Origin of the sequence: Riemerella anatipestifer ATCC 11845 = DSM 15868 (genome assembly GCF_000252855.1) — a bacterium.
Lineage (GTDB): Bacteria > Bacteroidota > Bacteroidia > Flavobacteriales > Weeksellaceae > Riemerella > Riemerella anatipestifera.
Window position 1 is genome coordinate 1,499,461 of the sequence record NC_017045.1, and the last position, 57,671, is coordinate 1,557,131.

General features: G+C 33.3%; 55 protein-coding genes, 1 tRNA gene and 1 riboswitch (2 of these 57 only partly in view). Of the genes, 33 read left to right on the plus strand and 23 right to left on the minus strand.

Going from position 1 to position 57,671, the window contains the following annotated elements; genetic code table 11:
* Together RA0C_RS07130 and mutS are read left to right on the plus strand one after the other, a co-directional pair.
* Positions 1–185 carry the 3' portion of an exopolysaccharide transport family protein gene (locus RA0C_RS07130; protein WP_013447030.1) on the plus strand. Its footprint begins 2,326 nt before the window's first position, so only the last 185 of its 2,511 coding nucleotides appear in the window; its start codon lies beyond the left edge, outside the window; it ends in the stop codon at positions 183–185.
* Between the two features lie 87 nt (positions 186–272).
* Entirely contained in the window at positions 273–2,864 is a 2,592-nt protein-coding gene (gene mutS / locus RA0C_RS07135) for a DNA mismatch repair protein MutS (protein WP_004916161.1), read from the plus strand.
* Between the two features lie 528 nt (positions 2,865–3,392).
* Here mutS and RA0C_RS07140 read toward each other — a convergent pair.
* Entirely contained in the window at positions 3,393–3,971 is a 579-nt protein-coding gene (locus tag RA0C_RS07140; protein WP_004916162.1) for an acyltransferase family protein, read from the minus strand.
* Between the two features lie 167 nt (positions 3,972–4,138).
* Here RA0C_RS07140 and RA0C_RS07145 point away from each other — a divergent pair, with 167 nt between their 5' ends.
* The 4 genes from RA0C_RS07145 (at position 4,139) to RA0C_RS07160 (ending at position 7,689) form a co-directional block, all read left to right on the plus strand.
* Complete coding sequence (locus RA0C_RS07145; RefSeq protein ID WP_004916164.1) at positions 4,139–4,855, plus strand: polyprenol monophosphomannose synthase; 717 nt, start codon at positions 4,139–4,141, stop codon at positions 4,853–4,855.
* On the plus strand, positions 4,852–5,250 hold the full coding sequence (locus RA0C_RS07150; protein WP_004916165.1) for a DUF4296 domain-containing protein: 399 nt from the start codon (positions 4,852–4,854) through the stop codon (positions 5,248–5,250). The genes RA0C_RS07145 and RA0C_RS07150 overlap by 4 nt, the downstream gene beginning before the upstream one ends.
* 7 nt (positions 5,251–5,257) lie before the next feature.
* Positions 5,258–6,394 carry a tRNA guanosine(34) transglycosylase Tgt gene (gene tgt / locus RA0C_RS07155; protein WP_014411312.1) on the plus strand — a complete coding sequence of 379 codons (1,137 nt, stop codon included), beginning with the start codon at positions 5,258–5,260 and terminating at the stop codon, positions 6,392–6,394.
* A gap of 200 nt (positions 6,395–6,594) precedes the next feature.
* Complete coding sequence (locus RA0C_RS07160) at positions 6,595–7,689, plus strand: LptF/LptG family permease (RefSeq protein ID WP_004916169.1); 1,095 nt, start codon at positions 6,595–6,597, stop codon at positions 7,687–7,689.
* On the opposite strand, the gene RA0C_RS07165 is transcribed toward RA0C_RS07160, so the two are convergent.
* Positions 7,683–8,393 (minus strand): biotin--[acetyl-CoA-carboxylase] ligase, encoded by a 711-nt coding sequence (locus tag RA0C_RS07165; protein WP_013447031.1) that lies wholly within the window; start codon positions 8,391–8,393, stop codon positions 7,683–7,685. The genes RA0C_RS07160 and RA0C_RS07165 overlap by 7 nt on opposite strands.
* A gap of 75 nt (positions 8,394–8,468) precedes the next feature.
* Between RA0C_RS07165 and rsfS the strand changes: the two genes are divergently transcribed.
* Both rsfS and ftsH read left to right on the plus strand, forming a co-directional pair.
* Positions 8,469–8,837, plus strand: a complete 369-nt coding sequence (rsfS, locus tag RA0C_RS07170) for a ribosome silencing factor (protein ID WP_004916172.1) — start codon at positions 8,469–8,471, stop codon at positions 8,835–8,837.
* Between the two features lie 15 nt (positions 8,838–8,852).
* Positions 8,853–10,829 carry an ATP-dependent zinc metalloprotease FtsH gene (ftsH, locus tag RA0C_RS07175; RefSeq protein ID WP_004916174.1) on the plus strand — a complete coding sequence of 659 codons (1,977 nt, stop codon included), beginning with the start codon at positions 8,853–8,855 and terminating at the stop codon, positions 10,827–10,829.
* Positions 10,830–10,896: 67 nt separating this feature from the next.
* Here the strand turns inward: ftsH and RA0C_RS07180 are convergent, their stop codons facing one another.
* The 8 genes from RA0C_RS07180 to RA0C_RS07215 all read right to left on the minus strand — a co-directional run bounded on the left by RA0C_RS07180 (position 10,897) and on the right by RA0C_RS07215 (position 17,349).
* Positions 10,897–12,198 (minus strand): Na+/H+ antiporter NhaC family protein, encoded by a 1,302-nt coding sequence (locus RA0C_RS07180; RefSeq protein WP_004916176.1) that lies wholly within the window; start codon positions 12,196–12,198, stop codon positions 10,897–10,899.
* Between the two features lie 74 nt (positions 12,199–12,272).
* Positions 12,273–12,369, minus strand: a riboswitch (SAM-I-IV-variant riboswitch).
* A gap of 126 nt (positions 12,370–12,495) precedes the next feature.
* On the minus strand, positions 12,496–13,302 hold the full coding sequence (locus RA0C_RS07185) for a hypothetical protein (RefSeq protein ID WP_004916177.1): 807 nt from the start codon (positions 13,300–13,302) through the stop codon (positions 12,496–12,498).
* Between the two features lie 112 nt (positions 13,303–13,414).
* Positions 13,415–13,774, minus strand: a complete 360-nt coding sequence (locus tag RA0C_RS07190; RefSeq protein WP_004916178.1) for an Arm DNA-binding domain-containing protein — start codon at positions 13,772–13,774, stop codon at positions 13,415–13,417.
* Positions 13,775–14,060: 286 nt separating this feature from the next.
* Positions 14,061–14,492 (minus strand): hypothetical protein, encoded by a 432-nt coding sequence (locus RA0C_RS07195; RefSeq protein WP_004916180.1) that lies wholly within the window; start codon positions 14,490–14,492, stop codon positions 14,061–14,063.
* A 69-nt stretch (positions 14,493–14,561) separates the two neighbouring features.
* Positions 14,562–14,843 carry a DUF6804 family protein gene (locus tag RA0C_RS10575; RefSeq protein WP_013447032.1) on the minus strand — a complete coding sequence of 94 codons (282 nt, stop codon included), beginning with the start codon at positions 14,841–14,843 and terminating at the stop codon, positions 14,562–14,564.
* A 17-nt stretch (positions 14,844–14,860) separates the two neighbouring features.
* On the minus strand, positions 14,861–15,250 hold the full coding sequence (locus RA0C_RS07205; protein WP_004916184.1) for a hypothetical protein: 390 nt from the start codon (positions 15,248–15,250) through the stop codon (positions 14,861–14,863).
* 47 nt (positions 15,251–15,297) lie between these two features.
* Positions 15,298–16,194: a hypothetical protein gene (locus RA0C_RS07210; RefSeq protein ID WP_004916185.1), complete on the minus strand. Its 897-nt coding sequence runs from the start codon at positions 16,192–16,194 to the stop codon at positions 15,298–15,300.
* 51 nt (positions 16,195–16,245) lie between these two features.
* Positions 16,246–17,349, minus strand: coding sequence for a hypothetical protein (locus tag RA0C_RS07215; protein WP_004916187.1), 1,104 nt, complete (start codon positions 17,347–17,349; stop codon positions 16,246–16,248).
* An 85-nt stretch (positions 17,350–17,434) separates the two neighbouring features.
* Between RA0C_RS07215 and RA0C_RS07220 the strand changes: the two genes are divergently transcribed.
* Positions 17,435–17,662 carry a helix-turn-helix domain-containing protein gene (locus tag RA0C_RS07220; RefSeq protein WP_004916188.1) on the plus strand — a complete coding sequence of 76 codons (228 nt, stop codon included), beginning with the start codon at positions 17,435–17,437 and terminating at the stop codon, positions 17,660–17,662.
* Between the two features lie 259 nt (positions 17,663–17,921).
* Here RA0C_RS07220 and RA0C_RS07225 read toward each other — a convergent pair whose 3' ends face one another.
* The gene (locus RA0C_RS07225; RefSeq protein ID WP_004916189.1) at positions 17,922–18,308 is read right to left on the minus strand and encodes a hypothetical protein; all 387 of its coding nucleotides are present in this window, start codon (positions 18,306–18,308) and stop codon (positions 17,922–17,924) included.
* A 553-nt stretch (positions 18,309–18,861) separates the two neighbouring features.
* Here RA0C_RS07225 and RA0C_RS07230 point away from each other — a divergent pair.
* Entirely contained in the window at positions 18,862–21,906 is a 3,045-nt protein-coding gene (locus RA0C_RS07230; RefSeq protein ID WP_004916190.1) for an N-6 DNA methylase, read from the plus strand.
* Positions 21,907–21,908: 2 nt separating this feature from the next.
* Complete coding sequence (locus RA0C_RS07235) at positions 21,909–22,550, plus strand: hypothetical protein (protein WP_004916191.1); 642 nt, start codon at positions 21,909–21,911, stop codon at positions 22,548–22,550.
* A 7-nt stretch (positions 22,551–22,557) separates the two neighbouring features.
* Here RA0C_RS07235 and RA0C_RS07240 read toward each other — a convergent pair whose 3' ends face one another.
* From RA0C_RS07240 to RA0C_RS07270, 7 genes are all read right to left on the minus strand, one after another.
* Positions 22,558–23,763 carry a DUF3871 family protein gene (locus tag RA0C_RS07240; protein ID WP_004916192.1) on the minus strand — a complete coding sequence of 402 codons (1,206 nt, stop codon included), beginning with the start codon at positions 23,761–23,763 and terminating at the stop codon, positions 22,558–22,560.
* Complete coding sequence (locus tag RA0C_RS07245) at positions 23,741–24,628, minus strand: AAA family ATPase (RefSeq protein WP_004916193.1); 888 nt, start codon at positions 24,626–24,628, stop codon at positions 23,741–23,743. Before RA0C_RS07245 ends, RA0C_RS07240 begins: the two co-directional genes overlap by 23 nt.
* A 437-nt stretch (positions 24,629–25,065) precedes the next feature.
* Positions 25,066–27,702 (minus strand): DEAD/DEAH box helicase family protein, encoded by a 2,637-nt coding sequence (locus RA0C_RS07250; protein ID WP_004916194.1) that lies wholly within the window; start codon positions 27,700–27,702, stop codon positions 25,066–25,068.
* A 50-nt stretch (positions 27,703–27,752) separates the two neighbouring features.
* A complete protein-coding gene (locus RA0C_RS07255) occupies positions 27,753–28,961 on the minus strand; it encodes a site-specific integrase (RefSeq protein ID WP_004916195.1) in 1,209 nt (402 codons plus the stop codon).
* A gap of 188 nt (positions 28,962–29,149) precedes the next feature.
* Positions 29,150–29,223: transfer RNA gene (locus tag RA0C_RS07260), tRNA-Asn, on the minus strand.
* Between the two features lie 71 nt (positions 29,224–29,294).
* Positions 29,295–30,626, minus strand: a complete 1,332-nt coding sequence (rseP, locus tag RA0C_RS07265) for an RIP metalloprotease RseP (RefSeq protein WP_004916196.1) — start codon at positions 30,624–30,626, stop codon at positions 29,295–29,297.
* Between the two features lie 106 nt (positions 30,627–30,732).
* The gene (locus RA0C_RS07270; protein ID WP_004916198.1) at positions 30,733–31,161 is read right to left on the minus strand and encodes a DUF6646 family protein; all 429 of its coding nucleotides are present in this window, start codon (positions 31,159–31,161) and stop codon (positions 30,733–30,735) included.
* 80 nt (positions 31,162–31,241) lie between these two features.
* Between RA0C_RS07270 and RA0C_RS07275 the strand changes: the two genes are divergently transcribed.
* Entirely contained in the window at positions 31,242–32,003 is a 762-nt protein-coding gene (locus RA0C_RS07275) for an amidohydrolase (protein ID WP_004916199.1), read from the plus strand.
* A 63-nt stretch (positions 32,004–32,066) separates the two neighbouring features.
* Here RA0C_RS07275 and RA0C_RS07280 read toward each other — a convergent pair whose 3' ends face one another.
* Positions 32,067–33,113, minus strand: a complete 1,047-nt coding sequence (locus RA0C_RS07280) for a Cj0069 family protein (RefSeq protein WP_013447034.1) — start codon at positions 33,111–33,113, stop codon at positions 32,067–32,069.
* Between the two features lie 144 nt (positions 33,114–33,257).
* Here RA0C_RS07280 and uvrB point away from each other — a divergent pair, with 144 nt between their 5' ends.
* From uvrB to RA0C_RS07385, 21 genes are all read left to right on the plus strand, one after another.
* Entirely contained in the window at positions 33,258–35,258 is a 2,001-nt protein-coding gene (uvrB, locus tag RA0C_RS07285; protein WP_004916203.1) for an excinuclease ABC subunit UvrB, read from the plus strand.
* 25 nt (positions 35,259–35,283) lie between these two features.
* Positions 35,284–35,808 carry a Crp/Fnr family transcriptional regulator gene (locus RA0C_RS07290; RefSeq protein ID WP_004916204.1) on the plus strand — a complete coding sequence of 175 codons (525 nt, stop codon included), beginning with the start codon at positions 35,284–35,286 and terminating at the stop codon, positions 35,806–35,808.
* A gap of 49 nt (positions 35,809–35,857) precedes the next feature.
* A complete protein-coding gene (locus RA0C_RS07295) occupies positions 35,858–36,409 on the plus strand; it encodes a DinB family protein (protein WP_004916206.1) in 552 nt (183 codons plus the stop codon).
* A 547-nt stretch (positions 36,410–36,956) separates the two neighbouring features.
* Entirely contained in the window at positions 36,957–38,192 is a 1,236-nt protein-coding gene (locus tag RA0C_RS07305) for an OmpP1/FadL family transporter (RefSeq protein ID WP_004916211.1), read from the plus strand.
* Between the two features lie 12 nt (positions 38,193–38,204).
* Positions 38,205–39,665: an SGNH/GDSL hydrolase family protein gene (locus RA0C_RS07310; RefSeq protein WP_013447036.1), complete on the plus strand. Its 1,461-nt coding sequence runs from the start codon at positions 38,205–38,207 to the stop codon at positions 39,663–39,665.
* 89 nt (positions 39,666–39,754) lie between these two features.
* Positions 39,755–40,693 carry a ribose-phosphate pyrophosphokinase gene (locus RA0C_RS07315; protein WP_004916214.1) on the plus strand — a complete coding sequence of 313 codons (939 nt, stop codon included), beginning with the start codon at positions 39,755–39,757 and terminating at the stop codon, positions 40,691–40,693.
* Between the two features lie 56 nt (positions 40,694–40,749).
* On the plus strand, positions 40,750–41,358 hold the full coding sequence (locus tag RA0C_RS07320) for a 50S ribosomal protein L25/general stress protein Ctc (RefSeq protein WP_004916215.1): 609 nt from the start codon (positions 40,750–40,752) through the stop codon (positions 41,356–41,358).
* Positions 41,359–41,438: 80 nt separating this feature from the next.
* On the plus strand, positions 41,439–42,017 hold the full coding sequence (locus RA0C_RS07325) for a SprT-like domain-containing protein (protein ID WP_004916216.1): 579 nt from the start codon (positions 41,439–41,441) through the stop codon (positions 42,015–42,017).
* 13 nt (positions 42,018–42,030) lie between these two features.
* Positions 42,031–43,119 carry a mannose-1-phosphate guanylyltransferase gene (locus RA0C_RS07330; RefSeq protein ID WP_013447038.1) on the plus strand — a complete coding sequence of 363 codons (1,089 nt, stop codon included), beginning with the start codon at positions 42,031–42,033 and terminating at the stop codon, positions 43,117–43,119.
* 43 nt (positions 43,120–43,162) lie between these two features.
* Positions 43,163–44,695 (plus strand): YifB family Mg chelatase-like AAA ATPase, encoded by a 1,533-nt coding sequence (locus tag RA0C_RS07335; RefSeq protein WP_004916218.1) that lies wholly within the window; start codon positions 43,163–43,165, stop codon positions 44,693–44,695.
* A gap of 15 nt (positions 44,696–44,710) precedes the next feature.
* Entirely contained in the window at positions 44,711–45,502 is a 792-nt protein-coding gene (locus RA0C_RS07340; protein WP_004916219.1) for a GLPGLI family protein, read from the plus strand.
* A gap of 217 nt (positions 45,503–45,719) precedes the next feature.
* On the plus strand, positions 45,720–46,310 hold the full coding sequence (locus RA0C_RS07345) for an RNA polymerase sigma factor (RefSeq protein ID WP_004916220.1): 591 nt from the start codon (positions 45,720–45,722) through the stop codon (positions 46,308–46,310).
* A 47-nt stretch (positions 46,311–46,357) separates the two neighbouring features.
* The gene (locus tag RA0C_RS10625; protein ID WP_004916221.1) at positions 46,358–46,492 is read left to right on the plus strand and encodes a hypothetical protein; all 135 of its coding nucleotides are present in this window, start codon (positions 46,358–46,360) and stop codon (positions 46,490–46,492) included.
* A 15-nt stretch (positions 46,493–46,507) separates the two neighbouring features.
* On the plus strand, positions 46,508–47,203 hold the full coding sequence (locus tag RA0C_RS07350) for an HAD family hydrolase (protein WP_004916222.1): 696 nt from the start codon (positions 46,508–46,510) through the stop codon (positions 47,201–47,203).
* Positions 47,204–47,300: 97 nt separating this feature from the next.
* Positions 47,301–48,269 carry a tryptophan--tRNA ligase gene (gene trpS / locus RA0C_RS07355; RefSeq protein ID WP_004916223.1) on the plus strand — a complete coding sequence of 323 codons (969 nt, stop codon included), beginning with the start codon at positions 47,301–47,303 and terminating at the stop codon, positions 48,267–48,269.
* A gap of 57 nt (positions 48,270–48,326) precedes the next feature.
* A complete protein-coding gene (locus tag RA0C_RS07360; protein WP_004916226.1) occupies positions 48,327–49,013 on the plus strand; it encodes a LysE family translocator in 687 nt (228 codons plus the stop codon).
* A 6-nt stretch (positions 49,014–49,019) separates the two neighbouring features.
* Positions 49,020–49,949: a S66 peptidase family protein gene (locus tag RA0C_RS07365; RefSeq protein WP_004916227.1), complete on the plus strand. Its 930-nt coding sequence runs from the start codon at positions 49,020–49,022 to the stop codon at positions 49,947–49,949.
* A gap of 3 nt (positions 49,950–49,952) precedes the next feature.
* Positions 49,953–50,321, plus strand: coding sequence for a YraN family protein (locus tag RA0C_RS07370; protein WP_004916229.1), 369 nt, complete (start codon positions 49,953–49,955; stop codon positions 50,319–50,321).
* Between the two features lie 108 nt (positions 50,322–50,429).
* Positions 50,430–51,089 carry a hypothetical protein gene (locus tag RA0C_RS07375; RefSeq protein ID WP_004916231.1) on the plus strand — a complete coding sequence of 220 codons (660 nt, stop codon included), beginning with the start codon at positions 50,430–50,432 and terminating at the stop codon, positions 51,087–51,089.
* A 57-nt stretch (positions 51,090–51,146) separates the two neighbouring features.
* The gene (locus RA0C_RS07380) at positions 51,147–52,172 is read left to right on the plus strand and encodes a sensor histidine kinase (protein ID WP_004916232.1); all 1,026 of its coding nucleotides are present in this window, start codon (positions 51,147–51,149) and stop codon (positions 52,170–52,172) included.
* Between the two features lie 10 nt (positions 52,173–52,182).
* Entirely contained in the window at positions 52,183–52,929 is a 747-nt protein-coding gene (locus tag RA0C_RS07385) for a LytR/AlgR family response regulator transcription factor (protein WP_004916233.1), read from the plus strand.
* Here RA0C_RS07385 and RA0C_RS07390 read toward each other — a convergent pair.
* The 4 genes from RA0C_RS07390 to RA0C_RS07405 form a co-directional block, all read right to left on the minus strand.
* The gene (locus RA0C_RS07390; protein ID WP_228481897.1) at positions 52,926–53,282 is read right to left on the minus strand and encodes a DUF4870 domain-containing protein; all 357 of its coding nucleotides are present in this window, start codon (positions 53,280–53,282) and stop codon (positions 52,926–52,928) included. The genes RA0C_RS07385 and RA0C_RS07390 overlap by 4 nt on opposite strands.
* A gap of 111 nt (positions 53,283–53,393) precedes the next feature.
* Complete coding sequence (locus tag RA0C_RS07395; RefSeq protein ID WP_004916235.1) at positions 53,394–54,059, minus strand: C40 family peptidase; 666 nt, start codon at positions 54,057–54,059, stop codon at positions 53,394–53,396.
* Positions 54,060–54,287: 228 nt separating this feature from the next.
* Entirely contained in the window at positions 54,288–56,483 is a 2,196-nt protein-coding gene (locus RA0C_RS07400) for a glutamine synthetase III family protein (protein WP_004916237.1), read from the minus strand.
* A gap of 97 nt (positions 56,484–56,580) precedes the next feature.
* A protein-coding gene (locus RA0C_RS07405; protein ID WP_013447039.1) for a DUF3078 domain-containing protein crosses the window boundary here: on the minus strand, positions 56,581–57,671 show its 3' portion. Its footprint extends 19 nt past the window's final position; 1,091 of the gene's 1,110 nt are visible here — the last part of the coding sequence; its start codon lies beyond the right edge, outside the window; it ends in the stop codon at positions 56,581–56,583.

Here is a 57,671-nt window from a genome sequence, read left to right on the forward strand (position 1 = left end):
AGCATCTGGGTCTAGTATATAACGATTATTCTACCAATCAAGGCTACGGTTACGGTTATGGCTACGGTTATGGCTACGGTTATGGCTACGGTTACGGTTATTTTGATGAAGACAAAAATTATCAAGAACCTATACTCGTAAGGTGGAGAAATAAATTAAAATCAATTTTTAATAAGAAAGGTTAATACTAAAAGGGCTACTTCTAATTTTTGGAGTAGCCTTTTTTAACCCATAATGTTTTGTTATTTTTGCTGTTCAAAATTAGGATAAATATGGCAAAAGCAAAGAAAGAAACTCCACTAATGCAACAATACAATAGTATTAAAGCTAAATACTCTGATGCGATATTACTTTTCAGAGTAGGAGATTTCTATGAAACCTTTGGAGCAGATGCCATTAAAACATCTCAAATTTTGGGCATTGTTCTTACTAAAAGAAATAATGGTGGAGATGGTCAGAGTATAGAGCTTGCAGGGTTTCCACATCATTCTTTAGACTCCTATCTTCCAAAGTTGGTAAGGGCAGGTCTTAGAGTAGCGATATGCGACCAATTAGAAGATCCTAAATTAGTAAAAGGTATCGTTAAAAGAGGCGTTACGGAATTGGTAACTCCAGGGGTTACATTTAATGACCAAGTTCTTAATTCTAAGAAAAATAATTTTTTACTTGCTCTTCACAAGGAGAAGGAGAAGTATGGCGTTGCTTTAGTGGATATTTCTACAGGAGAATTTTTGTTAGGAGAGGGCAATTTAGAAAAGTTACTACATATCATCAATACTTTTGAACCTAGCGAAATTATTTACCAGAGAACTCAAGAAATTCCTAGTCAAGTTAAAAATAAAAGCGTTTTTAAGATGGAGGATTGGGCATTTCAGTATCATTTTGCTTACGAAAAGCTCACGCAACATTTCAAAACCAATTCTCTTAAAGGCTTCGGAGTAGAAGACCATAAGCTAGGCATTACGGCTGCTGGAGCTATTTTTGCCTATTTGGTGGAGGATACACATCATAATTTACTCAATCATATTACTCAGATAAAACTTATTCCACAGGAAGATTATTTAATGATGGATCAGTTTACGCTGAGAAATTTGGAAGTGGTATTTCCTGCACATCAAAATGGGAAAAGTCTTTTGGATATTATAGATAAAACAGCCACGCCAATGGGCGGAAGACTTTTGAGAAGAAGATTGATATTGCCACTTAAATCCGTAAATGAAATTAACAGAAGACTCTCTTTAGTTGAATTTTTGAATAACGAGGAGCAACTAAGACTAGATGTTGCAACAAGGCTTAAAGGTATTTCTGACTTAGACCGATTGATGGGTAAACTAGCGGCAGAGAAAATCTCACCTAAAGAATTAGGTTATCTTAGGCAAAGTTTAGTTTATATTTCCGAGATAAAATCATTACTGCATCAATATCCTGATGTTTTGGCGTGGCTTAATCCACTTAATCATTTGGAGGAAGTTATCAATACTTTAGAAAATAATTTAAACGAAGAATTGCCTGTAAACTTAGCCAAAGGCAATGTGATTAAGTCTGGTGTTTCTGACGAGCTAGACCGTTTGAGAGGTTTGCAGAACTCTGGTAAAGAATATCTAGACGAGATGTGCCAAAGGGAAATAGAAAGAACGGGCATTGCTAGTCTGAAAATCAATTTTAATAATGTTTTTGGCTATTATATAGAAGTTAGAAATACACATAAAGATAAAGTTCCTGAAGAATGGATTAGAAAGCAAACGCTAGTTAATGCAGAGAGATACATTACAACAGAGCTGAAGGAATACGAAGACCAAATTTTAGGAGCAGAAGAGCGTATAGCCATTCTAGAGCAAGAGATTTATAGAAAGGTATGCCAAGAGGTACTTGTTTATATAGACCAAATTCAGGAAAACGCACAACTCATCGCACAGCTAGATGTGGCGGTTGGGCTATCAGAGTTGTCTGTGGAAAAAGGCTATACTAAACCAGTGCTTAACGATGGCTTTAGTATAGAACTCAAAGAGGCAAGACACCCTATTATAGAAAATGCTTTGCCGTTAGGCGAAAAATACATTCCTAACGATTTGTTTTTAGACCGAGAGGAGCAACAGATTATTATGGTAACTGGTCCTAATATGGCGGGTAAATCGGCGATATTGAGGCAAACGGCAGTTATTTGTCTTTTGGCTCAAATCGGGAGTTTTGTCCCGGCTAAATATGCTTCTATTGGTATTTTAGATAAGATATTTACGAGAGTTGGGGCAACGGACAATCTCTCTGCGGGAGAATCAACCTTTATGGTGGAAATGAACGAAGCGGCTAATATCCTCAATAATATTTCCGACCGAAGTTTAATTCTTTTAGATGAAATAGGGCGAGGTACTTCCACTTATGATGGCGTTTCTATCGCTTGGGCTATTGCGGAATATTTGCATCAGCACCCAACCAAACCTAAGACTTTATTCGCCACCCACTACCACGAGTTGAATGAAATGACCAATAATTTTGAAAGGATTAAAAACTTCCATATTTCAATTAAAGAACATAAGGGGAACATTATTTTCCTAAGGAAGTTGGTGTCTGGTGGTAGCGAACATAGCTTTGGTATCCACGTGGCAAAATTGGCAGGAATGCCTGCTACGGTAGTTAATAGAGCTAACGAAATCCTAAAAACTTTGGAAAACAACCGCTCACAGAATGATACAAAAGAATCTATTAAAAGGGTAACGGAAGAAAATTTGCAACTCTCGTTCTTCCAATTAGACGACCCCGTTTTAGAAAACATCAGAGAGGAACTTACTAAAATAGACATCAATACACTCACGCCTATAGAAGCTATGATGAAGCTCAATGCCATTAAAAATATGATAGGCAAGTAATTAATATCTTTTGTTGAGTGTTGTAAACACTACTTTTTTTTCAGAATAGGCTTCTCAATCAAAAACCAAGATAGGCTACCCATTACAATGCTTCCTAATAAAACAAAGCTAAATGAGGAGTAGGTTTTAATGGGAATATTGTACTGAATAAATATATTGATGATAAGCATATGGTAAATATATATTCCGTAGGAAATATCTTGCTTTCTTAATATTTTGTCACTAATATCTCTATAACTAAAGGCAAAGGATAGGACAGTTATGTTGAGTAAAAATATAAAGATTAATTTATAAAAAGATTTTAGGTAGTAGTTGTTTAAATTTATGTCTATAATATCCTTTAGTAAGAAATGAGATGAAAGGAAAATGATGATCCATAGAAAGAATTTATTTTGGATAAAATTTTTTATACAGTTCCAATAGTTGTAAAAAAACACACCAAATAAGAAATAAAATAAATATTGGAATAATGAAACAAATCCCAATTTATAGATTAAGTCGGTTTTGTTAAATCCTGATATCCAATGATTAAATGCTATGGAGATAATAAAAACGAAATGAAAATATTATAAATTTGCATTGAGGATATTTCTTAACCAGATAATATAATAAAGGGACAAAGAAATAAAACTGTAGCTCAACACAGATGCTCCATAGACTAGCATTGGGAGAGCCTTCTCCGAAAAATTTAAGAAAATTAGGAGTCCAAAATTGAATAATGGACAATTGTCCTAGTATCCATATCAAAAACATTTCTACATTCTGTAATATTACTTTGTTTTTGTCTGCTATTAGTACTACTATTACAGTTATGAACAGGCAGAACCAAAGAGCAGGATAGATTCTTAAAAGTCTATTCTTGAGATATTTTTTAGGATTATTAGAATTTCGTTCAAAGGACCAATAAATCAAAAAACCACTAACCATAAAAAAGATAGGAACTCCAGGAAACGCCAAAATAATTTCTTTAATTAGATTAAGACTTTTATTTTCAAAATCGTGTTTGTAAAAAACATGTCTAAATACTACCTGAATGGCGGCAAAAAACCTTATAAGATCAAGATTGTTGTGAATAGAGATAATGCTGTTAGTTTCTTTTATAGACATGGATTAGAATCTAAGGTTTTATATTGCAAATATAATGATTTGTGAAATATTGGATTTGTAGATAAGTGGGTGTAAATAATTAAAAAATTCAAAGCCGTTATTTTCCCCACAAACCACTTTTTCCTAATTAAAAAAGGCTTAACTTTGCGGATTATTAGTTTTTTTGAATGAAAAAAATCGTTGTCATTCCTACCTATAACGAAAAAGAAAATATACAGTCCATTATTCAAGCGGTGATGGATTTAGAAGGAGATTTTCATATTTTGGTCGTAGATGATTCCTCTCCTGATGGTACGGCAGATATTGTTCGTTCTATGCAGAATCTTTTTCAGGATAGGCTTCATTTAACCGTAAGAAAAGTAAAAGATGGTTTGGGCAAGGCTTATTTGCATGGCTTTCGTTGGGCAATAGAGCAGGGCTGTGATTTTATTTTTGAGATGGACGCCGATTTTTCTCACAATCCAAAGGATTTACCCAGACTTTATGAGGCGTGTTTAGATGCGGATATGTCGGTAGGTTCTCGTTACTCTCAAGGGGTTAATGTGGTTAATTGGCCTATGGGACGGGTTTTGCTATCTTATTTTGCGTCTAAATATGTAAGGTTTATTTTAGGTTTACCCGTGCACGATACTACGGCAGGGTTTGTCTGTTTCAGAAAAGACACACTTCTAAAAATCGGGTTAGACAAGGTAAAACTAAAAGGTTATGGCTTTCAGGTGGAAATGAAATACAGAGTATTCAAAAAAGGTTTAAAAATAAAAGAAGTTCCTATTATTTTTACCGATAGAACCAAAGGCGAGTCCAAAATGAATGGCGGAATTATTAAAGAAGCAGTAATAGGTGTACTTAATCTAAGATGGAAGGCTTTAATAGGTAGATTATGAGTAGGTTGATTGGGCTTTTTTTTGTGATGATATTCGTGGTAGCTTGTAGACATTCAGTCGAAGCTCCTAAAGATTTATTATCCAAAGAAGAAATGGCGCAGATAGTGGCAGACTTTGCTGTTTATACACAGTCTTCCGATTTTACTAGAAATATGGATATGGAGGAAGTCAGTCGTTTTGTGATGAATAAAAATAAAGCTAAGGGCAAAGCATTTGAAAACAGTTTTAAATACTATTTGAACAAACCGTCTGATATAGATAAAATTTATGATATGGCTCAAGATATATTGCTTAATGATTCAGACTTAGAGGAGTATATTAAGAAGAAAGAAGGAGAGAATAAAAATCAAAATAAAGAAGAAAAAATTAATGCAGGAGATTTACAACAACAATAGCAACGCAATGTCAAAACCATTTTTTAGTATAGAAAAAACTACCAAATCTAAGGCTAGAGCAGGAGTAATTAGTACCGCTCATGGAGAAATCCAAACGCCTATTTTTATGCCTGTGGGTACGGTAGCATCGGTAAAAACACTACATCAAAGAGAAATAAGAGACGATGTTAAGGCACAAATTATTTTAGGTAACACCTATCATCTTTACCTAAGGCCAGGTATGGAAGTGATGGAGAAAGCAGGAGGACTACATCGTTTTATGAACTGGGAGCGTCCTATCCTTACAGATTCTGGAGGTTATCAGGTCTTTTCTCTTTCAAAAAGCAGAAAGATGACGGAGGAAGGGGTTAAGTTTAAATCTCATATTGATGGAAGCTACCACTTCATTTCTCCAGAAAAGTCTATGGAAATACAAAGGCAGATAGGAGCCGATATTTTTATGGCGTTTGATGAGTGTACACCTTACCCTTGTGAGTATAATCAAGCCAAAGCCTCTATGGAACTCACCCACAGGTGGCTTAAGCGTTGTATAGAATGGACAGAAAATAATGCCGAATTGTACGGGCATAAGCAGCGTTTATTTCCGATAGTTCAAGGTTCTACGTACTCTGATTTAAGAAAGATTTCCGCTGAAGTTATTTCAGAGGCAGGGGCTGAAGGTAATGCCATCGGAGGGCTTTCGGTAGGGGAGCCAGAAGAAGAAATGTACCGAATTACCAACGAGGTTACCGATATTCTTCCGAAAGAAAAACCAAGATATTTAATGGGCGTAGGCACACCGTGGAATATTTTGGAAAGCATAGGTTTGGGAGTGGATATGATGGATTGTGTGATGCCAACTAGAAACGCCCGAAACGGAATGTTATTCACTTGGCAAGGCGTTATGAATATGAAAAACCAAAAATGGAAAGAAGATTTTTCTCCGTTAGATGAGATGGGGACGAGCTTTGTGGACAAAGAGTATTCTAAGGCTTATGTAAGGCATCTTTTTGTAGCTAAAGAATATTTAGGTAAGCAGATTGCTTCTATACACAATTTGGCATTCTATTTAGATTTGGTAAAGGTGGCTAGAGAGCATATCTTAGCAGGGGATTTCTACGAGTGGAAGGAGCAGATTGTACCAGTTTTAAAACAAAGGCTTTAGTGAGTTTACAACTTTTAGTAAAGTTAGGGCGTTTCCCTCTCCAGGGCTAAAGTCTAGCGGCTAGGGTCGGGCTATCGCTCATACGCCTTCGGTCATTGCCGCTCCGCTTCGCTCCGCGGCTTCTTCCCTTCAGGGTATCCACTCTATCCCTAACGCGGTAGCTGCCAAAACAAAAAATAGAGAAAAGTAAGAATTAAATTATGAAAATAATAGACGCCTATATCATCAAGAAATTTTTAGGAACATTAGTTTTTATGCTAGTGTTGTTATCTATTATTGTGATAGTGGTGGACATACAGGCGAAAGCTCCCAACATAGAGAAAAGTGGTTACACGGTGGGGGACTTTTTATTACACTTCTATCCGTTTTGGATGATATATCTTATCCTTACCTTTATGTCTATTTTGGTGTTTATTTCCGTCATTTACTTTTCATCTCGTATGGCGGATAATACCGAAATTGTAGCCATTGTAAGTAGCGGAGCTAGTTTTCATAGATTTGCAAGACCATACTTTATGGTAGCAGTTGGGATAGCCTTGTTTATGTTGATGCTTAACCATTTTGCTCTGCCTTGGGCTAATGTTAAAAAGAATGAATTGATGGTCTTTACCGAAAGTCAGGTAAGGCAAGAGGAAAAGAATAGGAGTGTTGCTATCTCGGCTCAGATGTCGCCAACAGAATATGTATTTATAGGCTCTTATCACAGGAAGGAAGCAAGAGGCTCGGATTACCTTTACCAAAAATTTGATAAGAACAACAAACTCATACATCAAATTAGAGGCGATTATGTCTCTTGGGACGAAAAAAAACAAGCCTTTTCCATCACCTCTTTTTATGAAAAAAAGGCAGGTAAAAACGAAACGGAAAAGCTAAGTAATGGTACGCAGACCTATCAGAGTTTTGGTTATCCACCAGAAGAGCTTTTTCCAGACGAGCTTTTAGGTGAGAACAAAACAACACCAGAGCTGGTGAAATTCATCAATAGAGAGAAAATAAAAGGCAACGGTAATATCAATACCTATCTCAACGAGCTTCACGCCCGCACCTCAATGCCGGTTTCTATTATAATTTTAACCATTTTAGGTTTGGCTCTAGCGTCCGAAAAAAAGAGAGGTGGGATAGGCGTCAACCTTGCGGTGGGGATAGCTTTGGCATTTGTGTTTATTTTCTCGTTTGAAGCACTTAAAGTGGTTTCATCTAGTAAAATACTCACACCTTTCGTAGCGATGTGGATGCCTAATTTTGTATTCGCTCCGCTTGCCTTATTGCTGTATTTCAGAAGGGCTCGTCAGTAGAGCATTTGGATTTCCTTATGGTAAAACTTATGCAGTTGCTCGTCTTCTAGTTCTATCCAAAGATATCCTTCGGCATCTGCTTTTCGGATAATGCCATTTTGTCTTACGCCTTTAATGTCAAACACGCAGACCTCGTCTTTTTTGAAAAGAGTATTATTAAGTATTTCTAGAATTTGGGCTTCTGTTTTTGGTTGTGCTATTTCGTTAGCGAAAAATTCAAAGAACTCTTTAGCAAGTAGATGAGGTTCAAAAGAGCGATGAGTTTGCGTATAAATAGACCCCGCTTTCGGGAAACGCTCAAAGTTTTGCTGTAATACATTGATGCCGATGCCAATGACTAAACAGTTATTTTTCTTTTCAAGGAGAATACCTGATACTTTCTTTTGGTTGAGTATAATATCGTTTGGCCACTTGATTTTTAGCTGAATTTGGGTCAAATTGGCAACAAAATCTCTCACAATAATAGCGGTATAATAATTGATGATAGAAACCGCAAACGGAAATCTATCCAGAGAAACAGCTATACTGATGGCAATGTTTTCGTTAGGATTTATTTCCCAAGAATTGCCGTATTGTCCCTTTCCTTGAGTTTGGTTAAGTGTATAGACACCTACTAAATCTTCTTTTTGGAGAATAGAGGGAACAAAGTTGATAATCTCGTCATTGGTAGAATTACATTCGGTAAGATGATGTAAGATTTTCATAATGGGCAAAATTACGGTGTTAAAGTAGATAAAATAAATAAAAAACAATTAAATTTGCAGATAATACATTTTTGAATGAGTAATACAAACGATAAACAAGAGTTGATAGACACTATCATTAGAGCAATACAAGATACTAAGGGAGAAGATATCCAAGTTCTTAATTTAACTAAAATAGAAAATGCCGTAGCAGATTATTTTATTATCTGTAGTGGTAACTCTAATACTCAGGTATCAGCTATTGCAGGGAATATAGAGAAAACAGTGCGTAACGAGCTTAAAGAACGCCCTTGGCATACCGAAGGTGCAGAAAATGCATTGTGGGTACTGGTAGATTATGTATCTGTAGTGGTGCATGTTTTCCAAAAACACATTAGAGAATATTACGAAATAGAGGAGCTTTGGGGAGATGCAGAAGTAACCAAAATAGAAGATTTAAATTAAATTTAAGAAAAAAGTATGGATAAAAATAAAGGGTTTAACTGGTTCTACTTACTTATTTTTGGTGCTTTGGCAGTTTTATTTTTGCCAAAGTTGTTTTCTTCATCTAATACGAAAACCATCAATGAAGATGAGTTTTTTAATATGATGAGAGGAGGCAAAGTAGAGAACCTTGTCTTAATGAGAGACTCTAAAGAAGGCTTAGTTTTTCTAAACAAAACTGCGAAAACAGCCTCAAAAGGTACTTCACAAGCGGATAATCCACTTATGGCACTACAACCGTCGCCAGATTTTAAATTTGCTTTTGGAGATTTACAATATTTTCAGCAGAGATATGATGCTGTAAAGAAGGAAAAACCACAGATAAAAACATCTATGGATTTTGATGACTCTGAATCGCCAATGCAGAGCTTATTATTCCAAGCGTTGTTTTGGATAGGGATTATGTTTTTGTTCTACTTTGTTATCTTTAGAAAGATGGCTGGAGGCAGTGGTGCTGGTGGTCAGATTTTCAACATAGGAAAATCGAGAGCTAAGCTTTTTGATGAAAAAGATAAAGTGCAGGTAACATTTAAAGACGTTGCAGGATTAGAAGGAGCTAAAGAGGAAGTACAAGAAGTAGTGGATTTCCTTAAAAATGCAGAGAAATATACTAAACTGGGCGGAAAGATACCTAAAGGAGTTCTTCTTGTAGGACCTCCAGGAACAGGTAAAACTTTATTGGCTAAAGCAGTTGCTGGTGAAGCTAAAGTACCTTTCTTTTCGTTGTCTGGTTCAGACTTTGTAGAGATGTTTGTGGGAGTTGGGGCTTCTAGAGTGAGAGATTTGTTTGCTCAAGCTAAAGCAAAATCACCAGCCATCATATTTATAGACGAGATAGATGCTATTGGTAGAGCTAGAGGTAGAGGTGCTTTTACGGGAGGAAATGATGAAAGAGAAAATACACTAAACCAACTTTTAACAGAAATGGACGGTTTCGGTACAGATACTAATGTGATAGTAATGGCAGCAACCAACCGTGCGGATATTTTGGATAAAGCCTTGATGCGTGCAGGAAGGTTTGACCGTTCCATTTATGTAGATTTACCTGAATTACACGAGAGAAAACAAATATTTAATGTTCATTTAGCTAAAATAAAACTAGACAATACTGTAGAGGTAGAGTTTTTGGCAAAGCAAACGCCTGGTTTTAGTGGTGCAGATATTGCGAATGTATGTAATGAGGCGGCATTAGTGGCGGCAAGAAAAGGACACGAAGCGGTAGGGAAACAAGATTTCTTAGATGCAGTGGACAGAATTATAGGTGGATTAGAGAAGAAAAATAAAGCAATTAAGCCTTCCGAGAAGAGAAGGGTAGCGTTCCACGAAGCTGGTCATGCGAGTATTAGTTGGTTAGTAGAACACGCAGCACCGTTGCTTAAGGTAACTATTGTTCCTAGAGGGCGTTCTTTAGGTGCAGCTTGGTATCTTCCAGAGGAAAGACAGCTTACTACTACAGAGCAGATGCTAGACGAAATGTGCGCAACTCTAGGTGGTAGAGCAGCGGAGCAAGTAGTATTTGGAACCATCTCTACGGGAGCTTTGTCTGATTTGGAAAGAGTTACGAAACAGGCTCAAGCGATGGTTACCATTTATGGTTTAAATGATAAGGTAGGTAATATTTCTTATTATGATAGTTCAGGACAGCAGGAATATAGCTTTGGGAAACCTTATTCTGAACAGACGGCTAAAATGATAGATGAGGAAATTTCTAAAATCATCGAAGGTCAATACCAAAGAGCTATCAATATTTTAAATGAAAATAGAGATAAACTAGATGCATTGGCGGATAAGCTCCTTGAGAAAGAAGTTATCTTCCGTGAAGATTTAGAAGCGATATTTGGCAAGAGAGCGTGGGATCCAGAACTTACTGAAACTCCAGTTTCCTCTATAGAGGAGGTTAAGAAATATGATGAACCAGTAGTAATTGACAATGATGAAGAAAACAAGGGCTAAATCAATAATAGAAAATTAAATAAAAAAAACAGACCACCATATCAAAAAAGTGGTCTGTTTTTGTTTTTTATATTTGTGCTTTCTTCTCTTCTTTAGAGAAAAAAATCCAAAGGAGTACGCATAAAAGCAATAAAATGGGATAAAAAGTATAGCTTACTAGGTTGAAGTAATCAATACGGTTATTGCTTAGTCCAATGATAATAAGTATCTGAGCTCCATAAGGGAGTAGCCCTTGTATAACACAGGAGAAAATATCTAGTACAGATGCCATAAATCTAGGAGCTATTTTATAGTGTGTACTTATATTTTTAGCAATTTTACCTGATATAATAATAGCGATTGTATTATTGGCAGTTGCAATATCTACAAGACTTACAAGTGTACCTGCACCTAGTAAAGCAGATTTTCTTCCTGAAATAATTTTTTTTATTCTGTTAAGAAGAAATTCCATTCCTCCTGCCTTCTCAACTAAAGCGGCCAAACCACCTGTAAAAAGTGAAAGTATAAAGATTTCTTGCATACTTGTAAAGCCTTCATATACTTTTTTACTGATTTCCAATACTCCAAAATCCAAAATGAAAAACCCTAAAGAACTACTGAATACAATACCCAGTAGAAGCACTAAAAAAACATTGATACCCGCAAGAGAAAGGATAATCACCAATAAATAGGGTAAGGTGAGAAATAATTGGCGAGTATCTACAGATGTTGTGGTATTGAGTTCGGTAGGCGTGGAAATTACGTTTGCTAGTATGACGTATAATACGCAGGTAATAATGGCTGCAGGAATAGCTATTTTAAGATTGGTCCTTAGCTTGTCCTTCATCTCACAATCTAGTGATTGGGTAGCGGCTATAGTGGTGTCCGAAATTACAGAAAGGTTATCACCTAGCATAGCACCTCCTAATAGTGCTGCTCCTAATAGGTTAATATCTATCCCTTTATCGGCAAATCCAACAACCACAGAGCCTAGAGTTACAATAGTTCCTACGGAAGTTCCAGACGATATAGAAATAAAAGCAGCGATAATAAAAATACCCAAAGGAATGTACGAGGAGGAAATTAGACTCACTCCAAAATCCACGATAATGTCTACGCTTCCTATGGACTTAGATACCACCGCAAAAGCTCCAGCAAGGAGATAGATGATACACATATTGAGTATCTTGTGGTCGCCACAACCATTTAGGAAAGTATCTATTTTTTCATTAAAAGACTCTTTAAATAAAATGAAAGCCACTACAATACCTGCCATCACAGCAATGGGAGAAGGCAAAGCGTAAAAATCGTTAAAATAAATACCACTGCCAATAAAGGTAAACACGAATACCAATAGAGGTACAACAGAGATAACAGAGGTTTTTTTCATTTCCAATACAGTTTTTAGTCTGTATCCATCAATGAACCTTATTGTGTTTTTAAGAAAAATAATGTGGAATACTTAAAGACAACATTTTTTCCTTTGTTAAGGCTTATCTTTTTAGCACCTTGCTTGTTGTTGCAGGTTGCTACCTTTCTATTAAGGTTCTTGATAAATACAGTGGTGCAAATATAGAAATTTAATTAAGAGTTGTCTAAATTTTATTCAATAAAGTTTAAACAAATTATCATATATTTTCTCTAATGATTTGATATATAGTGTTAAAATATTGAATTCAACAATTAACTAATTATACTCAATATTCACACGGATATAACTGTTGTTAGAGCAATCGCTTATATTACTTTTGTACATTTCTGAAATGTAATTGTTGGCTTTATAAGTATTATTAGTATTTGTCTGTTTCAACATATACTCTCCCCAAAAGCCTATATAATTATCATCTTCTATTCTAAAACTATTACCACCGTCAATTAGGGCAAAAGCAATTTTAACTGGTTCGCTAAGGTTTTTAAAAGGATTGTATTTTGTTTCGTATTCGTAATTATAATCTCCCTGTAGTGTTGATATTCTACTTATTTCGTTTCCTTTGTATAAAATATGTTCTACATGTTCGCTATTGAATTTTGGTGTTCTAAAGTGAACATCTGTTAGCTTTCCGTTTGAGTCGTACTTAAGGCTAATGTATCTTACTACATCGCTTTGGGTATGCCAACCAATAGGAGCAATGTATCTCACTTCGGTTACCTTATTTCCTGTATAATAAAACTTCATAGATGTAAGAGGATAATGGCTGAATGTAACATTATCTAACGTGCCCTCAGAATGATTAAAGTAGGTTACCCTATCATTATTAGAAGAGGTGGAACTGATTAAGTTATTATCACTATCATATTTATAGCTTGTAATTTCATTGTAATTATAAGGGGTACAGTTGGCAAGTCTATCATATCCCTTTTCTTCTACTTTTATCAACTTTGGTAATATCTTACTGCTTTCTTTTGGAGTATTATATGTATTTGCTACATTGTCTGCACTCCTTTGGCAAGCGGTAAAGCCCACACATAAAAACACTAATAAAATTTTCTTCATAGCTTACTTTTTAAGTTCCAAAAATACAAACTTGCAATCTAATTAACAGTCTATTGGATAATTTTACCATAGTTATTTTAAAAGCAATCTATTAACTTATATTTGATTTGTCTTAAATGATATCTGGAATATGCAGTATGTATGGATAAAAAATAGCTAAAGTTTCTCCTTTATATTGTGTATAGATGTCATTTACATCAAATTTTTCTTCCTTAACTTGAAGGAATAAAAAAGCCTGATTAATGTTATTTTTAATCAGGCTTAATTGTGTATTGATAAAGATGTTTTCTTCATTGGGTGGAAATGCTTTTTGTTTTTTAGAATTCCAGTTATCAGGATTTATGAATAATCCTGTTGCAAAAGGCTTCCTTTCTGAATTGTAGGTGATTCTACAATTTAATGGAGCGAATCCTTGCTTATTTATTCTTGAAGCTGAAATTACAAATAATATTTTTAAAATGTCTGTATTCATTGCTGTGATTTTAGATGTTATAAATGTTGCAACCCAAGTAAAAAAAGTTGCAACCCAAATGTTAGCCTTTCATAAGCCTTTTAGTTGTGAAAAATCAAATGTTGTAAATAAATAGAATAGCAGAAATAGCAATCAAATACTTTAAAATCAGTATAAAACAAAAAAGACCTACATTTCTGTAAGTCTTTTTGCTCCTCCTGCTGGGCTCGAACTTTATATTTTTACATTTTGATATTTAATGTCTTTCATTTTTTTCTGAATTAGGGTATGCCTAAAAGTATGCCTTTTAGTCTGAAATTTCTTCTAGAGCATTAGATTTTATTTCTTCTAAAGAAGATGAGTTGCCATAGATTATAAGTAAGCTATTAGGTTTCTTTAAAACTAGAAATAGTTGTATTTCTCCTGCATAATATTCATATAAATCATAATTGAGATGCACCTCATAGGTAGCAAGGGAATACTTGCACTTTAGAGTGTTTTTAATCTCTTCAATAGCATCTATTCCAATATGAAAGAAAGTTAAGATGACAGCTTCTAGCCTATCCCAGTAGAATATTAATTCAGTTCTATTAGGCTTTTGATTGAGAAACTCCTTTGCTTCTCCTATATATAGATAGCTATCATAGTTAGGTACTCTTTCTATATCTAAAACTTCTAGTTCAAATTCCCAAGTTTCATAATCTTGTCTTAATACAAAAGGTAAATTAAAATTTTCCATAGATTTTGATATAAAAAAACCACTCTAATTTGAGTGGTTATATTATTTTCTATATTGCCTTTGTAGAATTTATTTTTCATCTTTATGCTCCACTTTTAAGAGTATCAATAAAAAAATAGCCACCACAACATCTATGATGTTCCATAGAGTTCTTCCTAATGCAATTTTTATAAATGGTTGAAATAGTAAAGCTAAACTAATAAAAATAACAAGCAAGGTATGGTTGTTTTTATATTGATAAGCTAACATAGAAAAACATATTAGAGCAATAAATCTTACTAATTGATAATACCCATAGGGCATATCAAACAAACACAGCATTAAAAATATTGATAAGATAATTTTAATCATAAATGCAAGATAATTAATTATTTAGCAATAAAGTAGAGAATAAACCCCAAAATAGGATAAATAGTTGCTATAAATTTTAATTTTCTAATGCTATAAATAGTATTAAATGGATACAAAGAGAATGCAATGAATGGCACTATAAGCTGTGAGGAAATCACAGCTATTACAATAGCAAGTAACCAATGTATGTTCAATCCACCAATTAAAGGGAACAAGGATAATATCCAAGAGCTTAAGAGGTTTAAACTCATATATTTATTTTCACTAATATCTCCATTCTCAAAAATATAATTATCTGCTTTCAATGCGTTGTAATATTTCATTCTGTTTAGCCTCCTCATAGTGTCACCATAGAATGCTAGTGGTAATTGGAATAGAATAAAAGATAAAATTAAAAGTATTTTCATTTTTTTATTTATTAAAATTATACTCGCTTATTACATATATTCAAGTTCTATTTACTTGTTTTTTCCTCCTCTTCATAAATATATTCCCATTTTTCAATGTGAGTTATTTCTTTTTCATCATGGAAAACTATTTCAACAATATCATTATTTGTATTAAAAGCTCGAGTAAGCCTCCTATTTAAAATATTGTTCTTCCAAATTTTTTCATCTACAATGTTGCCTCTCTCATCATAAATATATTCACAAGTTTGAATGATATTATCTGAAGGTCTGTAGGTATAGAATATGTTATAATAAATTTCGTGACCTTTCTCATTGTAACCTTTATAAATATTGAAATGAGAAGATTTCAATATAGATTTTACTAAAGTTCCATTGGAATAGAAAAATTCTGTTACAGTTGTGTAAAATCTATCTTCTGTATCTTCACCATTATCTGTAGTGACAATTTCTTTTATCTTTTGATTTGAATTATTATAGGAGCTTGAAATTTTCTTATTACCTAAAATATCTGTGATTTCTTGGAAAATACAGTTATCATTTTCATCATACTTGTATGTTGTATCTGAAATACACTCTTTATTAGCATTTACTTTATATACTCTTATAAGTTGATTTTTAGAGTTGTAATAATATTTAGTAACTGTTCTTTCTTTATCATAATCAGTAAATATTTCTTCTTTTAGACTTCCATCATTATTATATCTGCATGTATGAGTATGATTATAATTTCCACTTTTGTAATGAATTACATCTTCATTCTTTTTAAAATAATTCCCTAACATTATTTCACTAATGCTTTCACTATCACTATCATAACTTACATAGCAAACTACTTTTTTATCTTTGGTATATTCTGCATATTCTGAAAGTTGTAAAGCTCCCTTTTCATTTACTATATATCTTCTTTGTATTTGTAGTAGAATTGTTTTTTCTTTTGTCATCACTTTTGGATAGGGTTACCTGTTTTTTAAGCTTTTAGCCAGTAGCTAACTTCATGTTTGCGGAGTATTTTGATTTCTTTCTAAACATGTTTTACAAGGGTGAACATTATACTCTTCTAATTGTTTACTACAAAATCCGAGAGTATGTAAATCGTATATACTTAGGAGATATTTAATTACTATACTATACGCTTTTTGAGATAAATCATAATGTTTCTTCCAAAAATTTTTAACTTTCTCTAATCCTCCAAAATTTTTAATCATCCTTTCATAGTTTTCTGCATTTTTAAGATTGTGTATTATTTCATAAATTTCCTCCTTCTCCTTGTTATAACAAAATGAAAGTCTTGCTAACTTATAAAGTTGCTCTCCATAATGTTGGGGTAAACAAAGATTACTTAAGTCTTGTATAATTTTTTTTGTTTCTTTCTCCATATCAAACCCTACATCCATACCAATATTTCCTGTGTTTGTAAATTTCTCTTCTACGAGCTTATATTCTGAATTAAGTTCTTTTAAAATACTTTCTCCATTTTCATCTTTATAGTTTTTAAATTTTCTAACTATAAAGGTATTATATCTGAGAACCAACATCTCTCTGTTTACCTTGAATTCTAGTAAATCTATAATTTTGCCTAGAGATTTTATCTTATCAATATCCTTTTCAATGCATTTTTTTGAAAACTCTTCGTTAGTTCTTCTCCTCTCTTGTATTTGCTCATAAACAAGTCTCTCAAACCAATTTCTAAAAAAGTCTACAGCATTAGTTTCAGGATACAATTTCTCCAAATCTTTTATTTCCTGAGGAATATGAAAGTCTACATAATTATTTTTAAGATTTTCACAATCATTAAAAAGGTGATATACTCCCCCATTTTTTCCTCTATAAAAAACCTTGTCTTTGGGGTCTGGAAGAAAAGGTAAAGGGGTGAATTTAAAAGTGTCTCTTAAGTATATTTCGTTATCACTATTAATTAGTAGAAGTTTTGCATTATGCAGTTTATTTAGTTGAAATCTATTGAAAATATAGTACAGTAATTCGTTATTGTATATGTGTTCTATAAAAACTTCTTTTTTTATTTTGTCTATATATTCTCTCTTTTCAACAGTATTTATCAGTAATTTAAATGTAGATATGGTAATATAAGCTTTCATAGACTCCCAAGTTTAAATAATTGTCATATATGGCATTTAGTTAGGCAAATGTAAGGAGTAATTTTGACTTGTCAAATAAGTCAAGTTGGAAAAAACTGAAATTCTTAAAAAAATAGGAAAAAAAGTTAAGGAGATGAGAGAATCTAAAGGAATTTCTCAGGTAGAACTTGTAGGCAAAATGCAGGGAGAAATAGACCCTACCAATATTTCTAGGATAGAATCTGGTAGAACTAATCCTACTATCTATACACTCTATAGAATTGCAGAAGCCCTAGAAATTAAAATAAGTGATTTAGTAGATATAGAAAACTAGTATCTGATATACTACTGTTACTGCTACAATTTGGCTATAATATTATATCTAGGAATATTATTTTTAGCTCAAATTCCCTTTTTTTAAGTACATACTACACATACACACACATTAAGATTTTATTTTTTTACTAAAATCTCTAAAATTACTACCATAATAGGGAATAGATTGGTGGTTAATAGAAAAAAAATAATGAGTTCTAACTTATAGGTACTTACTTAGAAGTAGGGAAAGTTAAAACTCATTACTATTGTAAAATCTAAAATGCTTGTTCTAGTTCATATTTACCATTTCTAGAAAAAGAATTTGAATTTGTTTCAAAGCTCTTTTCTATAGCAGGATTAGAAGACTTTTCTGGAACATATACATATCTATGTTCTAGTATTGTTACCTCTCCTGTTTCTCTATTAGTATACTCATAAGGTTCACAAGATTGTCTTTCTACAGAACCTGCCATTTCAGTCCCTATTAAAGCCTTACAAGTTTCTTCATCAAAGGTTGAAGTGATGTAGGCTTTTTTTGCAGTAGCATAATACTGTCCTGTAGTTTGGGATTGTACCATTTCTATACCACCTGAAATTTCTAGTGCAAAAAATTCTCTTCCATCTTCTGCTACTCTTTGTTTGTAATTGATAATTCTTACCATTGTTTTTGATTTTTGAGTTAAACTTTTTTGATTGTATAAGTTGTAAGTAAGAATAATTTATTTCTACTGCTATCACCTAGAGAAATACAAAAAAGCATTACTACAACTTACTCTACACATTGAGTGATGTGCAAGAATAAGTGAGAGGGGTTTGGAGAGGTGAGAGATAAAAAATATTAGATAGGTAGATATTCTAGGAATAGAATATTAGTTTTGATGTTTTGTAAACTAATAATTAAAGCTAGATACTAATCTTTTAGAGAAGTAGCTAAACATTTATAATACCCTATGCATTCTATATAGCTACTATAGGCATAACATTGAAGTATGATTAGACCTAGTTTGTTCCATTATTTTATCTCCCTGAGAATAAAAGTTCTATTAACATTTTAAGGGTGGGGTATTTGGATTTCTTAAATAAGGGTGGGGGGTGTTTTGCAGGGACAACCAAACACGCATAATATTGAGGTGGAGAAAAATTTGCAAAAAAAATGTTATAAAATTGGATTTGCAAAAGTATAACATTAACTTTGCCAGTTAAGAAATTTTTATTATGCAGTTAAAATCATTATTAGAAAAATTAAATCTATCAGATAAGGATGGATTGTTTTTTTATGGTGATTTAGATAATGAAAAAACTAGTTTTCTATCTATTAGGATTAAAGAGATTTTCTCTGAAGAAATTAAACCTGATGCTTTTTTTTGTATCAATAATGAGCCCCTAATTTTATTTTTTGAAAAAAAAAGAGATTTAGAAAAATTAGAAAGGCAGATTTGGAATCTTAATCAATCCCCTGTAATATTTATCCATGATGATAATCAATGGTTAATAAAAAATGGGTTTAAATTTTTAAAATCTACAAAAAGACTAGACATTTTAACCTCAAGTAAAAACCTCAAAGATTTTGAGTATTTTGAGCTAATAACAGGTAATAGTTGGGAGAAGCACCAGAAAAAATTTGAAAAAAAAAATAGAGTAGATTTTTATTTACTTAAAAACATTGAAGAAGCAAGAAGTGTTCTTATAAACCCCAAATTTGGTAATTTACATCCTAAGGTTGCAAACTCATTGCTAGGTAGAGTTATATTCATTAGATATTTGATTGATAGAAATGTTGAGCTAAATAAATATCATATAAAAGAAAAAGAGGATTTTTATCAAATTCTTTCTAATCATAAAGAAACTTATCAGTTCTTCCAGCAGGTAAAAGATGATTTCAATGGAAATTTATTTCCCCTTAAATATAAAATAAATGATATAGAAATAAATGAAAATGAGAAAGTTAATGCTGGGCATCTTTCAATTATCTCAAGTCTTTTAAAAGGGGACAAAATACATTCAGATAGCAATATTGAACTTTCATTATTTGAAATTTATGATTTCTCAATCATCCCTATTGAATTTGTAAGTAATGTGTATGAAAAATTCATTGGAGTTGATAAACAGGCAGATAGTGGAGCCTATTATACCCCACTATTTTTAGTTGATTATATACAAAAAGAAACTGTTTCAAAATACTTTTTAGACAATCCTAATGAATATAATTGTAAGGTTCTAGACCCAGCTTGTGGTTCAGGTATCTTTTTAGTAGAAACATTAAGACAAATTATCTCTCAATACACCAAACAGCATCCTGTAAATGTTGATAATGAGGTAGAATATAATCAATATAAGGATAAGCTAAAATCATTATTACAAAATAACATATTTGGTATTGATAAAGATGAAAATGCTATTTCTGTTGCTATTTTTTCTCTTTATATAACTTTATTAGACAGTCTAAAGCCTAAAAGCATTGTTGGTTTTAAATTTCCACTTTTAGAAAACACAAATTTTTTTGTTGCTGATTTTTTTGATACAAATAATACTTATAATACAGAATTAAAAAAACATCATTTTCAATTTATTCTAGGGAATCCACCTTGGAAAACCAAGGGACATCCTAAAGAAAAACAATTATTTGAAAAGTATATTGAAAATAGAAAAAAACAAGAAAACTCAAGTTTAGAAATAGAAAACAGAGAAATTGCTGAGGCGTTTCTAGTAAGGGTTTCTGATTTTAATTTTTATGAGTCAGGGTTAATTATAACTAGTAAGGTACTTTATAAAATTAGTAGAAAAAAAGAAAAGAAAGGGGTGTTTAGAAAATATTTTTTAAACCATTTTCTTGTTAGACAGGTTGTTGAACTTTCATCAGTAAGACATCAAATTTTCAATAACTCTAATGATAGTGCTGTAGCACCTGCAACAATATTATTCTATAAAAAAGAAAATGACATCGAAAAATTAAGAGAAAATATTGTTAAACACATTTCTCTTAAACCTAACATATTTTTTGAAGCTTTTAAATTAATGGTAATTGAAAAATATGACATTAAGGATATTGCTCAAAAGTTTTTTATTGATGAGGATTGGATGTGGAAAGTATTGGTTTATGGAAACATTTTAGACTACTATTTTATAAAAAGACTGAAAGATAACTATTCAACAATAGGGAAAGTAATATCTGATAAATCAAAATTTGTCTTTGGACAAGGAGTTATGGAAGGTGGTGGAGATGAAAATGACTTTAGTGAATTTTTAGGTTATAAATATATTAACAGTAGTAAAAAAGATGTTAGACAATATTACATAAAATATTCTGACATATGGACTAATCCCATAGTGCATAGAAATAGAAATCCTTTATTATTTGATAAGAATATATTACTTATCACAGAAGGGATTAACAACAAATTTAGAGCAATTTCTGCTGTTAACTATGAAAAAGCTGTTTTCAAAAGTTCATTGACAGGTATTAGGGCTTATCAAACCAATGATGTTGATGTATTGAAGTCTATTTCAAGTATTATAAACTCATCTTTTTTTAGTTATTATATTATTGCAACAGGCTCTTCAGCAGGTATAGAAAGGGAGCAAACTCATGATGAAGAGAAGTGGAGTGTGCCATTTAATAAAAGTGAAGAATTAATAGATAAATTTCATTCTGTAGAGAAGCTTTCAAAAGAGTATTATACTGTTGATATGATAGATGATTTTCTAAAAAACCAATTAGAAGACTCTATTGAAAATCTTAATGCAGAAGTAATTAATTTATTTGAACCATCAAATCAAGAAAAAGATTTGATAGATTACACCAATACTGTTACAATTCCACTTTTAAAAGGCAAAGGTATTGAGAAGAATAAAGTAATCTCTAAAATAAAATATAAAGCTGATATACTAAAAAAATACTGTGGAATCTTTATTGAACATTTTGGGAAAAGGTTTAATAGTGATGGTCATTATTTTGAAGTAGAAGTTCTGTGGTCTGATTATTTGATAATGACAAAATTTAAAATAGTATCAGAACCATCTAAAGAAAAAGATTTAATTAAATGGTCTAAACTTGATGATAAGGAATTAATTATTAATCTGACAAAATTAGGATTTGAAAATCTTAGTGATAGTTTATTCTTACAAAAAGATATTAAAGGATTTGAAGAAGATTATTTCTATATAGCAAAACCTAATCAATATAAATCTTGGCACTCTGCATTAGCTCATTTAGATTTATCTGAGTTTATTAATGAACTGCATAAAAATAATGAGGTATAATTATGCAAGGGATTTCAAAATTTCTTTTTACTACAGAATATAATAAAAGGGACTTGAAGTATCTCTTAAACTCATTGTACCTATGCTACAAAAAAATTATTTCTGAAGTTAGCATTATATCACACAAGGAAAATGACATTAGGGACGTTTTTATTTCTGATAATTATCTTGAAAGCCATAAAATAAGAGAAGAATTAGGGGTAAAAGAATTTCAATTTGATAAAGAAATTTCTACTTTAAAAGGAAGAGCAGACATTAGGATTTTCAACATGATTGAAAAGTTATCTGGAAAAGAAAAGCCATATTACTACATTGAATGCAAGGTATTAGATAGTTCTAAACCATCCACTGCTGATTCAAACCTATATTCCAAATATATAAACAATGGGATTAAAAGGTATATTGATGGAGTTTATCCCACACATAATGAAGCTAATGGAATGCTTGGTTTTTTTATAAAACCTGCAGATATCACAAAACAATGTGAATTTTTTTCAGATTTAAAACCTCATATTTTTATAGAAGATTTTCCACAGTCATATATTTCAGAGCATAAAATATCTGACAGTAAAAAAATTATCCTCTACCATCTAATGCTAGATTTTTCTTCAAAAATAAATCCTAGCCTTAAATTAAAAGGCTAGGATTCTTTTAACTCAAAAACCAATGATAATCAGAATTACCATTGAGAGTTTTTTGAATGCCTTTAGAAAACTCAAAAGCATTCAAATTCCTGTCTAGGAAAGTATCTATATAAGAAGACTTATTAGCCTGAGTAAAGAGGTTATAAACACTCCATAGGTTTATCCTGCCATCTTCTTGCCTACAGAAGTTCTTATCCTCATAATAATCTCTAGCTAGAGTGTTAATATGGCTGTCATTAAAATTAAGTACAGGGATTTTAGACTTCTCAGATTTAGGAAGATGTTGGTATAGTCTAGATTTACCTATGAGTTGTGCAAACTGATGTTCTGTAAGAAAATCTTGAGAAAGCTCTTTCATTTCCATAAGGTGTAAATCTGCATTGTAGTTTTGCATTACTTCTAGAGTTTTAGATTGTAGTTCTAATGCATTAGAAACTCTCATATCTTCCACAAAACCATCACTCCAAACACACAAATTCATACAGACTTGATTTTGAAACCCAATGAAAAACTTAAACTTCTCAAGTGTTTTTTTACTATACAAGTTCTCTTGATTATATGCCCTCACTCCACCTATACAAAGAGATAGCTTATTTCCATTTACTACTTCTGTAATGCTAGGGATTTTTACTATAAAAGCCATTCTTTCATAATAAATGGTTTTCTCATGGTCTAATAAATCTTTCACATTTTTATGAATAGCCTCAGGCACTCTCCCTTTAATTTGATGAGATACCCTAATTTCAGGAATAGTCATGCTATGATGAGGAAATACCTTTTGAGTAGCATTGAGTATCACTTCTATAAACTCTTGATGGGCAATAGTTCTCTCATTGTCTTTACTAAATACAGGCACAATACAATCTTGTTTTAGATGAAGTAGAGGTACTTCTGTAGTATTAGCTACAATGAAAGGACTAGGCTTATTATCTTTTGGTTCTTCTACAGCAGAAGTAACTACAGAATTAGCCATTAAAAAAGTCTGAACTTTATTTTTAGGTTCAGACTTAGGTTCTTCATTCATTTTACTTGGGTAATAGACTTCTGCATCTTCTATACCATCAGAATTATCTAGAAATACATCTCTAATAGATTTCTTAGCTACATTCCTTAATTCCATTGTACTAGTATCTTTCCCTATTATGGTAGTAGAATTTGGAATTTCAAAGGCTTCTTCTAAAGTAGCAGGTTTAATGATGTTTTGCGTGTCCATTTTGACTAAAATTTTGAGGGTTGGTTAATTGTATTAAAAGGGATTTCTTAGCTTCAAAATCAGGTTTTAAATTTTTCTGATAGTGTGGGTACTTCTGATACAGAGCCAATAACTCTGATAAGGAGTTACACATTTGAATTTCTTGATACACTTCTTGCTCAGATAATTCTTTAGAGCTAGATGGAACTTCTAGCTTTCCAGAATTACACCAATCTAGAATTTTCTTACCTGTTTCAGAAGTGATGATAAACTCAGGTTTATCCATAAAAATTTCAGTTCTGTCCTTACTAGCTACAGCAAAGTGCTTAATATCCACATCAAAAACTAGAGTGAACTCAAAGTCTAATCCATCTCTTTGAACAGCCTTTAAACCTACTTTTTCAGGGATAAACTTTCCATCTTTTTGATTGAGTACATAGTCCTGTTTAGTCCTCATAGTAGCAATTACATGAGCATTAGATTGAAGTATTTTATCAATAAATAGTTTCTCCAAAGGCTTAATTTTAGCCCAATTGGTAAAGCTATTTCCAGCTAAGGAACTGTGATAATCTAACAGATAATCCCAACAATGAGAAATACTATCTAAAATAATTACCTCCATTCCTGCTTTCTCGCAAACTTCAATAGCTTGTACATACTTTTGAGGACTAAATGGAGGCTGCATAGAAAGTACATTGTAGTTGCCTAAATGAGCATATAAGTCAGCACTTCCATTTTCTGTATCAATAATGGCTACTTTAGAAAAGTCTCCATTGGTTAGTCCTTGTGCTAGTAACAAACTTGAGTAAGTTTTACCACTTCCTGCACTTCCTTGTAAAGCCATTTTTATCTTGGCTCTTTTTCTTTCACTTGGTCTTAGTTGCATAATTTTGAAATTTATTAGGTTAAAAAATATTTTTTGAGATAAATACAATTTAGCTATTAGCCTTAAAGTACTATAAATAAGACTAAAACACTGGAAATTATCATTTATTTTTTGTAACTTTGTGTACCAAAATTTTGGAACAAAAACTTACAACAGAGTTGTCCTCCTCTGAATTCGTGCGTTGTTAAATCTTAGATTTTTTAGGATGGGGAGATTTCTAAAGAACCCCTATGAATTTGTAAAATACTTGCTTTTCAAAAATTCCGTTTAGATTTTACATTTAAATATTTGCAAATCTCTTTTTTTTAGAACTAGGGATAGCAAAGTATAGATATTATCAGAGAAAGAATGACTGTGATTTGGACTGTTGAGTATTAGAAAAAGGACACTTTCTGTATATACTATATATAGAAAAACAAAAAGTGTCTTTTTTTATCTCATATTTCATCTATTGAGGAAAGAAGTTGAGTAATTTTCTCATTTTCATGCTTTTTAAATTCTTCATAAGAGCTGAATTTTGCAATCTCTGAAGCAAATACCTTACATTCGTATTCTTTTATATACTCCATATAATTCTTATCAAAATCTGCGGGAGTTACTACATCAATTATTTTATTTGGATTGAAAGGTAATAATTTTATTGAATTAATATAATGTACTCTTCTATTTCCTACCTTTTTATACCTTTCAAAAGTTATCTTGTTTACAAAATCTTCTACTAAAATACTGTAAAATGACTCTATCTTTTGTTCCGTTGTTTTGTCTTCAAAATTTCTTTTAAAATTGAAAATGTTATTTCCTATAAAATCATCATTTTCTATCAATAAATCAATTGTTTCTAAAGCCTTTGAAGTTTCATCTGTATTTAAAAAACCTGATAGTGGTTTTATAGGTAAATAACTAAATCTTCTTCCTCTTGTAGTGGTGCCAATATAGTTTATAACTTTAGTTCTAAAATAATCTAAATTCTGATATGCCTTTATTTTGTTTTTGTATTCATCAGAATAGTCTATTTGCTCTAGATTAATAGTTCTAGCTACAGCAATACAATCTAAAAAATAGTTGCTCCGAGTATATTCAATATCATGATTTTTATTTTCAATATCATCAGGATAATAATAGTTATTTTGAAAATATTGTATGGCACAAAATCTTAGAAGCTGATTTTCAAAAATTTTGTTATTATATGGTGTTATTTTACTCCATTGTGCTGATTGAGTACCTTTTTGATATTTCATTTCAAATAATCGAAATAAACTATTTCTAAAATCTGTATAAAACCTATTAAAATTACATATTGTAGTTCTACTAATGTAGTAATCTTCTCCAAAATATCTATTGAAGCATTGAGTTAAATTTTCCTGTAGCTCTCCTTCTTTAAAAGACAATGTTCTCTTATAATTAATTCCCACCAGCTTACAATTAATGAATTGATTGGTTAATGCTGCAAAAGTTAGATATGCACTTATATCTTCTCCAAATATAGGGTATTCATTGGCTAAAAACTCTTCTCCATTTTCAAGTTTAAACTCATCATAAGTAGGGTAGCTTAATTTAGCTAGATTGAACCTAGATAAATTATTCTCAATAGCTTCAATTTCATTCTTAACATTTCCTCTTAATTTATTTTCATAAAATTCTCTTAGGAAAAAATTTTGCCTGTTTAGTTTGATATACTTTACTAGTTTTTTAGGGTCTTTATGATAGGTTATTAGGTTGTAATAATTCTCAAACTCCTCTTTTTGTAGAGAGTTCATCTCTGTATGCTTTAGGGTAGAAAAGTCAAATTTATCTGGTCTTGGTAAGATAATATGGATTTCTCCTTTGTTTCTTTGTCTAGCTAAAGCTTGAATAACAGAGTTGATGCCTCCTGAAAAAATACCATATTTATTTCTGAACCACATTCTTGTACTTCTAGGTGGAAGAATAATGATAAATGCATGGTTTGCTTTCCTAATACTTACTCCTGTCTTAAAGTTAGTGCCTACATTACATTTTGTATTATCAAACTGGTTTTTTGGCTCTTCATTTTCAGGTCTTTGGTTAGTGATGAGTTCAGAAGTACAATCTTTTATTTCTCCATAGGTTTCTACAAGTAGTTTTCCTATTTTATCTCTAGAATTAAGTAGACTTTTTGCTAAAGTTTTAGAATAACATAAGATGTCTATTTTCTTTCCTCTAGTGATTAGTTTTGTGATTAGTTCTTTGATTTCTAATGTACTAGAAGTAAAAATATGGTCAGGAGAATAATGTAAATACAGAGAGCTTTGCTTTTGAGGAAATCTTACTCTTTCAGATTCTATAATTTGAATTTTAAAATCTGTGAGTTCAGCTAGATATTCTATAACTACTTTAGAAGCCTCATTATAGGTGGCACTTAGTACAAAATTTTTGTGTATTACATTCCTCCATTTCCATAGATTAAATATGTATTTTTGTTTGAAGTTCTGAAAAGAATCATGCAACTCATCATAAATAAAAACTGCTTTAATATTGTTTTCCTCGCAGTATGTAGTTAGGTGATTTAGATATTCTCTCTTGATGTCAGAGTTTTTAAAACCATCTTCCCCAGGATTTCCTAAAAGGGTATTTACAGTAATAACTTGTATAGCTCTGTCAAGATAGTTTGTTTCAGTATCTCTCCCAAGATTGTCATAATTGTAAATTTGGCTTTCAGGTATTCCTGCTTTTACAATATCATCATAGTATTGCTTTACTAAACTCACAAATGGACTAGCTACAAAAATGAGGTATTGTTGCCCTCCATTTTGCATAGCATCATAATACCTTTTTATGATTTGTATAATTGAGTAAGATTTGCCTTGTCCTACTGCTGCATTGATAACCACAGTATTTTTATGTTCTAGTTCAATGTGGCTTTGTAATTCTTCATTGATATAACCATCTTCATTAGGAGAAATAATGATTTTCTCTCCATTATTTTCAATTTCAAAACAATTTCTTTCTTCTCTAGTTCCATCAGGGTTGAAAATATATTGAAAATCTTCTGGATTGATTTTCTTAAATTCTATAGGGTAATCTTGGAAAGCAGAGTTGGTAATTTCTAATTGCATAAAAAAATAACTATGCTGTAAATTTAATACAGCACAGTTAAATATAGAAATTATTTCAGCTTATCTTTTAATTTATTTAGCTGTTCACTTAATTTATTGGGCATTAGCTCCGCATAATATTCTTGTGTAGTAGTTATTTTAGAATGACCTAAAAGTTTAGATATAACTTCTATAGGAATGTCATTGTTCAATAATACTGTGGAAGCAAATGTTTTCCTGCCTGTATGATGAGTAAGATTTTTAGGAATTTTTAATACAAAAGCTATTTCCTTTAGTAGCCTGTTGAAATACTGATTACTCACTCTAGGTAAAAGGTATTCACTTTCAGAAGAATATTTTTCTATCACTTTAAGTGCTTTTGGAAGTATCAGAGGAACAGAGAAATTTCTCCCTGTCTTATCTCTTTTCTTATAAATCCATGTAACTCCATCAGGTTTAGTGATTAAATCTTCTTTCTTGAGGTCAAACATCTCCTTGTATGCTAGCCCTGTATAACAGCAAAATAGGTAGCAATCCTTTACTTGATTTAGTATTTCGGATTGGAATATATGATGTTCTAACTTGTAAAGTTCTTCTTGAGTAAGAAATACAATCTTAGGATATACTTTTTTAGGTTTATGTTCTTCAAAAGGGTTAGATTCTAAATATTTCTGAATAACAGCCTGTTTAACTACTTTTTTAAATCTCTGTAAAGACTTGTTAATAGTAACCTGCTGATGCTTTAATTCAGTCTTAGAGTAATATTCAAACTCTGTAATAAAGTTAAAATCTAAATCTTTTAGTTTAATATCAGATTTTTTGTAATGAAATTTTATGAACTCTTTTACATCATCTCTGATATAGCTGAATTTATCCCAAGTCTGCTTTTTAATCTCTATATCTATAAGTTTTTTCAGTTTCTCAAGATATATATCATAATATTCTAGTACACCATATTCTCTAGCTAAAGTTTCTCCTTTATATTGTGTATAGATGTCATTTACATCAAATTTTTCTTCCTTAACTTGAAGGAATAAAAAAGCCTGATTAATGTCATTCTTAATCAGGCTTAATTGTGTATTGATAAAGTTGTTTTCTTCATTGGGTGGTTTTGCAAGCTGTTTCTTACTATCCCAATTATTAGGGTTGATGAATAATCCTATAGAGAATACTTTTCTCTCTTGTAGATATGTCACCCTGCACCTTAAAGGTGCTATGCCTTTTGAATTTGTATTAACTTTATCCAATACAAATAGTATGTTCAATTTATTATTATTCATGTTGTTATAAGATTTTAGAGGGTATGCCTTTTAGAAAATTAGGGTATGCCTTTTTTTGTGCCTTTTTATCTTAAAAACTAGGATAAAATAATGACTTAAAGACTATGAGAAAAATATTAAGTTATGAGATAACTTGCAGATATAGAGTTATAAAACAAAAAAGACCTACATTTCTGTAAGTCTTTTTGCTCCTCCTGCTGGGCTCGAACCAGCGACCCTCTGATTAACAGTCAGATGCTCTAACCAACTGAGCTAAGGAGGAATGGTTTGTTGTTTTTTCGTGGTGCAAATATAGAAACTTTTTCTAATATCTTCCAAATTTATTTTTAAAATTTATTTAAAAATTTTAAAAATGTCACTTCCAATAATGAGTAACATCAATCCCATAAGGAAAATTACTCCTATGGTTTGAGCATTTTCAAGCACTTTTTGAGGGACAGGTTTTCCTGTAATAACTTCCCATAGAGTAAACATAACATGCCCTCCATCTAAACCAGGTATAGGCAGTAAATTAAGGAATGCTAGCCATACCGAAAACATAGCGGTAAATGCCCAAAAGGCTTCCCAATTGATAGAGGTTGGCATCATTTTAACGATACCTATTGGTCCAGAAACTTTTTTATAACCTTGTGTTTTTTGGTTGAAAATAATTTTGAACTGTTTTACTTGCATTACTAGAGCGTCTATTGTTCTTTCTAATCCTCTAGGTATAGCTTGTAGTAAACTGTATTCCTTATTTACTAAAGTATTGTTAAGTGATTTTAATATTTCTTCTTCGTTGGGAGTAAAACCAAGTTTTCCATCTTTATTTACTGTAATAGTTTGCTTCAATAGATTTCCATTTCTCAGAACTTCAATTTCTGTCGTTTGATTTTTAAGGTTTTTAAGTATAGAGGCAAGATTGTCAAAATACTTTATAGGAGTATTGTTTATACCAACTATTTTGTCTCCTTTTTTAAGTTGAGCCTTTTGTGCAGGGCTATTGGGTAAAATACTATCTATAACTATAGGGAATCTAGCAGAATAAATTGCTCTAACTTCATTAGCTTTCATAACTTCCGCTACACCATCTTCATTAGTAGGAAAAGTAACCTCTTTGCCTTCTCTAAGTACGGTAATTTCGTCTGATAAAAGCAGGTTTATCATAGAGTTTTCCATTCTTTCAGCAGGTTTACCATCTATGGCAACTATTTTGTCTCCATTTTGTAGTCCCATCTTTTGGGCAGCTTCACTTACGGCAATTCCGTCCTCAAATTTGCTATTATCGCGGTAAGTTTCTCCATTAAAAAAGCTAAGACAAGAATAAATAAACCAAGCTAAAAAGAAATTCACGGTAACACCACCAAGCATAATGATGAGCCTTTGCCAAGCAGGTTTAGAACGAAACTCCCAAGGTTGTGCAGGTTTTTTAAGTTGTTCGGTGTCCATACTTTCGTCCACCATACCTGCTATTTTTACATAACCTCCGAACGGAAGCCAGCCGATACCGTATTCTGTTTCTCCAATTTTCTTTTTAACAACAGAAAACCAAGGGTCAAAGAAAAGATAAAACTTCTCAACTTTAGTTTTAAAATATTTAGCTGGAATAAAATGTCCTAACTCATGTAAGGTAACTAAAATTGAAATACTAAGAACAAATTGAAATATTTGGGTTAACAAATCCATGTTATATTTTTGTTTTAAATTGGTGCAAAGGTAATAAACTAAAATGATTTTGAATAAAAAAGAGACTACCAAAGGTAATCTCTCTTAATGATGTTGATGGCTTTGTTTATAAATTGATAGAAACTCCTAGTCCTCCGTTGTTGCCTATTTCGGCAAAAACGCCTAATTTTTTAGTGAAGAAATATCTTGCACCAATGTGAGCTCCTAGCCCAAACCCATTTCCAAGTACACCTATATCTAGACCAGGATAGATGTCTAGCTGGTCAGGTAGGTTAAGGGCATCTTGTAGGTGGTAATTAGCTCTACCGAATAAGAAAAAACCATTTTCTTTTTTGTTATTGAAATAAAAATGAGCTCCACCTCCTAGCGAAATAGCATCTGTAATTCCATAATCATAAGTACCCGATAGCCCAGAACCGTAGCCCCAAGCAGAAAGCCCTATTTGTATTTTTTGGTCTCCTTTTCCATTCCAAGCCTGAGCAAACGAAAACTGAGTTAGTGCAACTGTCATTAAAATTAAAAGTGTTTTTTTCATAGAAATCTATTTTTAGTTTAAATTAGCCTCAAAAATAAAGATATATTTCCTTACAGTAACGCCATTTTTTCAACTTAATTATGAATGATTTTAAAATTACAGCTTTAAACTTTGATATTCAGTGGAAATTGCCATTAGATAATTTTAGCAAAATAGAAGATAGTCTTAAAGGTATAGATGCTAATTTGTTCCTCCTTCCTGAAATGTTCTCTACAGGATTTTATATGAAACCAGAAGAAATCGCAGATGAGCAAGAAAAAACACTACAGTGGATGAAAGTTTTAGCTAAAAATAAAAATGCTGCCATTGGAGGTAGTGTTTCCGTGAAAGAAGGCAATAATTACTATAATAGATTTTATTTTGTTAAGCCTTGTGGAGATTATCATTTTTATGATAAAAGACATCTTTTCTCATACTCTGGGGAAGATAAAGTCTATTCTAAAGGTAATAATAGAGTAATTGTGGAGTATGAAGGCGTGAGATTTTTACTGCAAATCTGTTACGATTTACGCTTTCCTGTATTTAGTAGAAATAAAGGAGATTATGATATGGCTTTATATGTGGCTAATTGGCCTATCCAAAGAATAGATGCGTGGAATACTTTGTTAAAAGCTAGGGCAATTGAAAATCAAGCCTATGTATTTGGGGTTAATAGAGTAGGTACAGATGGCAATGGATTAGAATATCCTGAAAGCACTCATTGCTTTTTTCCTGATGGCAGAGAAGTTTCTCATAAAAAAGGAGATTTAGTAGAGGTTGTTTTAGATATGGAAAGTTTGAATAAATTTAGAACGAAGTTTCCTTTTTTAGGAGATGCTGATGACTTTAAAGTTAGTCTTTAAAAAAGAAAAATCTCTTAAACTAGTTTTGTAGTTTAAGAGATTTAAAAAATCAAAAAAATGATATTATCTGCCTTCTGCTAGTCGTATAGCTTCTTTAGCAACCTTTTCTTGTATGCCCATATCTAGGTGGCTTGTAAAGCCTACACACGAACAATTAATTTCACCTAAAACATACTTGTCGCTACCATCTGGGTGATAGTCTAGCATAAAGTCTGCCGTCCAAATGAGAGGTGTATTTTTCTCCTCTAATATTTCTTTTACTTTTGGAAGTTGAGAAAGGAAAATATCCATTAGTGGTTTCCAATCTTCGGGGCTATCGTAGCGGTATTGTGCCCCAGAAAACAAAGTCGCGGAGAAAGCATCTTCTGTATTGGCTGGTTTTTTATGTACTACAAAAACAGGTTCTTCGCCTACCATTAGAATTCTAATTTCGCCTTCTTTAATCCTAGGCATAAATCTCATATCTACTAGCATACCGTTTTCCCCAGTAATATACCTCTCACAAAAATCCATAAACCCTTCTAGCGTTTTGTATTCCACGTGATTGTCCACAGCTTCAGTTAATTTGAGTGGCGTATCTAGAGGGAGTTCATCTCCTGCTTGGTAAGAAATATTGCCGTCCACCTGCACTCTCCAAATACCTTCCCCAGTACTTCCTCGGTTTTGTTTTAGAACTCTTTCACCATGCGAGATACTTCTTGGGAAATGCTTTCTGAATTCTTCTGTGGTATAATAAGCGAAAGTATCTGTAGGCACAAGGCTAGTATTTGCCAATTTTACAAGAGCATCTTTTGCTCCGAATTTTATCATAGATTTCGGCTCGCTCATTCCTACAAGACCATGCTCTGAAAGTTTTGATAGAATAGAAAAATATATCTTTTCATTGTCAGGCAACGAGCCTGGATTTACTCTACTAATATAAGCGTCGAAGTTGTCTTTTACATAATTAAAGATTTCTTCAGCTTTATCATTTTCAAACTTTACTACTTCAGCATTCCAGCCTAAATCTTTAATGGAATTTAAGATAGGTAGAGTATCCTTTCTGTGTCCGTCTGCACCTTTATCACTACCTCCAACAGATTCAAAAATTACAATTTTCTTATGTTTCATAATCAAATAAAATTAACCTATCAAAGGTAAGGATAAACTACTTGAAAAACTATGATGTTTATCAATGTTTACATTTTTGTAATATGATATTGATAAGTGTTTTTAGATATGAGTTTATGGTTAATTATTAGTTATATTTGTGAAATGAAATTTAAACTCCATTCTGAATTTAAACCTACTGGAGACCAACCACAAGCGATTGATAAGTTGGTTTCAGGGATAGAACAAGGGCAACCCTACCAAACTTTGCTAGGGGTTACAGGCTCTGGTAAAACTTTTACCATTGCTAATGTGGTAAATACTGTTCAACGACCTACTATTGTTCTTGCCCATAACAAAACTTTGGCAGCTCAGTTATTTATGGAGTTTAAGGAATTTTTTCCTGAAAATGCGGTAGAATATTTTGTATCCTATTACGATTATTACCAGCCCGAAGCATACATTGCCAGTACGGGAACTTACATAGAAAAAGACCTTAGTATAAATGAGGAGGTAGAGAAATTAAGGCTTTCCGCTACGACAAGTCTTCTTTCAGGGAGGCGAGATGTGCTTATTGTGGCTTCGGTGTCGTGTATTTATGGTATTGGTAACCCAACGGAGTTTAATAAATCTCTTATAGAATTGGAGCTACAATCTAAAATTTCTAGAACAGATTTGCTCCACAAACTTGTTAATGCGCTTTATTCTAGGGCAGTTAATGAATTTGTACGAGGGAGTTTTAGAGTTAAAGGAGATGTGATAGATATTTTTCCTGCTTATGCCGATAATGCGATTAGAATAAGATTTTTTGGTAACGAAATTGATAAAATCCAAAGTTTTGACCCTATTTCAGGAAGCATAATGGGTGATTTTGATAAAATTAATATTTACCCTGCTAATCTATTCGTTACCTCAAAAGAAACTATGAATAGTGCTATTAGAGAAATCCAAGATGACCTTGTAAAGCAAGTGGATTTTTTTAATGAAATAGGAAAAAACCTAGAAGCCAAGCGTTTGAAAGAGAGAACGGAATTGGATTTGGAAATGATAAAAGAGCTAGGCTATTGTTCTGGCATAGAGAATTATTCTAGGTATATGGACGGTAGAAATCCTGGTTCTCGCCCGTTTTGTTTATTAGATTATTTTCCGAATGATTATTTAATGGTGATAGACGAAAGCCACGTAACCATACCTCAAGTACACGCAATGTACGGCGGCGACCGTAGTAGAAAAGAGAATTTGGTAGAATACGGGTTTAGGCTACCAGCCGCTATGGATAACAGACCTTTGAAGTTTGAGGAGTTTGAAAGTATGCAAAACCAAGTCATCTATGTATCTGCCACGCCAGCGGATTATGAATTGGAAAAGACGCAAGGCGAATATGTGGAGCAGATTATCCGCCCAACAGGTTTGCTAGACCCGATTATAGAGGTAAGACCTACCCTTAATCAGATAGATGATTTAATGGAGGAGATTCAAAAAAGAGCAGAGGAAGATGAGAGGGTTTTAGTAACCACACTCACAAAGAAAATGGCAGAAGAACTCACTAAATATTTTACCAAATTTGGGATAAGAACCAGATACATTCATTCTGATGTAGATACATTGGAGCGCATACAGATAATGCAAGATTTGCGTGCAGGACTTTTTGATGTACTTGTGGGGGTTAATCTACTTAGAGAAGGTTTAGATTTACCAGAGGTATCTTTGGTGGCTATCTTAGATGCAGATAAAGAGGGTATGCTTCGTTCTCGCCGTTCAATGATACAGACGGTAGGACGAGCGGCTAGAAACATCAATGGCAAAGCCATTATGTATGCAGATAAGATGACTAAATCTATGCAAGCCACCATTGATGAAACCAACTATCGTAGAGAAAAACAAATGAGCTACAACGAGGCTAACGGTCTTATACCACAGCCTTTAAATAAGAAAATATCCGATGTTTTGGTAGGGCATACACCTGATTTCCCGAAACAAGAATATATCCAAAAAGAAATTGTGAAGCAGGTAGCTGAAACAAAGGTTAGCTATGGTAATGCAGAGGATTTGGAGAAAATAATAGCAGAGAAACAAAAACAAATGGAAGCTGCTGCAAAACAATTAGACTTTATCTTAGCCGCAAAACTAAGAGATGAAATAAAGGCTCTAAAAGGAACACCGTAAATACTCTCAATTAAAACCATAATTGATGCTAACGCCCCAAGACCTCAATAATATCATTAAATTATCGGAGAAAACCATTCGCTTAAAAAGGAATGACTTACTTAAAGCCTCTGCTTCGGTAGATACCAACCTCTATTACATCACTAAAGGTAGCTTTAGAGTGTATCTTCTAAACAAAGAACGAGAACAAACGGTGAGGTTAGGTTATACAGGCGATTTCATTGTTGCTCTTGATTCTTTTCTGTCCCAAAAACCATCGGAGTTTTTAATTCAAGCAATAAAAGCTTCGGAAGTGAAAATAATTCCCAAATACAAAATAGACGCATTTCTAGACAAAGAGGACAACCAAAAATTATGGATAGCCTTGCTAGAAAACCTACTCCTCCAACAGATGGAACGCGAGAAAGATATTTTAACCCCATCTACAAAAGAAAGATATCTGCGTGTTTTAAGACGAAGCCCAAGGCTTTTCCAAGAAATTCCTAACAAATATATAGCAGATTACTTAGGTATAAGTGCCGAAACTTTATCAAGGTTGAAAAAATCTTGACTCTCATCAATTTTTATTAAAGCTACGCTACAGAACTTTGCAGAAAAAAATGCGTACAGAACTTTTATTACAGACCTTAGAGTGGCAAATTAAAGAAGCTATAACAACGGCTGAAATTCTTAAAACTAAAGACCTAGATTACCTTACTTGGAAACCACAGGAACACTCGTGGAATATATTAGAATGTGTAGAACACCTTAATCTATATGGTGATTTTTACCTCCCCGAATTTGAATTAAAAATAAAATCCTCTCATACCATACCAGAGGCAGATTTCAAAAGTGGTTGGTTGGGAGGCTATTTTGCAAAAAGGATATTGCCAAACCCCAAAAGCAAAATGAGAACAGCAAAGAGTAAAAACCCAATCAACAAAAACCTAGATAAATCGGTTTTAGAACGATTTATTTATCAGCAAGAGCGGTTTTTAGAGTTGCTAAATTTATCTAGAAGCATCAGCTTAAGCAAAACGAAAATAAATATTTCCATTTCTAAATGGATAAAATTACGACTAGGAGATGGTTTTATGTTCTATGTCAATCATATTTTAAGACACTTACATCAAATAGAACATCTACAACAGGTTTACCAAAATATAGTGTGAAAATAAATTGGGCTCTCCGTTGTGTATTTTATAGTATTTGACTTAATATTATTGGCATTTATGCATTTTACATTAAAAAGGTTAATACCTCTTAGGTAATAGCTGATGCCCCCTTCGTAACGGCATCTTGCTCCCTATAAAACGGGTTAATGACCACTCAAGTAATAGTCAACGTCCCCTTAGCGACGGTATCTTGCCTCCTATAAAACGGGACGATGGCTACTCAAGTAATAGTTAACGCCTCCTTAGCAACGGTATCTTATCCCCTACAAAACGGGTTAATGACCACTCAAATAATAGTTAGCGAGCCCTTAGTAACGGTATCTTACGCCCTACAAAACGGGGTAATAACCACTTTTCAGGTAATCATTATCACGAGTTCGTTTAATATTAAACAAAAAAAATATTTTATTCCTATTGATTTGTAATCAATCCTGAAAATTGGCTATTTAGAATAGTTTTAATTTTTAAACATCACTTATTTTATCGCTATCGTTTAAAAAAAAGTTCTATATTTGAAAACTTTAATTAACTAACATAACAGTTTATGAAAAAAATAATATTAACATCGGCAGTATTATGCGGTGTGTTAGCCCAAGCAGGAGGCTTTAGAGTTTCTTTGCAAGGGGTAAAACAGTTGGCTATGGCGCATACAAGTGCTCACGCAGAAGATGCGAGTGTGGCTTTCTTTAATCCCGCAGGTATATCCTTCATTCCGTCCAAACTAAGTGTTGTAGCAGGAGGCTTTGGTGCATTATCTAGCGTAACATATCAGAATTTAAACACTTTAAACTCTTACACTACTGATAATCCTTTAGGAACGCCTTTCTATGCGGCGGCAGCTTATAAGGTAACAGATGATATTTCATTAGGATTTAGTGTTACAACTCCTTTTGGAAGCACTGTGCAATGGGGCGAAGATTGGGCTGGGAAGGAAATGGTTCAGAAAATGGAGCTCAAGAGCTTTTTCTTTCAGCCAATGGTATCTGTAAAGTTAGCCAATTGGGTATCTTTAGGGGCAAGTTATATTTACGCTAAAGGCTCTGTAAATTGGGATAAAGCTGTAACTAGCGTTAATGGAACAATGAACATCAAAGACGGAAAAGCGTCAGGACAAGGTTTCTCGTTTGGTTTTTACTTTAAACCTGATGAAAAGTGGGACGTTAGTGTAGCTTACCGTTCGCCAGTAGATATGAAAGCTAATAGTGGGAAAGTTTCGTTTAATATGCCGAAAAGTTTATATCCTTTAAGAGGACTTGATGCTAATGGGCAAGATAATTTTAAAGCAACATTACCTCTAGTAGATGAGTACACAATAGGAGCAACTTACAAGATTACACCTAAATGGTTAGTTTCTGCTGATTTTAACTATACAGGCTGGTCGGAGTACAGCCACCTAGCGTTAGATTTTGAAAACGCTAAACTTGGCAACCAGCCTAATGATGCTACCTTACTTGTTACACCTAAGAATTTCAAAAACACTCAAACTTGGCGTTTCGGAACCCAATATATGGTAACGGATAAAATAGCAGCCAGACTAGGCTATTACTATGATGAATCTCCCTATACAGACAAAGATTTTATCCCAGAAACCCCATCGTTTAACTCTAGTGTTGTTACAGCAGGTTTAGGATTTAAACTAAACAAAGTAGGGATAGATTTAGCAGGTGCAATGGCTTTTCCACAAGCGAGAACAGTAGCTAATGATTATTATAGTTTTTATGGACAGGCTAAGGCTAAAGCAGTATATTTTGGTTTAGGCCTATCTTACAACCCTTTTTAATTTAACAGATTTATGAAAAAAATAATGATATCCTCATTAGCGGTAGCATCTATGTTATCCGTTATGAGTTGTAAAACAGATTTTGATACAGATGTAGCAGATATTGCTATCACAAAAGGAGAAGCCGACTTCTCAAATTATGTAGCACTAGGAAACTCTCTTACTTCTGGTTATAGGGATAGGGCGTTGTATTCTAGTGGGCAATTAGAATCGTATCCAGCAATGATAGCGGCTCAAATGCGGAAAGCGGGTGGTGGTGCGTTTACTCAACCAATGATGCCTAATGATGTAGGTGGGTTTAGTAATTTACCAGATTTCCCAGGTAAATTGGTGTTAAGCTTAGAGGAAGGAGCTCTAGCTCCTAAACCTTCAACTCCTACTGAGGCTTTAGATAAACTGACTGGAGCTTTTAACAATATGGGAGTTCCTGGAGCTAAGTCATTTCATTTAGTGGCAGATGGCTATGGTAGCAAGACGGCTCTAGCATTGGGAAAGGCTAACCCTTACTTTGTTAGATTTGCATCAAGTGATAATACGAGTGTACTTAAAGATGCTATGGCTCAAAAACCAACGTTCTTCTCTCTATGGATAGGAAATAACGATGCTCTTTACTATGCTGCTTCTGGTGGGGTTGGTAAAGACCAGACGGGAAACCTTGATCCAAGAACCTATGGAAATAACGATATCACGGACCCTAATGTGTTAGCCGCTTCTATTAAAGCCATATTAGATGGAATGAAGGCTGTAGGTGCTACCAAAGGGGTTATCGCGAATATTCCAGATATTACTTCTATACCATTCTTTACAACAATACCGTCTATGCTTAGATTAGACCTCACAGAAGCTCAAGCAGCGGGGCTTATGTCTATGGAAGCCTATGGTAAGTATAATGCTGCTTTAAAACAAGCTAAAACTTTGGGACTTTTAACTGCCGAAGAATATAACAAGAGAGTAATTAATTTTGTTGCAGGGAATGTGGTTAGTGGATTAGTAATAGAAGATAAAGATTTAACCAATCTGTCAGCATTGGGTATTCCTTCGTATAGACAAACCACCTCCAGTGATTTTATTCTATTGCCTAATTTAAAATTTGTGAAAGAACAAGGAGGAGGAACTAAAGTAGTCTTGAAAGATGAGCAGGTTCTAACATATACAGAAGCTAAGAGGGTACAGGTAGCTACAGCTAAGTACAATGCAAGTATAAAAGCCTTAGCAGATGCTTATGGGTTGGCCTTTGTAGATGCTAATGCTAAAATGGTAGAGTTAAATGGCACTTCTGGAATTCAGTTTGATGGAGTTAAATATACTACCTCTTTTTTAACAGGTGGAGCATTTTCATTAGACGGGGTACACCTTACGGGTAGAGGCTATGCGGTTATTGCTAACGAATTTATAAAAGCAATTAACGCTAAGTATAAATCCACACTTCCACAAGTGAATCCGAACAGTTATTCAGGAATTAAATTCCCATAAAATTTAAATAATTGAAAGAATAAAAGCAGTTTAAAATTTTTAAACTGCTTTTATTTTTTTAACTTTGCAACCTCAATAAAAAAGTAAAAATGGCAAATCAGGCAAGTTATCTATTCAGTACGAGAACCAGTAAAGACTTAGCAGAGAAAATCGCAAAACATTACGGTCAAGAGTTAGGGAAAATTAACTTCCAATCCTTTAGTGATGGTGAGTTTGAACCTGTTTTAGACCAATCTGTAAGAGGTGGGAGAGTGTTTTTGATAGGCTCTACTTTTCCTCCAGCAGACAATCTTTTAGAAATGCTTTTAATGATAGATGCGGCTAAAAGAGCATCAGCTAAGAGCATCACTGTGGTTATACCTTACTATGGTCTTGCGAGACAAGACAGAAAGGACAAACCAAGAGCTCCAATAGGAGCAAAGCTGGTAGCCAATTTATTAACTGCAGCGGGAGCAACAAGAATTATGACGATGGATCTTCACGCAGACCAAATACAAGGGTTCTTTGAAATTCCAGTAGATCACCTTTATGCTTCTACTATTTTTGTGGATTATATCAAATCTTTAAATTTAGATAACTTAACCATTGCTTCACCAGATATGGGAGGAGCAAAAAGAGCTAAAAACTATGCAGGGCATTTAGGTGCTGAAGTTGTGATAGCCTATAAGGAAAGAAAAAAAGCCAATGTGGTGGAGGAAATGTTCCTAATCGGTGATGTAACAGATAAGAATGTTATCTTGATAGATGATATGATAGACACAGCTGGAACGCTTTGTAAAGCCGCTGATATCCTCATAGAAAAAGGAGCAAAGAGCGTAAGAGCGATGGCAACTCATGCGGTGTTTTCTGGAAAGGCTTACGAGAATATAGAAAACTCTAAAATAACAGAAGTTATTGTAACTGATACAATTCCTATCAAAAATAATTTGTCATCTAAAATAAAAGTGCTATCTTGCGCTCCATTATTTGCCGAAGTAATGCAGATGGTACACGAACATAGATCTATTAGTGATAAATTTATCATCTAATTGATAATCAGTAAATAAAAACAATTGGAAATAAAACAATTTTAAATTTTTTATAAATGAAATCTATTACAATTCAAGGACAGAAAAGAGAAAGCGTAGGCAAAAAATCTACGAAAGCGTTACGCGATGCTGAATTAGTTCCTTGTGTTGTTTATGGAGGTAAAGAACCTTTACATTTTTCTACTGAAGAAAAATCGTTCAAAAACTTGGTTTACACTCCTGAGGCACACACGGTATCTATTGAAGTAAACGGAGAAACTATTCCAGCGGTATTGCAGGATATTCAGTTTCACCCTATTACAGACAGAATCCTTCATGTGGACTTCTATCAGTTAAGCGATGACAAACCAGTGGTTATGGAGGTGCCAGTAAGAATTACAGGTAGATCTAGAGGGGTTGTTGCTGGTGGTGTACTTAGACAATCTTTCAGAAAGCTTAAAGTAAAAGCGCTTCCTGCTAACTTACCAGACGAAATCGTTATAGATGTAACGAAACTAAGAATTGGTAACAAAACTTATGTAGGTGATATCAAATCTCCAGATTACACATTTATGCATCCAGACAATGCTGTGGTAGTGGCAGTTAAGATGTCTAGAACTGCAATGAAAGGTGGAGCTATTGCTGATGATGACGATGAAGAGGAGGAAGAAGCTGCAGCTGAATAAGATTTAACAAGAATTTATAATCATAAATCCCACTTTTAACAGGTGGGATTTTTATTTTTGTATATAGGAAAGATTATAGAATGTCAAAAGAGAGGCTGGTAGATTTTCTTCCATTGGGAGCTTTTAGTTATGTGGAAAAATGGTGTAATGGTTATTCTGTATTTATTAAAATAACTAAAGATAGAGTGTCTAAGTTGGGGGATTATAAGAAATTAAAAAATAAAGGTCATCAGATTACAATTAACGGAGGACTTGAGAAACCTTTGTTCTTTTTTGTATTAACTCACGAAATAGCACATCTTATAGCATTTGAGAAATATAAAAAGATAGCTCCTCACGGCAAAGAATGGAAGCAAACTTTTAGGGAGCTAATATTAGAAAGCTTGGAAATTTATGATGTTGATTTTCAAAAAATATTATTAAAATTCTCTAAAAATCCTAAGGCAAGTTTTAATGCGAGTCGGGATTTAGAAATGTATTTTAAAAAAGAAAACAGAGATGGAGCTTTATTTATAGAAAATTTAGACGAAGGGCAGATTTTTACTTTCAGAAACGCCAAATTTAGAATGATTGAAAAAAAAGAAAAAGCGTTATCTTTGTACTCATCTGGATACAGGGAGGCAATATTTGTTCAGTCCTTTTGCAGAGATTTTAATTGATTAAATAAGAGAAATGGAATATAATAAAAATCACTATTGTGTCATTATGGCAGGGGGGATTGGGAGTCGTTTTTGGCCTCTAAGTACCCAAAGCTATCCTAAGCAATTTCAAGATATACTAGGTGTGGGTAGAACTATGATACAACAAACTTATGACCGAGTGTCTAAGCTTGTTTCTACCGAAAACATTTTTGTTATTACTAATAAAGAGTATGTTAGTTTGACATCGGAGCAATTACCAGAGTTACCTTTCCAGAACATTATAGGAGAGCCTATGATGAAAAACACTGCTGCCTGTAACATCTATATGGCTAATATTATTTCAGAGCAAAATCCAGATGCTCAAATAATAGTTACACCTGCAGACCACCTTATTTTAAAGGAAGATAGGTTTTTAGACAAAGCTCTATTGGGGTTAAATATTGCTGCGGAAAATGATTATTTAATCACATTGGGAATCACGCCTACGCGTCCAGATACAGGGTACGGCTATATTCAGTTTGTGGAAGAGAAAGGTATGCCATTACTAAAAGTAAAAACCTTTACCGAAAAACCTAATTTAGAAATTGCTAAAACATTCTTGGAGGCAGGAGATTTCCTTTGGAATGCGGGGATATTTATTTGGTCCGCTAAAAGTATTATAAAAGCATTCTCCAAGCATCTGCCTGAGATGAAGCATCTTTTTGACGAATGTGATTATGACGCTAATGAAACTGAGCCTAATTGTATAGAAAAAATATATCCAAAGGCAGAGAAAATATCTATTGATAACGGGATTATGGAGAAGGCAGATAATGTCTATGTGATTCCAGCTGACCTTGGTTGGAGCGATTTAGGAACTTGGAACTCTGTCTACGACAATGCAGAAAAAAACGACGAGCAAAATTCTATCAATTCCAAATATATTTTAACTTATAACTCTAAAGGCAATGTGATAAGGTTAAAAGAAAGTAATAAATTGGCAATTATAGATGGGCTACAAGATTATATAGTGGTAGATACAGAAAAAGCACTCCTTATTTGTCCTAGAGAAAATGACCAAAAAATAAAAGATTTTGTTTTAGATTTAAAAAACATCAAAAGCGGAGAAGATTTTATGTAATATTTAAAGAAAAACATTTAAATTTAATCCAAAATCTGTATAGATGTTGGTAAAAGTTTACGGTAGTGCAATACATGGTGTTTCAGCACAAACTATCACAATAGAAGTTAATGTAGATCAAGGTGTCGGTTACCATTTGGTAGGATTGCCAGACAATGCTATTAAAGAAAGTAGTCATAGAATTTCCGCTGCACTTAAAAATGTAGGCTATAAATTGCCTGGGAAGAAAATTACCATAAATATGGCTCCTGCTGATCTCAGAAAAGAAGGTTCAGCCTATGATTTAAGCATTGCGTTGGGGATTTTAGCTGCATCGGGTCAGATTATAGCTCCAGAGATAGAGCGGTATCTTATTATGGGAGAGCTTTCGTTAGATGGAGGTTTACAACCAATTAAAGGAGTGTTACCCATTGCAATAAGAGCTAGGGAAGAAGGTTTTAAAGGAATTATTTTACCAAAACAAAACACAAGAGAGGCTGCTATTGTAAACGATTTGGAAGTTTATGGTGTAGAAAACATCAAAGAGGTAATAGATTTTTTTAATGAAAACTGCCCTTTAGAACCAACTAAAGTCAATACACGAGAGGAATTTCACAAAAGAGTAAATCTTTTTCCATTTGACTTTTCAGAAGTTAAAGGTCAAGAGACCGCTAAAAGAGCGATGGAAGTTGCGGCGGCAGGAGGACATAATATTATTCTCATTGGTCCGCCAGGAAGTGGTAAAACAATGCTAGCAAAACGAATTCCAAGTATTCTTCCTCCTTTAACATTGAAAGAAGCGTTAGAAACCACTAAAATACATTCCGTAGCAGGAAAGATGGGAGCTGAAACTTCCCTTATGACCATCAGACCTTTTAGGTCGCCGCATCATACTATTTCCGATGTAGCATTAGTAGGTGGCGGCAGTTATCCTCAACCTGGGGAAATTTCTTTGGCTCACAATGGGGTGTTATTTTTAGATGAGATGCCAGAGTTTAAAAGAACTGTTCTAGAAGTTATGAGGCAACCTTTGGAGGATAGAGAAGTTACTATTTCTAGAGCCAAGTTTACGGTAAACTATCCTGCTAGTTTTATGCTCGTGGCATCTATGAATCCTAGCCCTAGCGGATTTTTCCCTGATGACCCTAATAATACCTCTTCTTCTTTTGAGATGCAACGCTATCTTAATAAACTTTCAGGACCTCTTTTGGACAGGATAGACATTCATATAGAAGTTCAAAAAGTGGAATTTGACCAACTATCCGACAAAAGAAAAGGAGAGTCTAGTGAGATTATCAGACAAAGGGTGCTAAAAGCAAGGGAAATACAGCAAGAACGCTATCAAGATTTGGCTATTAGTTACAATGCTCAGATGGGACCTAAAGAAATAGAGCATTTTTGCGAATTAGATGAGGTATCTCTACTTTTAATCAAAAATGCTATGGAAAAGCTCAATCTTTCTGCAAGGGCTTATGACCGTATTTTAAAAGTATCTAGAACCATAGCAGATTTAGAAAGAGAAACCAATATACAAAGTCATCACATTGCGGAAGCTATACAGTATAGAAGTTTAGATAGAGATTTTTGGAAAGTTTAATTAAAAACTTTTACTATGAGAATACTGATATATATTATATTGTGCTCTGTGGGGAATCTTTGTTTTGGACAATATAGAGTAGATTATAGAGTATGGCATAGAGTGGATTCTGCGATAAGTATGGAACATACAAAGCCTTACGATATGAGTTTATATATAAAAAATGCTAAACACTCAGTGTACATATCTCCATTGAAGGTTTATAATGACTCCTTAGATAACATTACGAAAGTAGAAAGTCTAGGAGACCTCACGCTGTTAATGGGGAGTAAGAAGAGAGGAGGACAACAACGAGAGTATATTGTAGCTAATTTGGAGGCTCAACGCATAGACCAATATTTAAAGGTAACATCTGATTGGTTTAAATATTCTACAACAGTTCCTAGATGGAAGTTAGTAGAAGAAACTAAAACTATAGGAACATTTATATGTCATAAAGCTATTACGGAACTTTCTGGGAGAGCCTATGCTGTTTGGTACACAGAAGAAATTCCCATTTCTGAGGGACCTTTTAAATTGATGGGACTTCCTGGTTTGGTATTGTTTGCAGAGGACGGTACAGGAGATGTTAAGATAGAACTTGTTGCTGTTCAGAAATCTAACAAAGGTATAGAGGATTTAAACTTAATGAAGGAAAACACTAGTGAAATAAAAAATTATAAAAAACTTTTAGAGTTAACAAGAGCGTCATTTTATAATAGAGCTCACCCTCAATTGTATGATAGTTTTGACCAAAAAAGTAAGAAACAAGCAGACGAAAGGTACGAAGCTAGAGTGAGAAAATATAATAATTTTATAGAAAGATAATGGGTAAAATCCTATCATTTTCGGTGGGATTTTATTATAATTTCCGCTTTCTTTGTTAAAAAATCTTAAATATCATATTTTTTATATACATTTGTCCTCTCAAAATAGACATTTATAGGGATAACTTTACATTTTTTAATCGTTTAACAATTAGTAATAATCAACGGTCTTCCAAGTAAGGAATGGTTTTACTTTGGTTTAAATTAAAGGTAAAGTTATGGAAATAATTACGGATAGTCTGCTCATACAAGAGTATCAAAATGGCAATGAACTAGCCCTAGAAAGGCTTATAGAAAGAAATCAATCTGACCTTTTTAACTTTATTTTTTACAAGGTGCTAGATGAAAGTTTAGCAAATGATATTTTCCAAGATACCTTTATGAAAATTATCATCAAGTTGAAAAAAGGAGAGTATAAAGATGAGGGCAAATTTGTACTTTGGGCAAAGCGTATTGCTCACAATCTAATTATAGACCATTACCGATTGTTATCTAAGCATAAAAAAGTTTCAGAAACCTCATATTCAGATGAGGAATTTTCTATTTTTGACCATATTAGCGAACCTACGGAAAATATAGAGGATTATTTAATTTCTCTTCAGATAAATGAAGACCTTATGAAAATGATACAACTCTTACCAGATAACCAAAAGGAAGTGGTAAAACTCCGTTTTTTTGATGGACTTAGTTTTAAGGAAATTGCAGAGCATACGGATTGTAGCATCAATACCACTTTAGGCAGAGTAAGGTACGCTGTGATGAACCTTAGAAAAATAATGGAAGAAAATCAAATAATTTTAACAAGATAAACACTAAAGGTCTGAGCTTTTCGTTCTATGGTAAAATATATGTGCCTATGAAAAAAGTTTATCCTAGTGTAGTAAAGGTAAAATTACCAAAAACTTCTACGATAAAATTTTTATTAGATTTTTCTAAATCCTTATCGGTGCTTTCTTCCAAGAAGAGAGTTTATGTACTTCCAAAAAATTAACTAATTTTGTGCCTTATGAAGATAAGGCACATTTTTTTTGATTTAGACAACACACTTTGGGATCATCGTAAAAATGCGAGACTCACGCTCCAAAAACTTTTTAATAAATATTTGATTGAGGATAAAATCGGAGTAGATTTTGAAACCTTTCATGAGGTGTATCATACCATTAACGAAGAGCTTTGGGCTAAAATTAGAGACGGAATTATAGATAAAGAAACTTTAAGAAAACATCGTTTTTATGATGTGTTTCTTCATTTTGGATTAGATGATTTTGAACTATCTCAAACCTTTGAAAATCTTTTTCTAGACGAGATTATAGAATACAACGAGCTGGTAGAGGATAGCATTTTTATTTTAGATTATTTAAAAAACAAAGGCTATACTCTTCATATTCTGTCTAATGGTTTTCAGGAGGTTACTCATAGAAAGTTAGATGGAAGTGGCATTGCTCATTACTTTGATACGGTAACAAGCGCAGACGAAATAGGACTAAGAAAACCTCATCCTGAGATTTTTCAACTCGCTTTAGATAAAGCGAAAGCAACGGTGGAGGAGTCTTATTTTATAGGAGATGATTGGATTGCAGACGCTTTGGGTGCTAGAGATTTTGGTTTGAAAGTTTTATTTTTTGATGTCTTCAACGAAGGTTTTGAGGAGCAAGGCGTTATCAATATTAAATCTTTAGCGGAGGTAGAGCGTTATCTTTAGAGAATGCAGAGCCATAAGGAGTGGTAAAAAATCATTACTTTTGTAAATCCTTTCCTGATGAAGGAAGGGATATTTAATTTTTAAAATTAGAAATACTATGTCAAGAATACTTACGGGAATTCAAGCTACGGGGACGCCTCATTTAGGAAATTTGTTAGGAGCGATAATCCCAGCAATAGAGTTATCTAAAAACCCTGAAAACGAATCGTTTTTATTTATTGCCAATATGCATTCTTTAACCCAAATAAAAGATGCAGAAGTACTAAAACAAAATACTTACGAAATAGCGGCTGCTTGGCTGGCTTTTGGTCTTGACACGGAAAAAACTTATTTCTATAGACAAAGTGATATACCTGAGGTGTGTGAATTGTCGTGGTATTTGTCTTGCTTTTTCCCTTATCAAAGGCTTACTTTAGCTCATTCATTTAAAGATAAAGCGGACCGTTTGGCAGACGTAAATGCTGGACTTTTTACTTATCCCGTTCTAATGGCAGCAGATATACTATTGTACGATGCGGAGATAGTTCCTGTAGGGAAAGACCAGCTACAGCACTTAGAAATGGCAAGAGATATGGGTGCGAGGTTTAACAATCAAATGGGAGAAACTTTTGTATTACCACAAGAAGAACTGCAAGAAAATACTAAGTATGTGCCTGGAACTGATGGTAACAAAATGTCTAAATCTAGAGGAAATATCATCAATATATTTTTACCAGAGAAACAGCTTAAAAAACAGGTGATGTCTATAGAAACGGATTCTAAAACTTTAGAAGAGCCTAAAGACCCTGAAACGGATAAAGTATTCGCTTTATACGAACTAATAGCTACACCAGAACAAACAGAACAGTTAAGACAGAAATATTTAGCAGGAAATTTTGGCTACGGGCACGCTAAAACAGAACTTCTTAATTTAATTTTAGAAACTTACTCAAAGGAGAGAGAGTTATTTAATTACTATATGACTCACCTTGATGAGCTAGAAGCCAAGCTGAAAGAAGGAGCAGAAAAAACAAGAAAAGTAGCAGCGGAAACTTTGACTAGAGTGAGAAAAAATTTAGGAATGTAGTCGTAATAAAACTGTAAGGTCATTTGCTAGAGATTTTGTAATATTGAAAAAAACTAAATGCTAGAACTTATATTTTCTGCTATTGGCTTGGGGCTAATGTTGAGTTTGGTTTTTATAGGACCTATCTTTTTTCTGCTTATAGAAACTAGCTTTTCGCGTGGAGCAAGGCATGCATTAACCTTAGATATAGGTGTTATAACTGCAGATTTGGTTTGTATCTTGGTGGCCTACTTTGCGAGTGATGATTTAGTAGAGATTATAGACGAATATCCTAGCTTTTATAGAATTACGGCTTTTATTATCTTCATTTATGGGATTTTTATGATAGTCTCCAAAACTAAAATGAGGATAGAGGGAGGTCAGAAAATCATTAGTCAAAACTATTTTAAAACTTTTTTAAATGGCTTTTTACTGAATATTCTTAATATAGGTGTGGTTTTATTTTGGTTGGTTACTGTAATATCAGTGCGAAACCAATATCCTAATCCGTATAAATTTACTTTATACATTGGAATTATGATAGCCACCTACATTGGAATAGATTTAATTAAAATCCTTTTGGCAAAACAATTTCATCATAAATTGACTCAAAACCTGGCTAATAAAATACGAAGTGCTGTCGGAGGGATATTGGTTATCATTAGTGTATTTATATTTATGCAGAGCTTCAAAAAATTTAATAAGTTTGACCAAGAGTTAGAAAGAAGCGGCTATGTGAGGGATTCTCTAAAAATCAGAAAATAATTGTGTATGATAACATTTCCCAAAAAACTAAAAAAAGGAGCTAAAATAGGCATTATTTCTCCCGCAGGTGCTGTAGAGGCTTCACAAATACAGACAGGTATAGAACGAATACAGTCTAAAGGATATGAACCTATTTTGAGTCCGCATTGCTTGGGGATTTTTAAGAATGGATACAATTATTCTGGGACAGAGAAAGAGCGTTTATCGGACATCAATTGGGCATTTTCTAGCTCGGAGCTTTCGGCAGTATGGGCAACTAGAGGAGGTTATGGTTGTCAGCATCTCATTAAAAAGATTAAATTATCTGCCTTCAGGGAGAATCCTAAATGGTATATAGGTTATTCAGACAATACTGTAATCCAAAGTTATCTTCTAAAAAACGGATTTGCTAGCATACACGGGCAAACACTTAAAACCGCTTCGTTTGGGGTCTCGGAGGAAAGTTATGAGTTTATTTTTGATATTCTTGAGGGAACACTTCCTAAATATGAAATTATACCACACGCATTTAATAAAGAAGGTGTAGCGGAAGGCACTCTAATAGGCGGAAATTTAGCCTTGATTTATGCCTTGTTGGGAAGTCCATATTCCTTTAATTTTAAAGATAAAATCCTTTTTATAGAAGATATAGGCGAGAACTTTTACGCTCTTGATAGAATGCTGATGGGGCTAGAACTTGCAGGAGCATTTAGAAAAATAAAAGGGCTCATCATAGGTGGTATGACGAATATGGGCTCCGAAACCGATAATCCAAACTATGAAGACAGTTTTGATAGCTTTGCTTATGAAATTGTAAAACAAAGATTGGAGAAATATAAAATCCCTGTGATGTATCAGTTTCCTAATGGGCATATCTATCATAATTTGCCGCTTATTTTGGGGGCTTCGGTTCGCCTTGAAATTACCTCTGAAAAAGCAGAACTTTTTTATCTATAAAAAATGGCAGAGCATAATGATTTTGGAAAAGAAGCCGAAAATCAAGCCGTATTTTTCTTGGAGCAAAAGGGCTATAATATCATAGCCAGGAACTTTAGATACCTTAAAGCAGAGCTAGATATTATTGCCGAAAAAGATAATACTCTAGTGGTGCTAGAAGTTAAAGCAAGGCAGCACAATGCTTTAGTAGAGCCTCACGAAGCAGTAAACAAACGGAAAATAAAACTCATTATTTCTGCTACTAACGAATTTCTACAAAGCTATCCCAAAAATTTAGAAGTGAGATTCGACATTGTTTCGATTATTAAGACGCCACAAAATGCCTTTGAAATTACTCACATAGAAAGTGCTTTTGAAAGTATAGATGGATGAGTTTTACAGTTCACTCATATAAAACTACCATTCAGTAAGATATTTTTATTTAGGGCAAAGGTCCGTTTTATATTTGCATCAGAAAGTTTAACAAAAAAATATCTTATTATGAAAAACAAAGTTCTAAACACAAAGAAATGGGTCGCTGTTTTAGCCGTAGTAGTTAGCACAGATTTTGCACACGCACAAACCGATTATCAATCTCAACTACAAAAGAGCATTGTTCAGATGGAACAATCCAAAAATGCCCAAGAGTTGGCTCCCGTAACTAAAGCGTTTGTGAAAATAGCTGAAGAAAATCCTAATCAGTGGTTGCCTTACTATTATGCGAGTTACAATAGTGTAATGGAAGGGTTCAGAGGTAATTACACCGATAAAACCAAGTTAGAAACCTTAGCTAACCAAGCTGAAGAATGGATGAAAAAGGCAGAGGCTCTTTCGCCTGAAAATGCAGAGATTTATATTCTTAAAGCTCGCATCAATGGATTGAGAATGATGATAAATCCACAGAAATATTATGCGACTGATGGCAAATCTTATGGCGAAAATTTAGCGAAGGCTAAAAAACTTAGCCCTAATAATCCGAGAATTACTTTGCTGAAAGCTGAAACGGTGTACTATACGCCAAAAGAACACGGTGGAAGTAAGGAACTTGGTTTAAAACTATTTGAAAAAGCCTTAAAACAGTTTGAAACTCAAGAAGCCGAGCAAAAACTATTGCCTCATTGGGGCAAGAAAGAGGCTCAGTATTTCTTATCTTTGAAATAAATATAAATATTTTGGTGAGGAAGAACTTTCCTCACCATCTTTTTCAAAATTTAGCTTATGAAAACTTTTTCCTTTAAAAATATACGCACTTTGTTTATTGTAAGCGTACTTTCTGCTCTTTTCTTCTTTCTCATTACCTCGTCTGAAAAAACAATTCGTAACTTTTTTATTAGCTGGGCAATATCGCTTGTCTATACTTTTGGCTATGGGTTATGTAATGGATTGATGAATGAACAACTTAATGAAAAGTATAATTGGAATACTCATACTAAACCTCGTCTGATAATTGGACTTATAGCAACAGTTATTCTTAATACTCTAATAACTTATTTGCTAAATTATATTTCTTTTGTTCAGTTAAGAGGAGTTCCTACAGAAGATTTTTTTAGTAAAAAATACGGTTTTATCAATTGGTTTTGGATAAATTTCGCATTGCTAATATCATCATTATATCATGTTTACTATTTTATGAAAGCCTTGCAGCAAAGCACTCAAGAGAAAATAGAAGTGCAGGAGCAATTAGCCAAAGCCTCAGAGGCACAGTTTCAAAGTTTAAAGACTCAGTTAGACCCGCATTTTCTGTTTAATTCTTTAAATGTCTTAACAGCGTTGATTGAGGAAAACCCACCGAAAGCTCAAAAATTTACGGAAGATATGTCTAAAATATACCGTTATGTTTTGGAACAAAGAGACAAAAAAACGGTGAGTGTTGCCGAAGAAATCAGCTTTGCAAAAACCTATGCCGAACTTCTTAAAACCCGTTTTGAAGACAGTGTTAATTTTAGTTTTGATATAAATCCCAACTTTGAAAATCATTTGGTAGTGCCATTGTCCTTACAATTATTGTTGGAGAATGTGATTAAACACAACTTTGCTACCATTCAAAAACCGTTGAATATTAAGGTTTATACCGCCTCGTCTTATTTGATGGTAGAAAATAATTCACAAGCAAGAGAGATGCCTGCAGGTAGTACAGGCGTTGGATTAAAGAACATTCAGCAACGCTACGCCTTACTCACACATAAGGAAGTGAATGTTGTTAAAAATGAAACTGTTTTTCGTGTAGAAATCCCTTTGATATAATATTAAAAAAATGAAAGCAATTATTATAGAAGACGAACAACTTGCTGCAAGAAAGCTAAAACGAATGTTAGAGAAGTTTCCAGAGATAGAGGTGGTAGCAACTTTATCTTCGGTAGAGGAAGGCGTTGATTATTTTAAAACCCAACCGCACCCTGACCTTATTTTTTCGGATATTATGTTAGGTGATGGGCTGTCTTTTGATATTTTTGAACAAGTGCCTACCAAAAGTTTCATTATTTATACTACGGCGTTTGACCAATATACTTTAAAGGCGTTTAAGCTTAACTCTATTGATTATTTACTAAAGCCTTTTTCACAAGAGGATTTAGAACAGGCGATAGAGAAGTTTCATTCCTTCCTTCCAAAAGAACAAGGCTACGAACAACTAAATTTTAAAGAACTTATCCAAAAGGAAACACCTAAACTCACAAGAGTTGTAGCTAAAGTAGGATATAATTTAAAGGTATTAAGTATAGAAAATATTAGTTGTTTTTACAGCGAAAACAAAATCGTTTATGCTCAAACCGAGAGCAGAGCTTATCCTACGGAATTTACTTTAGATGAATTAGAAAAACTGTTAGATTTAAAGAAATTTTTCAGGGTTAATAGACAATTCATCATCAATTTAGAACATATTAAAAATATCCATACTTCCCCATATTACAAAGTGGAACTCAATCACCCGTTAGAGCAAGAAATTACGATAAGTAGAGAGCGAGTAAAACACTTTAAATCTTGGCTGGAAGGAGATTTTTAAATAAATCTAATAGTTAAAGGATATCTTATAGGTTGGTTATCCTTAGATTTAACAGCTTGTATAATAGGTACTATAATCATTATTAGTGCTATAATAGATATGAATAAAAAACCTATCAGAATAAAGCATAAAGGTACAGATACCAAAATGGCTATAAACATAGTGATTTGAAAGTTAATAATCTCTTTGCCTTGTTCATTTATTCCCAGTATTTCATCTTTTTTGAAAGCCCAGATTAAGAGAGGGATTATGAGTCCACCAAACCCTGTAATAAGATTAAATAATTGAGATAAATGTAGTAGGAACAACATATCTTTGTCTTCTATTTTGGTAGCAGGATTAGTATTTTTCATTTTTATCATAAGTAGTTACTTTATGCGAAGATAAAATATTTTTCGTTAAAATAAAGACGGCTTACCGAAAAATCAATAAGCCGTTCTTGTGTTTATTTCAAAATTATTATTCTATTGTATCACTCGTTTTGCAAATCTGTATCTTGGTCCCCAATATTTATCATTTAGAGAAGAAACTATAACGCCTTTAGAAGTTGCAGCGTGTATAAATTTAATATCGCCATCTTCTGTTATTTCTTGTACTATCCCTACATGAGAAATGCGTCTTCCGTGTGAAAAGAATACTAAATCTCCCTTTTGTAATTCTTGTTTCAATACCATTTCTCCCTCTTGTGCCTGCGCGGCAGCTACTCTAGGAAGGCTTATGCCAGTAACTTCATTAAATACAGATAGTACAAATGCAGAACAGTCTATACCACTTCTAGTAGTGCCTCCGTAACGGTAAGGAGTTCCTAAATAAGTACTCGCTTGATTAAGAATTTCGTCTATTGTTTGTGAGTGCTTAATAGCCTTCTCTATCTCGGCTTTAGTTTCTAAATTACTTACTCTTGCTAAAGTTGTTTTTGCTGCAACATAGTTAGCTTCGGCTTCATTTTGGTAAAGAGATTTTTTTGCTGAAGTTAAACTTGCTTTGCTTATTTTAGGTACTTTGGTATTAGATTTGTACTCTGTATTAGCGTTAGAGGGAGTAGCTGTAACTACATAGTTACTTACGCACGACTGTAAAGAAAAAGTGACTAAAGCTAATAAAACATATACTAAATTTTTGTTTTTCATTTCTGACTTATTTTAGTAGTCCCTATTAAATAAAGAATTCTTTTTCTTTAAAAAGACCTTACAAAGGTAAGTAATCTATGAGAAACCTCTTTTTAGAGCGTTACAGGAGATTATATATTTTAACATTTTTTAACATTATTTCAAGGTTTGTTAAATAAAAAACCACAGAAACTCCTATTTTTAGGTTTTCTGTGGTATTGATTTGTTAATATATTTTAACACCCTACTCTATCTTGTAAAGAGGAGTTCTCTATATTTTGTCATTGGCCAAAGCTCATCATCTACCATCATTTCTAGCTCATCTGATGCTTCACGAATGCCGTCAAACAAAGGTTTTACTTTTGAACAATAAGCTTCCGCTTGTTTCATACCGTGCAACTCTTTAGCTTTAGCTTTTTCTGAAAGAAGTTCATCTACGCCTAGTTTTATTTTGGATACATTTTTAGAAATTTCAGAAATGAGGTTTAGTTGCTCTTTTGCGAGAATCTTATACTCTTTTTCAGGGAATATTTCCTTTAGTCCTTTAACATTTTCTATCAGTCTGTTCTGATAGTTAAGAGCGGCAGGGATAATATGATTTCTTGCAATATCTCCTAGTACTCTAGCCTCAATGTCTATTACGGTAGAATATTTTTCTATCTTGATTTCGTTTCTCGCTTGGAATTCTCTTTTTGAATAAATTCCGAGTTCTTCGTAAAGCTGTACAAACTTATCGTTTAGTTCATTTTTAAGTGCTTCAGGCGTGGTTTTTAAATTATTAAGACCTCTTTTCTTTGCCTCCTTTTCCCATTCTTCAGAATAGCCATCACCTTCAAAAATGATATTTTTAGACTGCTTCACATATTCTCTTAATACATTAAATATAGCTTCATCTTTTTTAAGACCTTTTTCAATCAGAGCATCTACTTCTTTTTTGAAAACGCCTAATTGTTTAGCCATAATTACATTCATTACCGTCATTGGTTCGGCACAGTTTGCAGAAGAACCTACGGCACGAAGCTCAAATTTATTTCCTGTAAAAGCGAACGGAGAGGTTCTGTTTCTATCGGTGTTGTCCAATAAAATCATTGGGATTTTCCCTACAACATTCAGTTTTAAATCTGTTTTTTCTTCAGGGGATAATTTTCCGAAAGTTACTTTTTCAAGTTCGTTGAGAACGCCTGAAAGCTGACTTCCTATGAAAGCGGAAATAATGGCAGGTGGTGCTTCGTTTGCTCCTAGACGGTGGTCGTTACTTGCAGAAGCGATACTTGCTCTAAGTAAATCTGCATAGTCATGAACGGCTTTTAAGGTATTTACAAAGAATGTTAAAAATTGTAGATTCTTTTTAGGGTTTTTACCTGGGCTTAAAAGGTTTTCTCCAGTATCTGTGCTTAGAGACCAGTTGTTGTGTTTTCCGCTACCATTAACTCCAGCGAAAGGCTTTTCGTGGAATAGGATATGGAAGTGATGTTTGTGTGCTACTCTAGCCATAACATCCATTAGAAGTGAGTTGTGGTCCACAGCAACATTGGCTTCTTCAAACATCGGAGCGAGTTCAAATTGGTTAGGAGCTACCTCGTTGTGTCTTGTAGTGACAGGTATCCCTAGTTTCATACATTCTATTTCTAGCTCCTTCATAAAGTTCATTACTCTGGTAGGGATAGAGCCAAAGTAATGGTCGTCTAGCTGCTGACCTTTAGCAGGCGAGTGTCCTAAAAGGGTCTTTCCTGTAATTACAAGGTCTGGTCTAGATTGGTAAAGAGCGGTATCTACTAAGAAATATTCTTGTTCCCAACCAAGAGTGGCGGTAACTTTATTTACATTTTTATCAAAATAAGCTTTACACACCTCAGTTGCTGCCATATCTATAGCGTGTAGAGCTTTTAGAAGAGGTGTTTTGTAATCCAGAGTTTCTCCTGTATAAGAAATAAAAATAGAAGGAATACATAAGGTTGTCCCCATAATAAAAGCCGGAGAAGTCGGGTCCCAAGCAGTGTAACCTCTAGCTTCAAAAGTATTTCTTATGCCTCCGTTAGGGAAGGAAGAGGCATCAGGCTCTTGCTGAATAAGCATACTTCCGTTGAATCTCTCAATAGCTCTACCATCTCCTATAGGAGTGAAAAAGCTATCGTGCTTTTCTGCTGTAGCACCTGTAAGTGGCTGAAACCAGTGAGTGTAATGTGTAACACCTTTGCTCATAGCCCAATCTTTCATAGCTACTGCAACTTGGTCTGCAATATGATGTTCTATTTTTGCTCCCATTTTCATGGCATCTAAAATAGAATTGAATGCCTCTTTGGTTAGATATCTTCTCATTGTTTCTACGGAAAATACATTCTGACAAAACAAATCTGATAGTTTTGTAGGCACATCCACAGAGTTAGATTTTCTATAATCTCTAAATGGAAGCTCTGATAAAGCTTTAAATCTTAATGTTGACATATTTTGTAATTTTTAATGGGGCTAAATTACAAAAAATCAATTAAAAAAATAAATAACCCCTATTAAATTTAGGGGTAAATGTGTTAAAATGTATTTTTTATCTAAATTCGTAAGGCTTTAAAATCTTTTTTTGAGGCGCTTTTTTCTTTTCGTCTGCTCCAAAATTATAGGTAAGTCCTATACCTAAGGTTTGTTTCATTTGTAATTTTTGTACTTGGTCGTGGTCGTATAGTAGGTTAACCATTACTACGGAGGTAATAAATTCGCTAAATTTGAGATTGAGCGTACCTGTATAATTAATATCTACTCTTTCTGGGTGGTTCAGATAATTGGTAAAGAATCCTATTTGATTCACTAGGTTGATGTCTTTATAAATTTTAAGTCTATACAAAGCAGTAAGCATCGCACCGAGCTCTGTTCTTACTGATTGCCCATCTCTTTCCAAACCATATCGCCCTGCCCTTTGCAGTTTTTCGTCTAAAACAAAGGTAAGCTTTGTATTTGCAGGACGGAATACCACTTGAAAGTTTTCATTAGGATTATAAGAAATACCCATACCCGCATTTATGTATCCGGGAGCCATAAATTTTGAAATCCTATTTTCATATATAGGCTTTGGAGTAATTGCGTAGTTGTACCCTGGCATAAATTGAGTTAGAAACTGAATCCCCATAGAGAGGTAATAGTTTCTGCCTATCTCATAGCCGTAGTTACTCATAATATTGAGGTAATCATCAGTTTTTCTTGCAACTTGGTTTTGAGTTGAAACCATACCATATCCCATCCTTACAATGTTTTCCCAGTAGTGGTTTCTGTTTTTATAACTCAGATTGTAGTCTATATTTCCTATGACTCCAATGCTGTTATTTCCCCCAGAATTCCAATTAGAAAAGCTAGATTGGTTAAAGACTAAAGTATTCTGTCCCCAAAAATACCACTTCTGTGGGGTGTCCATTCTTAGAAATTTATAGGGTGTTACAGGGATATCTTCTTTGATATTTTTAGGTGGAGATGGGGAAATTAAAGTGTCTATTTTGTAGGATTTAAGAGCGACTAGACGCTCTTTACTAAAACTGTCTATGTCTATAATCTGTGATTCCCAATGCGTTCCACTTATAGAGTCTATTAGCTTTTTATTATAATTGATTTGCCCCAACAGAAAAGTGTGACAAATTGATAAAATAAAAA

Coding starts and splice junctions, on each gene's coding strand:
- RA0C_RS07275 (WP_004916199.1), top strand. CDS start 31,242: ATGAATGATTTTAAAATTACAGCTTTAAACTTTGATATTCAGTGGAAA.
- RA0C_RS07315 (WP_004916214.1), top strand. CDS start 39,755: ATGGCAAATCAGGCAAGTTATCTATTCAGTACGAGAACCAGTAAAGAC.
- RA0C_RS10625 (WP_004916221.1), top strand. CDS start 46,358: ATGAAAAAAGTTTATCCTAGTGTAGTAAAGGTAAAATTACCAAAAACT.
- RA0C_RS07205 (WP_004916184.1), bottom strand. CDS start 15,250: ATGAAAATACTTTTAATTTTATCTTTTATTCTATTCCAATTACCACTA.
- RA0C_RS07140 (WP_004916162.1), bottom strand. CDS start 3,971: ATGTCTATAAAAGAAACTAACAGCATTATCTCTATTCACAACAATCTT.
- RA0C_RS07180 (WP_004916176.1), bottom strand. CDS start 12,198: ATGAAAAAAACCTCTGTTATCTCTGTTGTACCTCTATTGGTATTCGTG.
- RA0C_RS07145 (WP_004916164.1), top strand. CDS start 4,139: ATGAAAAAAATCGTTGTCATTCCTACCTATAACGAAAAAGAAAATATA.
- RA0C_RS07350 (WP_004916222.1), top strand. CDS start 46,508: ATGAAGATAAGGCACATTTTTTTTGATTTAGACAACACACTTTGGGAT.
- RA0C_RS07250 (WP_004916194.1), bottom strand. CDS start 27,702: ATGCAATTAGAAATTACCAACTCTGCTTTCCAAGATTACCCTATAGAA.
- RA0C_RS07230 (WP_004916190.1), top strand. CDS start 18,862: ATGCAGTTAAAATCATTATTAGAAAAATTAAATCTATCAGATAAGGAT.
- RA0C_RS07340 (WP_004916219.1), top strand. CDS start 44,711: ATGAGAATACTGATATATATTATATTGTGCTCTGTGGGGAATCTTTGT.
- trpS (WP_004916223.1), top strand. CDS start 47,301: ATGTCAAGAATACTTACGGGAATTCAAGCTACGGGGACGCCTCATTTA.
- RA0C_RS07295 (WP_004916206.1), top strand. CDS start 35,858: ATGCGTACAGAACTTTTATTACAGACCTTAGAGTGGCAAATTAAAGAA.
- RA0C_RS07325 (WP_004916216.1), top strand. CDS start 41,439: ATGTCAAAAGAGAGGCTGGTAGATTTTCTTCCATTGGGAGCTTTTAGT.
- mutS (WP_004916161.1), top strand. CDS start 273: ATGGCAAAAGCAAAGAAAGAAACTCCACTAATGCAACAATACAATAGT.
- RA0C_RS07290 (WP_004916204.1), top strand. CDS start 35,284: ATGCTAACGCCCCAAGACCTCAATAATATCATTAAATTATCGGAGAAA.
- RA0C_RS07395 (WP_004916235.1), bottom strand. CDS start 54,059: ATGAAAAACAAAAATTTAGTATATGTTTTATTAGCTTTAGTCACTTTT.
- RA0C_RS07320 (WP_004916215.1), top strand. CDS start 40,750: ATGAAATCTATTACAATTCAAGGACAGAAAAGAGAAAGCGTAGGCAAA.
- RA0C_RS07305 (WP_004916211.1), top strand. CDS start 36,957: ATGAAAAAAATAATATTAACATCGGCAGTATTATGCGGTGTGTTAGCC.
- tgt (WP_014411312.1), top strand. CDS start 5,258: ATGTCAAAACCATTTTTTAGTATAGAAAAAACTACCAAATCTAAGGCT.
- RA0C_RS07185 (WP_004916177.1), bottom strand. CDS start 13,302: ATGAAGAAAATTTTATTAGTGTTTTTATGTGTGGGCTTTACCGCTTGC.
- RA0C_RS07195 (WP_004916180.1), bottom strand. CDS start 14,492: ATGGAAAATTTTAATTTACCTTTTGTATTAAGACAAGATTATGAAACT.
- uvrB (WP_004916203.1), top strand. CDS start 33,258: ATGAAATTTAAACTCCATTCTGAATTTAAACCTACTGGAGACCAACCA.
- RA0C_RS07270 (WP_004916198.1), bottom strand. CDS start 31,161: ATGAAAAAAACACTTTTAATTTTAATGACAGTTGCACTAACTCAGTTT.
- RA0C_RS07400 (WP_004916237.1), bottom strand. CDS start 56,483: ATGTCAACATTAAGATTTAAAGCTTTATCAGAGCTTCCATTTAGAGAT.
- RA0C_RS07210 (WP_004916185.1), bottom strand. CDS start 16,194: ATGACAAAAGAAAAAACAATTCTACTACAAATACAAAGAAGATATATA.
- RA0C_RS07245 (WP_004916193.1), bottom strand. CDS start 24,628: ATGCAACTAAGACCAAGTGAAAGAAAAAGAGCCAAGATAAAAATGGCT.
- RA0C_RS07215 (WP_004916187.1), bottom strand. CDS start 17,349: ATGAAAGCTTATATTACCATATCTACATTTAAATTACTGATAAATACT.
- RA0C_RS07150 (WP_004916165.1), top strand. CDS start 4,852: ATGAGTAGGTTGATTGGGCTTTTTTTTGTGATGATATTCGTGGTAGCT.
- RA0C_RS07360 (WP_004916226.1), top strand. CDS start 48,327: ATGCTAGAACTTATATTTTCTGCTATTGGCTTGGGGCTAATGTTGAGT.
- RA0C_RS07330 (WP_013447038.1), top strand. CDS start 42,031: ATGGAATATAATAAAAATCACTATTGTGTCATTATGGCAGGGGGGATT.
- RA0C_RS07380 (WP_004916232.1), top strand. CDS start 51,147: ATGAAAACTTTTTCCTTTAAAAATATACGCACTTTGTTTATTGTAAGC.
- RA0C_RS07385 (WP_004916233.1), top strand. CDS start 52,183: ATGAAAGCAATTATTATAGAAGACGAACAACTTGCTGCAAGAAAGCTA.
- RA0C_RS07365 (WP_004916227.1), top strand. CDS start 49,020: ATGATAACATTTCCCAAAAAACTAAAAAAAGGAGCTAAAATAGGCATT.
- rseP (WP_004916196.1), bottom strand. CDS start 30,626: ATGGATTTGTTAACCCAAATATTTCAATTTGTTCTTAGTATTTCAATT.
- RA0C_RS07335 (WP_004916218.1), top strand. CDS start 43,163: ATGTTGGTAAAAGTTTACGGTAGTGCAATACATGGTGTTTCAGCACAA.
- RA0C_RS07235 (WP_004916191.1), top strand. CDS start 21,909: ATGCAAGGGATTTCAAAATTTCTTTTTACTACAGAATATAATAAAAGG.
- RA0C_RS10575 (WP_013447032.1), bottom strand. CDS start 14,843: ATGATTAAAATTATCTTATCAATATTTTTAATGCTGTGTTTGTTTGAT.
- RA0C_RS07370 (WP_004916229.1), top strand. CDS start 49,953: ATGGCAGAGCATAATGATTTTGGAAAAGAAGCCGAAAATCAAGCCGTA.
- RA0C_RS07390 (WP_228481897.1), bottom strand. CDS start 53,282: ATGAAAAATACTAATCCTGCTACCAAAATAGAAGACAAAGATATGTTG.
- RA0C_RS07345 (WP_004916220.1), top strand. CDS start 45,720: ATGGAAATAATTACGGATAGTCTGCTCATACAAGAGTATCAAAATGGC.
- RA0C_RS07240 (WP_004916192.1), bottom strand. CDS start 23,763: ATGGACACGCAAAACATCATTAAACCTGCTACTTTAGAAGAAGCCTTT.
- RA0C_RS07160 (WP_004916169.1), top strand. CDS start 6,595: ATGAAAATAATAGACGCCTATATCATCAAGAAATTTTTAGGAACATTA.
- RA0C_RS07255 (WP_004916195.1), bottom strand. CDS start 28,961: ATGAATAATAATAAATTGAACATACTATTTGTATTGGATAAAGTTAAT.
- RA0C_RS07310 (WP_013447036.1), top strand. CDS start 38,205: ATGAAAAAAATAATGATATCCTCATTAGCGGTAGCATCTATGTTATCC.
- rsfS (WP_004916172.1), top strand. CDS start 8,469: ATGAGTAATACAAACGATAAACAAGAGTTGATAGACACTATCATTAGA.
- RA0C_RS07280 (WP_013447034.1), bottom strand. CDS start 33,113: ATGAAACATAAGAAAATTGTAATTTTTGAATCTGTTGGAGGTAGTGAT.
- RA0C_RS07165 (WP_013447031.1), bottom strand. CDS start 8,393: ATGAAAATCTTACATCATCTTACCGAATGTAATTCTACCAATGACGAG.
- RA0C_RS07375 (WP_004916231.1), top strand. CDS start 50,430: ATGAAAAACAAAGTTCTAAACACAAAGAAATGGGTCGCTGTTTTAGCC.
- RA0C_RS07190 (WP_004916178.1), bottom strand. CDS start 13,774: ATGAATACAGACATTTTAAAAATATTATTTGTAATTTCAGCTTCAAGA.
- RA0C_RS07225 (WP_004916189.1), bottom strand. CDS start 18,308: ATGGTAAGAATTATCAATTACAAACAAAGAGTAGCAGAAGATGGAAGA.
- ftsH (WP_004916174.1), top strand. CDS start 8,853: ATGGATAAAAATAAAGGGTTTAACTGGTTCTACTTACTTATTTTTGGT.